General features: G+C 69.7%; 53 protein-coding genes and 4 pseudogenes (1 of these 57 only partly in view). 27 read left to right on the plus strand and 30 right to left on the minus strand.

The window, feature by feature from the left end:
- Positions 1 to 241 precede the first annotated feature (241 nt).
- The 7 genes from ACFKCF_RS34250 to ACFKCF_RS34280 all read left to right on the plus strand — a co-directional run bounded on the left by ACFKCF_RS34250 (position 242) and on the right by ACFKCF_RS34280 (position 5,245).
- Positions 242 to 550, plus strand: a complete 309-nt coding sequence (locus ACFKCF_RS34250; RefSeq protein WP_364842889.1) for a hypothetical protein — start codon at positions 242 to 244, stop codon at positions 548 to 550.
- 199 nt (positions 551 to 749) lie between these two features.
- The gene (locus tag ACFKCF_RS34255; RefSeq protein ID WP_364842892.1) at positions 750 to 1,349 is read left to right on the plus strand and encodes a hypothetical protein; all 600 of its coding nucleotides are present in this window, start codon (positions 750 to 752) and stop codon (positions 1,347 to 1,349) included.
- Between the two features lie 6 nt (positions 1,350 to 1,355).
- The gene (locus ACFKCF_RS34260) at positions 1,356 to 1,838 is read left to right on the plus strand and encodes a hypothetical protein (RefSeq protein WP_364842895.1); all 483 of its coding nucleotides are present in this window, start codon (positions 1,356 to 1,358) and stop codon (positions 1,836 to 1,838) included.
- A gap of 126 nt (positions 1,839 to 1,964) precedes the next feature.
- The gene (locus ACFKCF_RS34265) at positions 1,965 to 2,750 is read left to right on the plus strand and encodes a SigB/SigF/SigG family RNA polymerase sigma factor (protein ID WP_364842898.1); all 786 of its coding nucleotides are present in this window, start codon (positions 1,965 to 1,967) and stop codon (positions 2,748 to 2,750) included.
- Positions 2,751 to 2,792: 42 nt separating this feature from the next.
- On the plus strand, positions 2,793 to 3,626 hold the full coding sequence (locus ACFKCF_RS34270) for a DUF1206 domain-containing protein (RefSeq protein WP_394499428.1): 834 nt from the start codon (positions 2,793 to 2,795) through the stop codon (positions 3,624 to 3,626).
- A 290-nt stretch (positions 3,627 to 3,916) separates the two neighbouring features.
- A complete protein-coding gene (locus ACFKCF_RS34275) occupies positions 3,917 to 4,162 on the plus strand; it encodes a Vps62-related protein (RefSeq protein WP_364842903.1) in 246 nt (81 codons plus the stop codon).
- 597 nt (positions 4,163 to 4,759) lie between these two features.
- Entirely contained in the window at positions 4,760 to 5,245 is a 486-nt protein-coding gene (locus tag ACFKCF_RS34280) for a hypothetical protein (protein ID WP_394499429.1), read from the plus strand.
- A 125-nt stretch (positions 5,246 to 5,370) separates the two neighbouring features.
- Here the strand turns inward: ACFKCF_RS34280 and cas3 are convergent.
- Together cas3 and ACFKCF_RS34290 are read right to left on the minus strand one after the other, a co-directional pair.
- Positions 5,371 to 7,113: pseudogene (gene cas3, locus ACFKCF_RS34285) on the minus strand (CRISPR-associated helicase Cas3'); the annotation flags it as partial.
- Between the two features lie 914 nt (positions 7,114 to 8,027).
- Entirely contained in the window at positions 8,028 to 8,504 is a 477-nt protein-coding gene (locus ACFKCF_RS34290; protein ID WP_394499430.1) for a hypothetical protein, read from the minus strand.
- A gap of 391 nt (positions 8,505 to 8,895) precedes the next feature.
- On the opposite strand from ACFKCF_RS34290, the gene ACFKCF_RS34295 reads away from it, so the two are divergent.
- The 3 genes from ACFKCF_RS34295 (at position 8,896) to ACFKCF_RS34305 (ending at position 9,937) form a co-directional block, all read left to right on the plus strand.
- Positions 8,896 to 9,054 carry a hypothetical protein gene (locus tag ACFKCF_RS34295; RefSeq protein WP_394499431.1) on the plus strand — a complete coding sequence of 53 codons (159 nt, stop codon included), beginning with the start codon at positions 8,896 to 8,898 and terminating at the stop codon, positions 9,052 to 9,054.
- A 6-nt stretch (positions 9,055 to 9,060) separates the two neighbouring features.
- The gene (locus tag ACFKCF_RS34300) at positions 9,061 to 9,183 is read left to right on the plus strand and encodes a hypothetical protein (protein WP_394499432.1); all 123 of its coding nucleotides are present in this window, start codon (positions 9,061 to 9,063) and stop codon (positions 9,181 to 9,183) included.
- A 256-nt stretch (positions 9,184 to 9,439) separates the two neighbouring features.
- Entirely contained in the window at positions 9,440 to 9,937 is a 498-nt protein-coding gene (locus ACFKCF_RS34305; RefSeq protein ID WP_394499433.1) for a peptidase inhibitor family I36 protein, read from the plus strand.
- Positions 9,938 to 10,206: 269 nt separating this feature from the next.
- On the opposite strand, the gene ACFKCF_RS34310 is transcribed toward ACFKCF_RS34305, so the two are convergent.
- Positions 10,207 to 11,343, minus strand: coding sequence for a serine hydrolase domain-containing protein (locus ACFKCF_RS34310; RefSeq protein WP_394499434.1), 1,137 nt, complete (start codon positions 11,341 to 11,343; stop codon positions 10,207 to 10,209).
- Between the two features lie 372 nt (positions 11,344 to 11,715).
- Positions 11,716 to 12,003: pseudogene (locus ACFKCF_RS34315) on the minus strand (NADPH-dependent FMN reductase).
- A 131-nt stretch (positions 12,004 to 12,134) separates the two neighbouring features.
- On the opposite strand from ACFKCF_RS34315, the gene ACFKCF_RS34320 reads away from it, so the two are divergent.
- Positions 12,135 to 12,770 (plus strand): TetR/AcrR family transcriptional regulator, encoded by a 636-nt coding sequence (locus tag ACFKCF_RS34320; protein WP_394499435.1) that lies wholly within the window; start codon positions 12,135 to 12,137, stop codon positions 12,768 to 12,770.
- Between the two features lie 163 nt (positions 12,771 to 12,933).
- Here ACFKCF_RS34320 and ACFKCF_RS34325 read toward each other — a convergent pair whose 3' ends face one another.
- Together ACFKCF_RS34325 and ACFKCF_RS34330 are read right to left on the minus strand one after the other, a co-directional pair.
- Positions 12,934 to 13,326: a hypothetical protein gene (locus ACFKCF_RS34325; RefSeq protein WP_394499436.1), complete on the minus strand. Its 393-nt coding sequence runs from the start codon at positions 13,324 to 13,326 to the stop codon at positions 12,934 to 12,936.
- Positions 13,323 to 13,738: pseudogene (locus tag ACFKCF_RS34330) on the minus strand (transposase family protein); the annotation flags it as partial. The pseudogene ACFKCF_RS34330 and the gene ACFKCF_RS34325, both read right to left, overlap by 4 nt.
- Positions 13,739 to 13,947: 209 nt before the next feature.
- On the opposite strand from ACFKCF_RS34330, the gene ACFKCF_RS34335 reads away from it, so the two are divergent.
- Complete coding sequence (locus tag ACFKCF_RS34335) at positions 13,948 to 14,949, plus strand: hypothetical protein (RefSeq protein ID WP_394499437.1); 1,002 nt, start codon at positions 13,948 to 13,950, stop codon at positions 14,947 to 14,949.
- A 905-nt stretch (positions 14,950 to 15,854) separates the two neighbouring features.
- Here the strand turns inward: ACFKCF_RS34335 and ACFKCF_RS34340 are convergent.
- From ACFKCF_RS34340 to ACFKCF_RS34360, 5 genes are all read right to left on the minus strand, one after another.
- Positions 15,855 to 16,208 (minus strand): winged helix-turn-helix transcriptional regulator, encoded by a 354-nt coding sequence (locus ACFKCF_RS34340; RefSeq protein WP_394499438.1) that lies wholly within the window; start codon positions 16,206 to 16,208, stop codon positions 15,855 to 15,857.
- 46 nt (positions 16,209 to 16,254) lie between these two features.
- On the minus strand, positions 16,255 to 17,082 hold the full coding sequence (locus ACFKCF_RS34345) for an NAD(P)-dependent oxidoreductase (protein ID WP_394499439.1): 828 nt from the start codon (positions 17,080 to 17,082) through the stop codon (positions 16,255 to 16,257).
- A gap of 307 nt (positions 17,083 to 17,389) precedes the next feature.
- A complete protein-coding gene (locus ACFKCF_RS34350; protein WP_394499440.1) occupies positions 17,390 to 17,752 on the minus strand; it encodes a hypothetical protein in 363 nt (120 codons plus the stop codon).
- A gap of 153 nt (positions 17,753 to 17,905) precedes the next feature.
- Positions 17,906 to 18,334, minus strand: coding sequence for a hypothetical protein (locus tag ACFKCF_RS34355; RefSeq protein ID WP_394499441.1), 429 nt, complete (start codon positions 18,332 to 18,334; stop codon positions 17,906 to 17,908).
- A 614-nt stretch (positions 18,335 to 18,948) separates the two neighbouring features.
- Positions 18,949 to 19,443 (minus strand): hypothetical protein, encoded by a 495-nt coding sequence (locus tag ACFKCF_RS34360; protein ID WP_394499442.1) that lies wholly within the window; start codon positions 19,441 to 19,443, stop codon positions 18,949 to 18,951.
- A gap of 155 nt (positions 19,444 to 19,598) precedes the next feature.
- Here ACFKCF_RS34360 and ACFKCF_RS34365 point away from each other — a divergent pair.
- Positions 19,599 to 19,967 (plus strand): annotated as a pseudogene (locus ACFKCF_RS34365) (transposase); the annotation flags it as partial.
- Positions 19,968 to 20,176: 209 nt separating this feature from the next.
- On the opposite strand, the gene ACFKCF_RS34370 reads toward ACFKCF_RS34365, so the two are convergent.
- The gene (locus tag ACFKCF_RS34370) at positions 20,177 to 20,773 is read right to left on the minus strand and encodes a TetR/AcrR family transcriptional regulator (RefSeq protein WP_394499443.1); all 597 of its coding nucleotides are present in this window, start codon (positions 20,771 to 20,773) and stop codon (positions 20,177 to 20,179) included.
- A gap of 180 nt (positions 20,774 to 20,953) precedes the next feature.
- Between ACFKCF_RS34370 and ACFKCF_RS34375 the strand changes: the two genes are divergently transcribed.
- A complete protein-coding gene (locus ACFKCF_RS34375) occupies positions 20,954 to 21,853 on the plus strand; it encodes an LLM class flavin-dependent oxidoreductase (RefSeq protein WP_394499444.1) in 900 nt (299 codons plus the stop codon).
- 152 nt (positions 21,854 to 22,005) lie between these two features.
- Here the strand turns inward: ACFKCF_RS34375 and ACFKCF_RS34380 are convergent, their stop codons facing one another.
- Together ACFKCF_RS34380 and ACFKCF_RS34385 are read right to left on the minus strand one after the other, a co-directional pair.
- Positions 22,006 to 23,346 (minus strand): leucine-rich repeat domain-containing protein, encoded by a 1,341-nt coding sequence (locus ACFKCF_RS34380; protein WP_394499445.1) that lies wholly within the window; start codon positions 23,344 to 23,346, stop codon positions 22,006 to 22,008.
- Positions 23,347 to 23,661: 315 nt separating this feature from the next.
- Positions 23,662 to 24,348: a sulfotransferase family protein gene (locus ACFKCF_RS34385; protein WP_394499446.1), complete on the minus strand. Its 687-nt coding sequence runs from the start codon at positions 24,346 to 24,348 to the stop codon at positions 23,662 to 23,664.
- Positions 24,349 to 24,474: 126 nt separating this feature from the next.
- On the opposite strand from ACFKCF_RS34385, the gene ACFKCF_RS34390 reads away from it, so the two are divergent.
- The 8 genes from ACFKCF_RS34390 (at position 24,475) to ACFKCF_RS34425 (ending at position 34,081) form a co-directional block, all read left to right on the plus strand.
- Positions 24,475 to 26,004, plus strand: a complete 1,530-nt coding sequence (locus ACFKCF_RS34390; RefSeq protein WP_394499447.1) for a class I adenylate-forming enzyme family protein — start codon at positions 24,475 to 24,477, stop codon at positions 26,002 to 26,004.
- Between the two features lie 39 nt (positions 26,005 to 26,043).
- On the plus strand, positions 26,044 to 27,603 hold the full coding sequence (locus tag ACFKCF_RS34395) for an NAD(P)-binding domain-containing protein (protein ID WP_394499448.1): 1,560 nt from the start codon (positions 26,044 to 26,046) through the stop codon (positions 27,601 to 27,603).
- Complete coding sequence (locus tag ACFKCF_RS34400; RefSeq protein ID WP_394499449.1) at positions 27,603 to 28,646, plus strand: alpha-hydroxy acid oxidase; 1,044 nt, start codon at positions 27,603 to 27,605, stop codon at positions 28,644 to 28,646. Before ACFKCF_RS34395 ends, ACFKCF_RS34400 begins: the two co-directional genes overlap by 1 nt.
- Positions 28,640 to 29,968: a cytochrome P450 gene (locus tag ACFKCF_RS34405; RefSeq protein WP_394499450.1), complete on the plus strand. Its 1,329-nt coding sequence runs from the start codon at positions 28,640 to 28,642 to the stop codon at positions 29,966 to 29,968. Before ACFKCF_RS34400 ends, ACFKCF_RS34405 begins: the two co-directional genes overlap by 7 nt.
- Entirely contained in the window at positions 29,965 to 31,281 is a 1,317-nt protein-coding gene (locus ACFKCF_RS34410) for a cation:proton antiporter (RefSeq protein ID WP_394499451.1), read from the plus strand. Before ACFKCF_RS34405 ends, ACFKCF_RS34410 begins: the two co-directional genes overlap by 4 nt.
- Before the next feature lie 93 nt (positions 31,282 to 31,374).
- Positions 31,375 to 32,052, plus strand: coding sequence for a response regulator transcription factor (locus ACFKCF_RS34415; RefSeq protein WP_394499452.1), 678 nt, complete (start codon positions 31,375 to 31,377; stop codon positions 32,050 to 32,052).
- Positions 32,049 to 33,311: a sensor histidine kinase gene (locus ACFKCF_RS34420; RefSeq protein ID WP_394499453.1), complete on the plus strand. Its 1,263-nt coding sequence runs from the start codon at positions 32,049 to 32,051 to the stop codon at positions 33,309 to 33,311. Before ACFKCF_RS34415 ends, ACFKCF_RS34420 begins: the two co-directional genes overlap by 4 nt.
- A gap of 26 nt (positions 33,312 to 33,337) precedes the next feature.
- Positions 33,338 to 34,081 carry an SDR family NAD(P)-dependent oxidoreductase gene (locus ACFKCF_RS34425; protein ID WP_394499454.1) on the plus strand — a complete coding sequence of 248 codons (744 nt, stop codon included), beginning with the start codon at positions 33,338 to 33,340 and terminating at the stop codon, positions 34,079 to 34,081.
- Between the two features lie 14 nt (positions 34,082 to 34,095).
- On the opposite strand, the gene ACFKCF_RS34430 is transcribed toward ACFKCF_RS34425, so the two are convergent.
- From ACFKCF_RS34430 to ACFKCF_RS34440, 3 genes are read right to left on the minus strand one after another with little or no spacing between them, the layout of a single operon-like run.
- On the minus strand, positions 34,096 to 37,314 hold the full coding sequence (locus tag ACFKCF_RS34430) for an ATP-binding protein (RefSeq protein ID WP_394499455.1): 3,219 nt from the start codon (positions 37,312 to 37,314) through the stop codon (positions 34,096 to 34,098).
- Positions 37,311 to 38,594 (minus strand): oxygenase MpaB family protein, encoded by a 1,284-nt coding sequence (locus tag ACFKCF_RS34435; RefSeq protein WP_394499456.1) that lies wholly within the window; start codon positions 38,592 to 38,594, stop codon positions 37,311 to 37,313. The genes ACFKCF_RS34430 and ACFKCF_RS34435 overlap by 4 nt, the downstream gene beginning before the upstream one ends.
- A gap of 23 nt (positions 38,595 to 38,617) precedes the next feature.
- Positions 38,618 to 39,319: a Crp/Fnr family transcriptional regulator gene (locus ACFKCF_RS34440; RefSeq protein WP_394499457.1), complete on the minus strand. Its 702-nt coding sequence runs from the start codon at positions 39,317 to 39,319 to the stop codon at positions 38,618 to 38,620.
- A 182-nt stretch (positions 39,320 to 39,501) separates the two neighbouring features.
- Here ACFKCF_RS34440 and ACFKCF_RS34445 point away from each other — a divergent pair, with 182 nt between their 5' ends.
- On the plus strand, positions 39,502 to 40,074 hold the full coding sequence (locus ACFKCF_RS34445; protein ID WP_394499458.1) for an RNA polymerase sigma factor: 573 nt from the start codon (positions 39,502 to 39,504) through the stop codon (positions 40,072 to 40,074).
- 1 nt (position 40,075) lies between these two features.
- Here the strand turns inward: ACFKCF_RS34445 and ACFKCF_RS34450 are convergent, their stop codons facing one another.
- The 7 genes from ACFKCF_RS34450 to ACFKCF_RS34480 all read right to left on the minus strand — a co-directional run bounded on the left by ACFKCF_RS34450 (position 40,076) and on the right by ACFKCF_RS34480 (position 47,208).
- On the minus strand, positions 40,076 to 41,326 hold the full coding sequence (locus ACFKCF_RS34450; RefSeq protein WP_394499459.1) for a hypothetical protein: 1,251 nt from the start codon (positions 41,324 to 41,326) through the stop codon (positions 40,076 to 40,078).
- Positions 41,327 to 41,385: 59 nt separating this feature from the next.
- Positions 41,386 to 41,700: a hypothetical protein gene (locus tag ACFKCF_RS34455; protein ID WP_394499460.1), complete on the minus strand. Its 315-nt coding sequence runs from the start codon at positions 41,698 to 41,700 to the stop codon at positions 41,386 to 41,388.
- Between the two features lie 50 nt (positions 41,701 to 41,750).
- Entirely contained in the window at positions 41,751 to 42,170 is a 420-nt protein-coding gene (locus ACFKCF_RS34460) for a hypothetical protein (RefSeq protein WP_394499461.1), read from the minus strand.
- A 104-nt stretch (positions 42,171 to 42,274) separates the two neighbouring features.
- Positions 42,275 to 44,200, minus strand: coding sequence for a beta-galactosidase (locus ACFKCF_RS34465; protein WP_394499462.1), 1,926 nt, complete (start codon positions 44,198 to 44,200; stop codon positions 42,275 to 42,277).
- Positions 44,201 to 44,211: 11 nt separating this feature from the next.
- Positions 44,212 to 45,045, minus strand: coding sequence for a carbohydrate ABC transporter permease (locus ACFKCF_RS34470; RefSeq protein WP_394499463.1), 834 nt, complete (start codon positions 45,043 to 45,045; stop codon positions 44,212 to 44,214).
- Positions 45,042 to 45,995, minus strand: coding sequence for a carbohydrate ABC transporter permease (locus ACFKCF_RS34475; protein ID WP_394499464.1), 954 nt, complete (start codon positions 45,993 to 45,995; stop codon positions 45,042 to 45,044). The genes ACFKCF_RS34470 and ACFKCF_RS34475 overlap by 4 nt, the downstream gene beginning before the upstream one ends.
- Position 45,996: 1 nt before the next feature.
- Positions 45,997 to 47,208, minus strand: coding sequence for an ABC transporter substrate-binding protein (locus ACFKCF_RS34480; protein ID WP_394499465.1), 1,212 nt, complete (start codon positions 47,206 to 47,208; stop codon positions 45,997 to 45,999).
- 108 nt (positions 47,209 to 47,316) lie between these two features.
- Between ACFKCF_RS34480 and ACFKCF_RS34485 the strand changes: the two genes are divergently transcribed.
- Positions 47,317 to 48,552, plus strand: a complete 1,236-nt coding sequence (locus tag ACFKCF_RS34485) for an ROK family protein (protein ID WP_394499466.1) — start codon at positions 47,317 to 47,319, stop codon at positions 48,550 to 48,552.
- A 4-nt stretch (positions 48,553 to 48,556) separates the two neighbouring features.
- Here ACFKCF_RS34485 and ACFKCF_RS34490 read toward each other — a convergent pair whose 3' ends face one another.
- Positions 48,557 to 49,735, minus strand: coding sequence for an alpha-hydroxy acid oxidase (locus ACFKCF_RS34490; protein WP_394499467.1), 1,179 nt, complete (start codon positions 49,733 to 49,735; stop codon positions 48,557 to 48,559).
- Between the two features lie 93 nt (positions 49,736 to 49,828).
- On the opposite strand from ACFKCF_RS34490, the gene ACFKCF_RS34495 reads away from it, so the two are divergent.
- Positions 49,829 to 50,518, plus strand: a complete 690-nt coding sequence (locus ACFKCF_RS34495; protein WP_394499468.1) for a metal-dependent phosphohydrolase — start codon at positions 49,829 to 49,831, stop codon at positions 50,516 to 50,518.
- An 83-nt stretch (positions 50,519 to 50,601) separates the two neighbouring features.
- Here ACFKCF_RS34495 and ACFKCF_RS34500 read toward each other — a convergent pair whose 3' ends face one another.
- The 4 genes from ACFKCF_RS34500 to ACFKCF_RS34515 form a co-directional block, all read right to left on the minus strand.
- Positions 50,602 to 50,865, minus strand: coding sequence for a DUF4031 domain-containing protein (locus ACFKCF_RS34500; protein ID WP_394499469.1), 264 nt, complete (start codon positions 50,863 to 50,865; stop codon positions 50,602 to 50,604).
- A gap of 138 nt (positions 50,866 to 51,003) precedes the next feature.
- Positions 51,004 to 51,759: an HAD family hydrolase gene (locus ACFKCF_RS34505; RefSeq protein ID WP_394499470.1), complete on the minus strand. Its 756-nt coding sequence runs from the start codon at positions 51,757 to 51,759 to the stop codon at positions 51,004 to 51,006.
- An 18-nt stretch (positions 51,760 to 51,777) separates the two neighbouring features.
- The gene (locus ACFKCF_RS34510) at positions 51,778 to 52,947 is read right to left on the minus strand and encodes a cytochrome P450 (RefSeq protein ID WP_394499471.1); all 1,170 of its coding nucleotides are present in this window, start codon (positions 52,945 to 52,947) and stop codon (positions 51,778 to 51,780) included.
- 147 nt (positions 52,948 to 53,094) lie between these two features.
- On the minus strand, positions 53,095 to 53,379 hold the full coding sequence (locus ACFKCF_RS34515; RefSeq protein ID WP_394499472.1) for a hypothetical protein: 285 nt from the start codon (positions 53,377 to 53,379) through the stop codon (positions 53,095 to 53,097).
- Positions 53,380 to 53,929: 550 nt separating this feature from the next.
- Here ACFKCF_RS34515 and ACFKCF_RS34520 point away from each other — a divergent pair.
- Both ACFKCF_RS34520 and ACFKCF_RS34525 read left to right on the plus strand, forming a co-directional pair.
- A complete protein-coding gene (locus ACFKCF_RS34520; RefSeq protein ID WP_394499473.1) occupies positions 53,930 to 55,168 on the plus strand; it encodes a hypothetical protein in 1,239 nt (412 codons plus the stop codon).
- A 10-nt stretch (positions 55,169 to 55,178) separates the two neighbouring features.
- Positions 55,179 to 55,871: a DUF2786 domain-containing protein gene (locus ACFKCF_RS34525; RefSeq protein ID WP_394499474.1), complete on the plus strand. Its 693-nt coding sequence runs from the start codon at positions 55,179 to 55,181 to the stop codon at positions 55,869 to 55,871.
- A gap of 105 nt (positions 55,872 to 55,976) precedes the next feature.
- Here ACFKCF_RS34525 and pgm read toward each other — a convergent pair whose 3' ends face one another.
- Positions 55,977 to 56,229: the final stretch of a phosphoglucomutase (alpha-D-glucose-1,6-bisphosphate-dependent) gene (gene pgm, locus ACFKCF_RS34530; RefSeq protein WP_394499475.1), read on the minus strand. It continues 1,379 nt past the right edge of the window; 253 of the gene's 1,632 nt are visible here — the last part of the coding sequence; its start codon lies off the right edge, out of view; its stop codon occupies positions 55,977 to 55,979.

Genomic DNA, 56,229 nt, shown 5'->3' on the forward strand with positions numbered 1-56,229 from the left:
CTGGGCGGCTTCGTGGCCACCGAGGTGTTCCACGTCTCCGGCATCCAGGGCTTCTTCAACCTGTCCACCTGGGTCTGCGCCATCGTCGGCGCGGGACTCCTGCTGCTCGCCTACAACCTGATCGCCGGCCGACGTTCGAGCCGGCGTTCGAGCCGCTGGGCCGGCCGCCGATGAACCCGCCCAGCACGCCCCGCAACCCACCCCAGAGCTCACGCCCCTGCCGCGGCAGAGGCGATGCGTGATGCCCATCGCCGCAGCCATCGCGGTCATCGTCGTCGGCGCCGTCCTCACCTTCGCCTTGGCGGACGGTTCGGTGGGCGGCGTCGACCTGCGCATCGTGGGTGTCATCCTGATGCTCGGCGGCGGCGTCGGGCTGCTGCTGCCTCTGCTGCTGCGCACCAGGTCACGCTGGAGCCAGTCGACGGTCCGCAGCCGCCAGGACGTCATCGACGACCGCATCGACGACCGGCTGCCGCCCACCCTGGTAGACCCTGCTGACTACGACGGCAGGCAGGGTACCCGCCGGGCCCCGGACGATCGGCGCCGGTGAAATGGGAAGCGCCAAGACCGTGCCGGGGACCGCATCTAATCTGCAGCCGCGCGGTATGGCCCCGATTGACAGTCAGGACCAGTCGGCACACCGATATATCGGCGTGCCGCTGAAGGTCATCAACCTATGTCAACCCGCTGCCTTTGGCCCCTCCTTGCGGGGGCGTGCGCGAAGGCAGCGACATTCGCAGGAGGCAGACATGTCCACGATGATTTGGATAGCCGTCACCGTGGCGGTGGTCCTGGCGCTGGCCGTCGGCTACGTCTTGCTGCGCCAGCGCCGGCAAGGCCTTCGCCGGCGCTTCGGCCCCGAATACGAACACGCCCTGAACGAACAAGACAGTCGCGGAGAGGCCGAGCAGGAGCTGCGAGCTCGGGAGAAGCGGGTCGCCACCCTCGACATCACGCCGCTCACCCCCGCCTCCCAGCAGACCTACGCCCAGCAGTGGGCCAAGCTCCAGGAGCGGTTCGTCGACGCGCCGGGTCCTGCCGTCACCGAGGCCGACGAACTGGTCACCACCGTCATGGCCGAGCGCGGATATCCCACCGAAGACTTCGAGCAGCAGCTGGCGGACCTGTCGGTGGTGCACGGCCGTACCCTGCACCACTACCGCCAAGCCCACGAGATCAGCAGGCGCGCCGCCCCAGGCGAGGCCTCCACCGAGGACCTGCGCCAGGCCATGGTGCACTACCGCGTCCTGTTCGAGGAACTCCTCGACAGCGGCGACGAGCACCACCCTCAACCGGCCGCAGCCGGCGAGAAGGAACCAGCACTCACCGACGACTCCCAGCAAAGGTGACGCGACATGGACATCCGCAACGACCCCGAACGCCTCGATGAGCGCCTCGACGAATTCGCCGAGGCGCCATCACCCCGGCCCGGACCCGTCGATACACACGACGACAACAACAACGACGACGCCCAGCCGGCGACGCCGTCTGGGCAGGTCGTCTTCGATCAGGCGGCCCAGCCACCACCCGCATCCGCATCGCCGGCACCGGCGGTGTCTCTGCTCGGCAGCGACCCGGCCGATGTCCGGGACCGCTGGCACGACCTCCAGGCGTCCTTCGTCGACGACCCCCGCGATGCGGTGCAACGCGCAGACTCGCTCCTGGAGGAGGTGACGGCCTCGGTCCACCAGGCGCTGGAAAGCCGCATCCGTGAGTTGCAGGACCTCTGGAAGAACACCGGCGACCGCGACACCGAGCAGCTGAGGACGGCTTTGCGCTCCTACCGCGATGTCATGCACCGGCTGCTGCCACTCGCCGACGAGCGGGTGAGCCGCTAATCCCCGCCATGCCGGCGGGAGGAATGCTGAGGCCGGTGGTCCTGCACGTGCCGCCGGCTTGGCCGCCCTTGCCCACCGGCTGGCCGGTGGGCGGCTGCACGGCACCGGACGCAAAGGAAAGAATAGATGGCCGTCCTGGACATCCCCCTGGAGCAGATGACCGCCGAAGAGCTTCTGAGCGAAATGGCCCGGGCGCAGACCCCAGAGTCGTATAAGGTCCGGCTGCGCGAGCGGCTGGTGGAAACCCACGCCTGGATGGCCAAGTCCCTCGCGCGCCGCTACCGCAACCGGGGCGAACCCATGGAAGACCTCCTGCAGGCCGCCTACGTCGGCATGATCAAGGCCATCAACCGGTTCGACGCCGGCCTCGGCCACGACTTTCGCCGCTATGCGGCCGTCACCATGGCGGGTGAGGTCAAACGGCATTTCCGGGACCGCGCGTGGGCCATCCGGGTTCCCCGCGTCCACCAGGAACGCCGCTCGCAGCTGATCCGGCTGTCCGCCGACCTCAGCCAGGCCCTGGGCCGCTCGCCGACCGTCGCCGAACTGGCGGCCGAGATGGGCCTGCCGCAGGAAGACGTCCTGCTGACGATGGACGCCTCGGCCGCCTACACCGCCCTATCACTGGACGCCCCCCTCGACAACCGCGACAGCCGCGGCGGCGGCCACCGCGTCAGCCTGGCCGACGTCCTGCCCTGCACCGACGAAGCACTGGACACCATCATCGGCACGCAGTCCGTCAAGCCCCTCATCGACGCCCTGCCCGCGCGCGAGAAGCACATCCTGCTGCTGCGCTTCTACGGCAACCACACCCAGGCCGAAATCGCCGCCGAGATCGGAATCTCCCAGATGCACGTCTCCCGCATCCTGCGCAACGTCCTGGGCCGGCTGCGAAGAGCACTGACCGACTAACCGACCGGCTAACCGACCGACTGATCGCATCTGGAGGCTGTGATGACGGTGAAGAGCGGGGCCAAGTCCGCGGGCCGCCAGGCGGCCTCAAGCCGCTGGCTGGAGTGGCTGGCCCGGGCGGGGTTCGTGGCCTGCGGTGTCAACTACCTGCTCATCGGCGTACTGGCGGTACAGATCGGCATGGGCGTCGGCGGTGAGACTGCTGACGCCTCAGGGGCGATGCATGCCGTTGTCGCCTACCCCGGCGGGTTCATCGCCTTGTGGCTGGTCGCCACCGGTTTCGCCGGGCTGGCGTTGTGGCGGCTGGCCGAGGTGGCCTACGGGCAGGCCCGCCCGAACGGCAGAACGGCCGTCAAGCGGCTGGCGTCTCTGGGGCGCGCCATCGTCTACATCGCGCTGTGCATCGCCATCGTCGTCCTCCTTCTCGGCGTCGGAAGACGGCGCTCAGGCAACATCCAGTCCAAGGACGCCACCGCCACGCTGATGAGCTATCCGGGCGGCCGATGTCTGGTCCTGCTCATCGGCCTCGGCATCGTGGCGGTGGGCATCAACATGATCGTGGAAGCCGTCCGCCGGAAGTTCACCGACAACCTGCACATGACGCACATGGGCGCGCGCACCCGCGGGATCGTCAAGGTCTTGGGGTTCGTCGGCATCTTCGCGCGTGGCAGCGTGTTCGCCGTCCTCGGCGTGTTCCTCGTCATCACCGCCACCACCTTCGACTCTGAAAAAGCGCAGGGCCTGGACGGGGCGCTGCGCAAGTTCACGCTAACGCCTCTGGGCCCCTGGCTGCCGGTCGCCGTCGCACTCGGCCTGGTCACCTTCGGGTGTTACTCCTGCTTCGAGGCCCGCTGGCGCAAGACCGAACCCGGCTAGACGACCTCACCTCGCGGGCATGCCCGACGCCAGCCGGCAGGGTTGTCAGGAACTTTCTCGGGTGTGACGTTGGGGTTCGGCTATCTCGGCGCAGGCGGGTCCACGATGGCGATGGTTCTGGGCGATGTGGAAGTGGCGTTCACCACGACGTTCACCTCCGGTGGAGCGATGAGAACAGCGGGGCTCATCGCGACGGCGGGTTCTGGCATCCGCTACCGCCGCGAGGCTTCCATGCGCTGGGCAGCCTCGGGTGCCCCTCCTACGACGACCCCAACGGCGAGGTGGTGGCCGTGTGCGTGCGCCAGGCGGCGGACCGGCCCGCCGCGCTGGCCGACCCGGTCGACGACCGGTGGATCTACGACTCGACCGAGACCGGTTCGGCGACCAGCGGCAGCATCTGGCGGCCAGTACCGTCCAGCGGGTACTCACCGCTGGGCGACGTGTGCGTCGCCGGCTTCGACAAGCCCGGCCCGAGCCAGGTGGTGTGCGTACGCACCGACCTGATCACGCCCGGCTCCACCACCATGATCATCTAGCATACCAAAGGCAGCGGCGCCGCGTTCCAGGCGAGCATGGCCCAGATCAGCGCCCCGGCGCGGGACGAGCACGCCGACGGCCAGGCCAAAGCGGTGATCGCGCCGGGCAGCTTCGTCACCTACGTACCGGGCACGCCCTCCCCGGCGATGAACGGGGAGACGCAGATCTTGCGGCTGCCGCCGCTGCCAGGGCCGTGGCCCGTCATGCCGCCCCTCGCCGGCGTTGCCGGGCGCCGACGGCACCCAGGTCGGGCGGGCGCTGGAGACCAACCGCGGCAGCCCTCGCGCTGACCGGCGCTCAATCCCCGTGGCTGCCGCCGGGCGGGTGTTGGTGATCGGCGGCGACGATGAGCCTTGCTGACTTCGCCCATAGCCGCACGGCGGCGACGGGCGTTGACTGAGAGGTGTCCGGCTGCCGGCCTGAGGCGGTGAGCCGCGATGGATGCTCGCGCGCCCGGCTGCTCGCAGCACACCCCGACCAAGGCCTCTTCGGGTCTTTGGGGGACATCGTGGCCACCATCCAGGCCGGCGCCGGCACCAGCTCGTCCCCCTTTCCGTAGCCGGTCTCGCCGAGCCGGTGCAGCGGGCTCGGCGCTGGTGGCCTTCCCCAGCCTGATGTCGCTGGCCAGGCAGGCTATACCCCGCCTGCTGGAGGCGGTCATCATCCCGCTCGCGCTGTTCTACACCGCCTGGAGCGGCAGCGCCGTCGTCTACTTCCTGCAAGCCGAGCTGGGCACCATCAGCTTGAGCATGGTGTTCCTGGCCTCGATATGGCTGCGCCGTCCGCTGGTCGGCAAACTGATCGGCGAATACGTCCAGCTGCCCCAGGCCGTCATGGCGCACGAGCGCATCCGCCGCTGCTTCGTCCACCTCGCCGTGTTGTGGGCGCTGGTCCTGCTGGCGAACGCCACCGTGAGCATCTGGCTGCTGCTGTCCGTGACGCTCGGCATCTACCTGCCCGTCCGCCCCGGGATGCTGTCGTCGTCGATCATCCGAAAGTCTCTGGCTACCGTCGGGAAGTCCCAGGAGGCGCGAGCGGTCAGCAGTTCGGAGCCCATGGCTTTATCCGGCAGGGTGGCATAGTAGCCATGGAAGTAGTCCGCCAGCGTTTGGAGGTCGTCTGGTTCGGTCTGCTTGGCGGGGCCAAATCGGCGGCGGGTCTCGGCGACCGGCAGCCCGTAACTGGCCGGCATGGCCTGCTCAACCGGATCGAAGATCACTACGAGACCACCCTCGGGCCGTCGTCCTTCCCGGTTGGACCGACCAGCGGCCTGCAGAATCGATTCCGCAGGCGACATCGCCCGGTAAACGACCGGGAAGTCCAGATCGACGCCCGCCTCGATCAACTGGGTGGACACCAGATACAGCGGCTCGGCCGGCTTTCGCTTCAGGGTCGCCTCGACGTCGGCGAGCACATCGCGGCGATGCGCGGGGCACATTCGGGTGGAGAGATGCCGTACCGTCCCCGACCGCTCCTGGTTCAGCAGGCCATACACAGTGCGGGCGTGATCGACGGTGTTCACCACGGTAAGCACCTGCCTGGTCGGCTCTGCGGCCACCATGGCGGCCACTTGCTTCAGCGATGGGCGGGGACTCGCCTCCCACCGGTAACGCATCGGCCGTATCGCGCGCAGGCGCCGCTGCAGGTCGGCAGGATTCGGCAGGATCTCCTCTGCTTGGACCTCGTGCAGCGGCGGTAGGTCCCAAAACTCCGGCTGGGTCGCCGAGGCCAGCACCACGGTGACCTTGAAGTGTTCCACCAACTGACGCAACATCGCCAAGATCGGGATCAGCAGGTGCACCGGCAGCGCTTGGATCTCATCCAGCACGATGACCGACCGGGCCAGCCGGTGCAGCTTGCGCATCGCCCACGGCCGCCGATCATGCAGCGAGTGCAGCAACTGCACCGTCGTGGTCACGATGAACGGCGCATCCCAGTTCTCGGCCGCCAGTCGCTGCCACCGGCTGCCGGGACCATCCAGCGCGACGCTGCTGTGATGCTCCAACACCACCGAATCTTGTGGGGTTGAGCGCAGGAGGCCACGATATTCCTTCGCATTCTGCTCGGTGATCGAGATGAACGGCACCGCCACCACCACTCGACGCAACCCGTGCGCAACCGCGTGGTGCAGCGCAAACCCCGCACTGGAGATCGTCTTGCCGAGGCCGGTAGGCGCGGCCAGCTTGAAGAACCCCGGCTCAAGCGACGCCGCGGCGATGCACGCGTCGTACACCTCACCTCGCAACGGATCAACCGGACTCGGTGTCCGATCGCGTCGATCGCTCAGCTTGGCCTTCCTCCCAGCCTCGAACCGATCCAGCAGTTGAGCCGCAGCCACTGGGGCGGCAACATGCTCGCGTCGCTTACCGAAATGAACCTGGGTATCCAAGTGGTCCGCGTCGACCAAGGCGCTGAACAACATCCGAGTCAACAGCTCAGCACCTAGCGCATCAGAGGCGCACGGCGGCCAGATCGGAGCCAACGGCGTAGCCAGTTCAGGAAGACGAGCCCGCAGGCGCTGGAGCGCTTGCTCTTCATGCACGGCATCCAGCGGAGGAGACGCCAGGAAGTTCGCCATCGCGCTCGGATGATCCAACCCGCCATGATGGCCATAGACCGGTAGAGCGAACACGTCGAACCCAAGCTGGTCTACCAGGAACCGAGTCCCCGCTGCTCGGTGATCGATCCCCACAGGATCATCGGTGCCTTCCACCTCAAGCAGTCTCCGCTGCCAAATATCGGCAGCCTTCCCGAAGTCATGCGTCAGCCCCAGCCAACGAGCAAGCTGGTCAGCGCCAAACGCCTCGGCGAACTGCCCCGCCCACCAGGCCACCGACCGAAGATGATCCTCAAGAAGGTGCCTGCGCTCAGTCCCGTTGGCACGGCTATGTGCCCATAACGGACATTCGTCGGGATCTGATTCCCGCTGGGCGGGGCTAATTGTCTTCATGGCCCGAAACCGTACAAGGGGCTACCGACAATTAGCCTCTCGCCTGCATGGAACTCAATATGATGGCGAACGCCAAGGTGCGTGATCACGGTGAAGCCGCCCGAAGCGACGCCGATGGCGCGTACCCAGGCCTGCCGCTTACCTTGCCACAAAGCCGAATTTATCCTGTCCGATATCTATACTCGGCATCTAGGGGATGGAAGCACTTTCGTGGCCGGCATGTAGGTCCCGCAGCCGAGGACGTACGGGAGACGGTGAAACTGCAGCAATTGATGTTGTTAGCGCCGATTTGGCGGAACGCGGCGAAACTGTCGGCGTTGTCTCCTACAGTTCAGCTCCCGTAGGAATCACCCAAGTAAGGGGGTGCCGGAACCTTAGTGCTCACGCGACACGCGGTAGGTCACTAAGGGGATATCGCCCTAGATGTTCCTTGATTGTGAATTCGCAAGTCTTCGTGGCGGCGCCGAGAACGGCATAATACCTGCTCGGATGCCGTGGCGGTCGCCTTCCGGGGCGACCGAGGGTCGCAACCTTGATCACACTGGAGTCGATGTCCCACTGGGTGGTGTGGTCGAATTCTCCAGCAGGACATAATGATCAAGGTCGTGCTGGTTGCTTACCGGAGGAGCAGCGTCCATCTTTCTCGGTGAGCGGCCGAGAGCCGGTCCAGTCGGTGGCGGACCGTCCTGACGGTGTGGTCGATGTGCTGCGGGTCTTGTCCTGGATTGGAGCACTTATTGATCTTGTAGACATGACGACCACCCTCTTACTGAGAAGGAGCCGCGGGGAGCCAATTTTGGGAGCCAACACCTTGTGACTTCCTCGGATCATCCGCGTCCTCCTCGGAGAATTTGGCGAGGTGAGAAGCCCCGCGATCGACTCAGATCGACATCTCCAGATGCCCCGATGTTCCTTCACACCGAAGAGGTCACTGGTTCGATCCCAGTATCGCCCACCATGATCAAGGGCCACATCCCAACACAGGGAGTGGCCCTTTTGATCTTTGTGCAGCAGCAAAGTGCAGCAGTCCCTATCGGTCGAGACTGTCTCCAAGGCGTCTGAGAGCGTTCCTTGTCGCCTTTGTCGGAGATCTCCATCGTTACGGCGATCTCGCTGCGCCGGAGGATCTGCATCGCGACATGAGGGTGCACCTCCAGCGCGACGAGAAGCGAAGCGCACGTGCGGCGCGTGTCATGCACCTTGATCAGCCGCACGCCAGCCTGCTGGCAGGCGGCGTGGAAGTGCCGGTTGCAGTTGCGGGGTTCGTACGGCGTGCCGTGCTTGGTCGTGACAACGAGCTCGTTGCCCACCCACGCATCGCCCGCGGCCTCCTTGTCGGCAGCCTGCTGTTCGGCGCGCTCTTTCAACGCCAGGGCGGCATCCTTTCGCATGGGTGGGTGACCGACGGGCGAAGAGGGTGTCCATCGCCGCAGCTCCTTGCAGGGGTGCGGGGCGGATCCGCTTACGGTGGACGGCTTCGGTGACAGCCGTCCCGCTATGGCGGGCGATGTTCTCCAGAGGGCACGCCGGCAGCGCAAGGAAGCGGCCTGAGCCCTTGGTTTGGTGTCGACTCCTTCGCGCACCTAGCGCCACACGGCGATCCACGGTGGGATGTCCTTGTCCGGATCGCGGACGAGGTCGACCTCTTCAGGTGAACGCCCGCAGTCCTCCGCCGCCCTTCGCGGCGTCTCCTCCCACCGGCCGAATTGAGTATGGGGTTACTCAGGCGCGCAGATCGTTGCCGGTTTACCTTCATGGAGCAGGTAACGGAGGGAGTGGCCCGTGGCCACCAACGAGACATGCAGGGCAATCGCCGACGTCACCCGGGCGAAGATGCTCTCAGCTACGGAATCACCCGTCCTCGTCAAGGTCGAGTTCCTGGGCGGACTGTCGGAGACGCAGAAGGCGGCGTTCAAGGGCGTGGCCGATCGCTGGGTGTAGATCATCGTGGGAGATCTGCCTGAGATGCGGATGCCCGGCCTCGCGGCGATCGACGACCTCAGGGTCATGGCACGGGGCATGCGCATCGACGGCCCCACGGGAGGCTCGGCGCCGCCGGACCGCTGGTGATGCGCCCACATCATCACCCACGAGATGGGGCACCGCGCCGGGCGTCGGTGCCACCGGCTGGCGGCTGAAGCACCTCATCCGGGGTTTTCGGCACCGACAATCCCGTCTTCACCGGTGCCACGGCCAAGACGGCCTTCACTTGCGCGGTAGATCACCAGACCACGCATCCGGAACGAGGACCCCCGATGCACCAGCACCATCCAGTAACACGCCATGCCCTCACCAGGCCACAACCCCCCAAACGAGGAGAGTCTGCATGACAGGGAGAGAAAGCAGCAGCTCGCTGGTACCCATAGTGGTCGCCGTCATCGGCCTGATCACGGCCCTCGTGACCTCACCGCTGTGGGGCGAACCGGTATGCCGGGCAGTCGGGGTCTGCCAGGACGGCGGTAGCCACTCCGCCTCAGCAGGCAACCCCAAGAGTGGCCACAACTCCTCCAAGCAATCATCCAAGCCGACCAACGGTGCGGCGGGGTGGAGCTGCCCCGGTGGACTGTTCTGCGCATGGGATGGCGCTCAAGGTGAGGACACCATGATCGTTCAAAAGGACGCCACCTGCGGCATGCATGACATCGGGAGCGCCGGCTTGGGGGACCGGCTGACCTCGTATCAGAACCGGACCGGCAAGAGCGTCGCACTGTACAACTGGACGGGTGCCGAATGGCAGCTACTCGTGAGCGTGCCCGACGGTGCGAAGGGCGACATGCCCCAGTCGGCGGACAACATGACTGACGCGGTGAAGATCTGCGCCTGATCAACCAGATCAGAGGGTGGTTCGCGAGTTGATAGCCGTGATGCCGGTAGCTTGATCGGACGCGGCAACCGAGCCCGAGCTGAACCTGTCCGATTTCGACAACGGCGACCTGATCGTCGGTGCGATCAGCACCGAGGCGCTCGGCGACGCGCTCAGGAAGGCCGGCGGCCGGTAGATGGCCGGTCGCCCGGGGAGAGCACCCCGGGCGACGCGATCGCCAACGCGTCGTAGGTCGGGCTCATGGCGCTACGGGCATCGATCGTCCGGCGTCAGTGTTGTCGGGCGGCGCGCATGACCGCTGCCACCAGACGCCGGTTCTCCGGCGCGCCGCCGCCCCCGCCGAAGGAGAAACGACGCCGGGTGTAGCTGTAGGCGACCCCACTGGAAGGGTCGGCGAAGGACTGCGCGCCGACCGCACCGCTGTGGCCGAAGGCGTCGGCACCGAGTTCCGGGTAGCGCATGGCCTGGGCCTCGAAGCCGAGCAGGAAGTGGTCGGGTTCGCCGGTGACGAGGTCGGTGCCGATCGCGTGCGGCTTGGTGAACTCGGACAGGGTCCCCGGGTTCAGCAGCGGTGGCCGTCCGCCGACCTCGGAGATCGCCGCCGCGTAGAGCGTGGCCAGGCCGCGCGCACTGCCCACGCTGCCGCCCGAGGCGGGGCCCCGCGCCCGCACGGCACGCGTGTTGGCGTAGGCGACCAGGTCGGTGGGCGGAGTGGCGTTGAGGTTGAAGGCGACGCCCATCAGGCTGTCGGGCGCGGGGGCGTGCCGGTCGGCGATGGCCTGCTGCTCGGGCATCAAGGGTTGCACCGGCAGGTATCGCGCCTCCGCGTGCTCGGGCAGGCCAAGGTAGAAGTCGAGTCCGTACGGGGCCCGTACGCGCTGCTCGTACACCTGCTGGAGCGAGGCGCCGCTCGCTCTGCGCACCACCTCGCCGGTGAGCGCGCCGATGGTCAGGGCGTGGTAGCCGTAGGCGCTGCCCGGCCGCCAGTACGGACGCCGGCCCGCCAGCCGCTGGGCCAGCAGCCGGTCGTCGGCCAGCTCGTCCGGGCTCATCCCGCCATCCACGCCGATCACTCCGGCCCGATGGCCGACCAGCTCCCGGAGTGGGAGCTCGCCCTTGCCCTCGGCGGCGAACTGCGGCCAGTAGTGGGCCACCGGGCGGTCCAGGTCCAGAATCCCGTCCTGGACCAGCAGCGCGACCACCAGGTGCGCGGCGCCCTTGCCCGATGAATACAGCGCGAGCAAGGAGTCGCCGGACACGCCGTCTCCTGCCCACACGTCCACGACCCGCCGTCCGCGCACATGCACGGCGAGCTGTGCGCTCAGGCCGGGCTCGGCGGCCACGACCTCGGCGAAGGCGTCTCGTACGTTCTCGAAACCTTCGGCTACGGTGCCCTGCACAGGCATGGCGTTCACTTCCTTCGCGGTTGGTGGCCCTTGACCCGCGCTGTGCGGCTGCGGGCCAGGGGCCGTGGGCGGACGGATCAGGCGTTCGACAGCTGCGGCTGCCTGGCGGCGCGGGCCTTGGCGGCGAGCGCGTCCAGCACGTCCCGCAGGAGGTCGATGGTGGCCACCTCGGCGAGGTTGCCGCCTCGTCGAAACGCTCGTGGGCACGGAAGACGATGAGCTCGGGCTTGACGACGTCAGACTCGGTCCGCACCACCTGGCGCGGGGCGAGTTGGCCCGTGCCGACCCGAAGTTGGTGGGGGCGGCGCCGATGACGGCCACGGGCTTGCGCAGCAGCGGCAGGCTCTCGCTCTGGGCCCAGTCGGCTCCGGCTCAGTCGAGGGCGGTCTTCAGGACGCCGAGGATGGAGTAGTTGTACTCGGGGGTGGCGATCAGCATCCCGTCGGCGGCGGTGATGCGCTACCGCAGGTTATGGACGACTGCCGGCCGCCGCCCAGGGTGGTCGAAGCCCAGGTCGTACGGGGGAATGTCGCGCAACTCATCGTAGATCTCCACCGACAGGCCGCCGGGCGCCACCTGCTGGGCGGCACGAAACAGGGCGGTGTTGTGCGAGTCGGCACGCAGGCTTCCCGAGATGCCGAGGATCTTGAGTTCGCTCATCGGTGAATCGCTCTCTTGTTCAGGGGCCTCCCCGGGGGAGGTCGGCCAGGTCCTGGGCGACGAACTGAACTATACGGATCAGTTCATATGAACTCAACTGTTCAGTTCAGGAGGTGGGTAGCATGAGAACGGTGAACGAGACTCCCAGGCGCATCCCGACCGGGGAACGCGCCGCGCGCAAGCGGGCGGCCATCATCCGGGCCGCGCGCACGGTGTTCGTGGGCCAGGGATTTGGCTCAGGGATGGACCGGATCGCCGCCGAGGCGAACGTGTCCAAGGTGACCGTCTACAACCACTTCCGCAGCAAGGAAGAGCTGTTCCTCGAAGTGATCGGCGACGCTCTGGAGCAGGCGCTCGGCCGGTCCTTCCGGGCCATGAGCGAGCACCTGCGCGACGGCGGTGACATCCGTGACCTCCTGCTGCGTACGGCGCGCTCCTGGGTGGAGGGCATGACCCGCGCCGACGTCCAGGCCCTGCGCACTTTGATCGCAGCTCAGGTTCAGCGCTTCCCCGAGCTCGGACGCGCGTGGCGCGAGCAGGGGCCCGACCGCTTCTCCGGACCCCTCGGCGAGGCGCTGAGCAAGCGGGACGACCTCGACATCCCGGACATGCCCCTGGCGCTCACCCAGTTCTACGCGCTGGTGCTCTACCCGCACGTCGTGCACAGTGCCTACGGCGACCGCCTCGACGCCGACTTCACCGAACAGCTCATCACCACGGGCGTCGACATGTTCCTGACCTATTACCGGGCAAAGCCACCGGAGTAGGGTCCCCGAGCACCGCTCCACCTCCTCGGGCGTCACTTCCTCGATGTGGCTCTGAATCCACCACACGTTGCCGAAAGAGTCGCGCAGAAAGTAACCTTGGCGTCATGCCAGCGGCTGGGTGTGTTTGGCTGCCACGGCGTCGAGGGCCGCTCTTTCGTGTGTCCTACCAGAGGGTGGACGGTCCCGCGACAACCCAGCCAGCGTCGGTGGGCTTGACCCAAAAGCCCAATGACACCTCGATCATCTGCGCGCGGTAGGTGACCTCGACGTAGAGATGGCTGCCAGTGTGGCCCCAGCTGAAGCCTCCGAGGTCGAGTTCGCAGAGCCAAGACAGGTCCTGCTCCCACTCATCGGCAGCAAGGCAGCAACTCGCCTTGTCCGCATCGGCGCTCGCTCCAACCGAGCCGGTCCATAGCGACTTGAGCACATGCCGGACCGATGAGTGATCGACGAGTTGTTCGGCCTCAGAGATCTTCCCAGCTCGGAGGAGGCTGAAGTAGCGGCAAACGACCGCTTCGACGTCGGTCTTGGAAGGGCGCTCCGTCCAGATCTTCACCGCGAGATCATAAAGGTGGGATGACGCCACTGAACGTTTTCATCCCGCTTCGTGGACTGAAGAACGAGGATCGCTTTGATGAGCTGACCTGCGAGAAGCGGGCGGCATCGGAGTTTGCGCAGGATGTGCCAGGTTTTCAGTCGTGCGTGGGCGCGCTTGCCGGGTCCGCGGAGCTTGGCGTGGGCGGCGTTGGCGGCCTTGTGCGAGGCGGGCTTGTTGCGGGCCTTGTAGGGCGCGCGCACGTGCTCACCGGCGCCGACGTAGCCCTTATCAGCCAGAGTGACCAGGTCGGCGGTCTGCAGGCGGAGCAGGATGCCCCGGATCCGGGCGGCTTTGAGGTCTTGCACCGAGCCGGCAAGGAGTCGGAGGTCCACAGGGGTGTGCCGTCAGGATTGGCCAGGACCTGGACGTTTCATGCAACTCGGAGCCTCTGGGCTGGCGGTTGATCTTGGTCGACAACCCGTTTACCGGGGGCTCTGATACGCCATCAGGCGAACACTTCCGCGATCATGTCGTGAACAGCATCCGCTGCCGGAGAATGAAAAGGGTCACTGGCACTCTTCACGTCTTTCTCTCCTTGTGATCCGGGTCTACGTGAGATGATCGAGAATGGAGGGAAGGGTGAAAGACGTGATGGGCGAATGGTACCTTTTGTTGAGGTCTACCCCTTCAGTAGAGCCGTGCCCCCTTCGTGATGCCTTCCAAATCCCCATCACTTCCGGCTACTATTCACAGGCTGCCGGAGCCATGGCCGGCTTGTGTTTCGCCGCATTAGTACTGCTGCTTGGGGTCAAAGAGAAGGATGCGCGTGCGCCTCGCCAGAACCCGGACGCATTGGCGACATTATTTGCAACCCTGTTTTCCCTGATATTCTCGATGATTCAGTATTCCGTCCTCGCGGGCACCCGAGCGGCAGATGGGCGCACGGCAGGTGGCGAACTCGTTGCGGGGCTGACCTTCACTCTTGCCATCTCTATGTTGTTTCACGCGCTAGGTCTACTTCTCGAGATGCAGCCAGAATGTGCGTCTATAGCAGAGTTGGCCCGCTGGGTCAGCGTCGTGATAATTCCCGTCTGCGGACTGCTCTTCCTTGTGATGGGATCCCAGGATTCGGAGCTCATCCGCTTTGGCTCATCCGGCCAGGAGCCACTCGTCGCCTGCCCCGAATCATCTACGGTGCAAGCGGTGGGTCTTGTCCTGGTCGGCGTCATGGCGATCTGTTTGATTATGGTCAAGGCGACGAACTGGCGTACCGCTTGGGCCCACAGGCATCGGTCACTGGTTCCCGTCGTGACACTTGTCCTGACCGTGGTCTCGCTATTCTGCTTCGGTTTCCTCAGCATGCATCCGTCCGACTTCGTCGCTCCCAGATGGGCGCTGGTGGCCTTCTTGGCCACAGCCTGGCTTCTTCTGACTGCAATAGCAGTGTTCGTCCAGCTCGGCAGCAAGAAGCCCGTGGTCCCTTCCAGGGGTATAGCCGCCGAGACAGCTATCGGGACAGATGAGAGATCCTCCGGAGAAGATGACTCCTTGCATAAGGTGCTCATGGAGAGAGGATGGGTCATAATTCTTATGTCGCCCAAGCGGTCGCGCGTCTTCAAGCCTGGTCGAGACCGCCGGTGATCCGATCGCTTCCGCGATTACTACTCCTTTGCATGGCTCTGCGGATCGTGGTAGCGGCTGAGAGAGGACTCTCGCCGGGTGCCGTTTCGGGCAGCGAACGCCAGATGAAGCGTGCGTCGAGCATTCAACAGGAGTGTTGCCGCAGTGGCTTGCTTCCTGAATCGCAGGTGGGGAGGGGCCCAGTCGGGTCCACCGGCCGATCGGTACATACCATTGATATATCCGCTCTCTCTATGATGTCGCCGTATGCCATCCATGTGCTCAGGCGGACCACGCTTTTGTTGCTGTTCATGGCTATGTCCCCTCGGGCTTGTTGCGAATTCTGCTTACCTGAATCCCGAGGCCCACGAGCCGATGACGGCTACGTGACATTCACCCGCTTTCTCGGGACTCGTCACACTCGTGGTTCAAACGCCGTTGCACGTGAGTTATCGCAGGTCATGATCATGCAGATTAGCCCGGCCTTCAGCTACGAGTGGCACAGGCAAAGGGTGCGGGTCCGCGCAGGGCCATAGGCAAGGGAACCTCCGCAAGAGCCTTGGGGCCGGAGTTCCCACGAACGCCGATGGCCCTGCCGCGACGATGCGGGACATGGCGGCACAAGTGCGGGCGAGCCGGTCAACCGCACCGTCGCGCCGCAGTGGGTCGGCGGCAGACGGGATGGACGGGGTGAACGTACGCGAGTTGAGTCGGGACGCGGTTGATCTGCCGCCGGTCGGAGTGACGTGTCAGGGAGAACCCGCTAATACTCCGCCGTAGATCGTGAGCGGGCCGGTGGAGCGTGACGATAGACGAACTGATGGTTAGGATCGCCGCCGATTCGCCCGCATCGAACCGCGGCGGCTTCCTCATCCTCGATGAGATGCCCTCGACATCGCTAACAAGCCGGCCCTTCTCGCCTCGGCTTATTCCTTGCCGTGGGTGGGGACGATATCGAGCTTGTGCATGCGACGGACGCCCCATTCCCCCAGGGCGCCCAGCGCCGCGTAGAGCGCACTACCTTCGTCTGTCAGCTCGTATTCGACTCGGGGCGGTGTCTCCTCGAACACGGTCCGCCGGACGATCCCGTCCGCCTCGAGCTCGCGTAGTTGCTGGGCGAGCACCTTCTCACTGACGCCAGGGAGGCTGCGGCGCAACTCACCGAATCGATGAAGCCGCTCGTCCAGCGCCCAGAGGATCAGCGCCTTCCACTTGCCTCCGACGACGTCCATCGCGGCGTCGAGGGCACAGATGTAGGGCGGGTTGCGCACCCGCCTCATGATAGCCGGGCCGCCCCGCCCGACTCCTGGGTGCCCTGGTACGGGCTCAGCCGGCGGTGATGGCGCGCTGCATCCGCCACAGCGAGGCGCGCAGGTGTCCGGCCAGATCCGCGGGCACACCCGCCTCCGCGGAAGCGGAGAGGATGTTCTCCAGGCCGGTCGCCTGCATCGCGGGGTTGTACTCGTCGGGGACGGATTCGCTCACGTCGGCGCCGGCGACCGTGATCGGAAGCATCTGCTCCATCCACGGCTGGAGCACCTCACGCTTGAACGTCTCCACGTCGCCGCCTTCCGCGTGGATCAATGCCACAGCGTGGTCCGCCCCGGCGCTCATGCCGTACATGCCGCTGAGCGCGGCCATGTCATACAGCGCCGCGAACCCTGGGTCCTCGCCCACCCAATGAGGACGACCAATGGGGCCGAGCACAGGGGCGACACGGTCGAACACGTCACGCGCACCGCTGTAGAGGATGAAGGCTCCCTCGCTACCCACCGTCGGAGGCACGGCCATGATCCCGCCCGCGAGGAAGCGCACCCCGTACCCCTCGAGCCATCCCGCGAGCTCGCGCGCCTGCCGTACAGAGCCGCTGGTGAGGTTGACGAGCATCCCCCCGGCCAGCTTCCGCATGGCCGGTGCGAGCGCCTCACGGACGCTGGCGTCGTCCAGCAGGCAAGTAACCGTAAGGTCACCCGCCCCGATCGCCTCTTCCACGCTGGACGCCTCCCGCGCACCGCGCGCAACGAGTTTGCCCGCTTTCCCGGGCGTACGGTTCCAGACCGTCACCTCGCGACCGGCTTCGAGGAGCGCGCTCGCGAGCGCGCTTCCCATGGCTCCCAGACCGAGGATGCTGATTCGTTCATGCCGCATGTTCATGGGAACACTGTTCACTCGGGTCGGCACGTGCTACAAGAACGCACTTCGAAGTGCGTGGTTACCTGGTGGTTAGTGCTCGACGAACGCAATGCTGCGGAGGGGCGCGCCGATCAGACGCGTGAACAGGCGCTGGACTTCCGGCAAGGTCATCGGCACCAGGCGGGCTCGGACTGGTGGTCGCCGCACTCTCGGGCGGCCACCATGGCCAGGAAGGGCCCTTGCCGGTCTGGAACGACTCCTCGATGCGCCACCGGGTGCCGGCCACCTTGACCAAGACCAGCAGTGGCACCACACCGGGCGCACCCGCTTACCGGTGCGGTGGTGGTGGCGGATCAGCACCCAGCGGCGGCCCGGCTCGGCTGTTGGCGATGGTGATGAGCGCCCAGTCGTAGTAGCGCTGCCCCTTGGCCGCTGCCCCGGCCGGCAGTCGCCGCCCGGCGGTCTTCGGTAGGCGAGCGGCGATCTCGTCGGCGCGCCGGGTTCCGGCCGCGGTGGGGATGCGATGGTTGGACGCCACCGCCATGACGTGGCTGATCTGGCCGGCTTCCAGCGCGGGGGTCAGGTCTCCGGCGTGTTCGGCCAGCAGTCCGGCCACGAACGCCGCCGCCCGCCGTCGAGGTTCGATGCGGGCGAACCGGCCGGCGATCCCGGCCGGCAGTTCGTCCATCATCACGCTCCACCGGCCAGGCGCTACGCCATGGCTCGCGACCACTGTTCGATCTTCTTTTTCCTCACAAAAACACGATGAATCAGGCAGTGGCCGTACGCGTTCTCACCCGACTCCAGCGTCAAGATCACGATCTACGGCTGGAGTGCTAATGAGCTAATAGAGCTTCGGTGGATTCCCTTTGGTCTCGACCACTTGGCGAGCCTGCCCCTCCCACTTCCAGATGAGGTCGCGCCACTCCGGAGACTGAAAATATTGGCTCGTTGGCATATCGGCATCGAACTCGGGCATGTACAGGCCCAGAACCCCTTTTTCGAGTATGCCGTCGGCGATCACGCCGCGTTCTCGTAGGATCAGGATCGGGAGGCCCAGCTGGAAGGCCATTGCGGGTTCAATGTGCGACCAGGGGCTGGTCAGCCACTGATCTGTGATGTCGTACGGAGAGCGGTCCGTCAAGTCGGTCATGTGGTTCCCGATGGCCCGCTCGATGTATGTGCGACGGAAGGCAATTGTTATCAGGCCGTTCGATTCGAGCAATAAACGGCGGATGGCTTTCAGGGGGGCGTCCGTGTCGTAGTCGGTCACGCCCAGCGTGCGAGGAGCGAATCCACGGTCGTCCAAGTAGCCGCAGAGAGCTCCGATAAATTCCTCTTGTTTTGAGTTGCAGGGTTTCGGATAACTCAAGAAAATAGAGACCTTGGATCTGGCCCGAGAAAGTGAAGGATCGACTCGCACAGGATGATCTTACGTGCTGGCGCTCTGCTCCGTCACCATTCCTCTGGAGGTCTGGGGTGGTCTTCGCCGTGCCGGCACATGCATCACAAGTGGCCTCTGAACAGGGGGACCCCAAGTCGGGTGCTTGTCGCTGGTTCGGTCCCGACACCGCCCATCGACGTCGAGGGCCACGTTCAACCCTCGTCGGCACGGCTGGGTGGGACCGCCTCTCGGGGTCGCGCAGGGCTTCCTCAGGTTCGGCCTGTGCGACCGACCGCGTTCCTTGATGAGACGCTGCCGGCGGGGCGTTCTGGGGCGGGACGGTGCCGACGCGTGTTCCTTCAGGTGGGGAGCTGAACTGGAGGCCGGCCTTTCGCCTGCCCGTCGTCCCAGGGCCAGCCGGTTTCCCGGGCGGGTGGGACTACGGACAGACCGGAAGGCCGTGGCTGGAGCCTGTCACTCAAGCGTCCACGTACGTGCACAGACTATGGGGCAGTAGCACAGATGATTTCAGGGTGAACTGTTATGTTCTGGTCCGTCCCATTGTAAACGCCGATTTCCCAAGTGGTGTCTGACAGTCGCCTATTAGTGACTTGAGAGACGCTGTCCGGCTGAGCTGCGCGGAAGGAAGCATCGAGGGCATAGCCTCCGCTGAGGACCACCTTCCCGGCCGGGCAGGTCAGGATCCGGTTTTCGATGGTGCGCGGGGCGACGGTGAAAGGAGTTCCCTCTATTGCTTGGTAGCCCGCAAGGCCTCCGTTCGAGGGCGGCGTTGTCGTCTGCGCGCTCTGGGTGCAGTTATTGGTCTGGCTGTTGCTCGTCTGGTTTCTGTTGCCCTTGACGGAGTTTATGTTGCTCGCCGTGGGAATGCACACCAATGAGGGCGACACGTTCGTGTTCGGGAGCAGGTTCGAAAGCACGCTGGTGTTGGGAACGATGTCATCGACGATGTCGATGACCGGCTGAGGGTCGGCGAGCACCGGCTCGACACGCCCTTTGTGTTAATTAATGGAGGTTTTACGCCTGAGTGGGAGTGCGTTAGCGGGCCATGGGTGGGATCGTCCAAATTAGCCCTTGTACTCCAGTGGCACTTCGCGATCTTGAGGCATTGAGGTCACATGGCAACGGCCACCGCCTGATCAACGAGCTGCTGGCCCGGATCGCCGGCCGGTTCGGCCGTATCGAGCCACGTCGCGCCGCCGGTGCTTACGCGGGTGGGCTGTTGCCGACCTCGACCACATGAATGTCTGGAATCTGGCCGAACGCGCCGGGCTGACCGGGCCGCAGGTCCTGCAGCGGCTGCTGCGTACTGTCCGCTGGGATGTCGATGCGGTCCGCGATGACCTCCGCGAGCTCATCGTCGACCGGCTCGGCCCCGACGGCGTGCTGATCGTGCATGAGACCGGGTTCGTCAAGAAAGGCGTTGGTTCGGCCGGGGTGCAGCGGCATTGCGGGCCGGATCGAAATCTGCCAGATCGGCGTGTTTCTCGCCTGCGCCACCACGCTGGTGGGATTCGGAACGTTGATCCGCGACATCGCCGAAGCGCCGGCCAAGCGTGAAGCGGTCCTCGGCGTCGTCGTACGAAGCCAAGGTGTGCGGTGGACGCCGTCCGCTCCGCCGACCCTGGCGGTGCGGACGGCGCGTGAACGTCGCCCGCTCCGCCGAGCCTGGTCCGTGGGGCAGGCGCGTGAACGTCGTCCGCTCCGCCAACCTTAGAGGTGCGGCAGGCGTAGTCCTGCGATGAGGAGTTCGACCAGGCGGCGGGCGTCGTAGCGCGGGTCGTTGTCGGCCCCGATGCAGAGGTTTCCGACGCCCCGCATGAGCTCGTAAGCATCCACGTCGGAGCGGATCTCCCCGGCGGCGGCCGCGGCTTCGAGGAGCTGGGCGCACGCGGGTACGAGGCGGTCGAGGAAGTAGGCGTGCAGCGTGTCGAAGCCGGCGTCGTCCGACTGCAGCACCGCGGCCAGTCCGTGCTTGGTGACCAGGAAGTCGACGAACAGGTTGATCCAGCGTCTCAGCGCGGCGTGCGGGGTCACGCCGCTCGCCAGCAGGGTTGGGGCGGCCTCTGCGCAGGCCTCGACCTGGTGCCGGTAGACGGCGATGATGAGGTCCGCCCGCGTGGGAAAGTGGCGGTAGATCGTGGCCACCCCGACTCCCGCCCTGGCCGCGATGTCGCGCACCGGCGCTTCGACGCCCGAGGTGACGAAGACCGCCGCCGCGGCGTCGAGCAGAGTCCTCTCGTTGCGCCGGGCGTCGGCCCGCTTGCGCGGGGCCGCGCGCTCTGCGCCACCCTCGTCGCGGTCGTTCACCGTGCCGCTTCCTCCACTGTCGAGCTTGCCAAAACGGAACTGTGTTCCTTATCGTTGTCGGAACGAGGTTCCGATTGCTCATGATGCCAGAGCAGAGTCCTGGCCACCAAGCTGAGCGCCGTAACGAAGCGCCGTGCTGAACCGTGTTCCGATTGAACGAGCGAAAGGATCAACGGCCCGATGTTGCACACCTCCAGGCCGCGCTTCGGGATCATGACCGCCCCATCGCAGGTCGACTACCAGGACGTCCTGCGGGTCTGGCGCGAGGCGGACACGATCCCGGAGATCGAGCACGCATGGTTGTTCGATCACCTCCTGCCCATCTTCGGCGACCCGAACGGAACGACGTACGAGGGCTGGACCCTGCTCTCGGCCCTCGCCGCGCAGACCGGGCGGCTGCGTCTCGGCCTGCTCGTGACCAGCAACCGCTTCCGGCCGCCCGCGTTGCTGGCCAAGATCGCCGCGACCGTCGACATCGTCTCCGGCGGACGGCTCGAGTTCGGCATCGGTGTCGGCTCACGACCCGGCTGGCCGTCGGCCCGGCGCGAGTACGAAGCGCATGGCCTGCCCTTCCACGACGCCGCCCACGCCGTGGAGAGCCTCGCCGAGGCGTGCACGGTCATCCGGCGGCTGTGGACCGAGGCCGAACCGTTCGACTTCCACGGCACCCATGTCAAGCTCACCGGCGCGTTCTGCAACCCCAAGCCCGTCCAGCGCCCCCACCCGCCCATCCTCATCGGCGGGCGCTCGGGCCCGACGCTGCGCGTGGCCGCCGAGCACGCCGACATGTGGAACATCCCTGGCGGCGACATCGACGACGTCGTCGCACGCAGCCGGCTGATGGACCGCTACTGCGCCGAGCTCGGTCGCGACCCCGCCTCGATCATCCGCTCGATCCACCTGCCGGTCTCCTACGACCAGCCCGACATCACCCGGGACGCGATCGGCGAGGCGATCGACGCCGGCTTCCGGCACATCGTCCTCGGACTGTCGGCGCCCTACCCCGCCGGCGTCGCGCGATGGGTCGCCGACGAGCTCATCACCACGTCGACCCGGGCGGCGGCCGAGGTCAGTCGCTGAGCAAGTCACGAGCGGTGGCTGAGGTCAGTCGTTGTCCAGGCTCCGAGCGGCTGAGGTCAGTCGTTGTCCAGGCTCCGAGCGGCTGAGGTCAGTCGTTGTCCAGGCTCCGAGCGGCTGAGGTCAGTCGTTGTCCAGGCTCCGAGCGGCTGAGGTCAGTCGCTGAGCAGGCCCCGGGCGCGCAGGTCGGACAGGAGGTCGGGCGGCAGGGCCGGGCAGCGGCTCACAGTGATCTCCTTGAGCGACGGGAAGCCGGTGACCTCTCCCAGGTCGCCCAGCGAGTCGCAGTTGTCGAGGTGCAGGGCGCGCAGGGAGGGCAGGCGTTCGAGCCCGTCCAGGGTGGTCAGGTCGTCGGTGTAGGCGACGTGGAGCTCCTCCAGGCCCAGCAGCCCCGCGAACGGGCTGAGGTCGGAGAGGTGGTCCAGGCCCTGCAGGGTCAGGACGCGCAGGGCGGGCATGCGCGCGAGCGCCGTGAAGTCCTTCATCAGCTCGGTGTAGGCCAGGTACACCTCGCTGATCGACGGATGCCCTTCGAGCCCGTCGAGCGAGGTGAGCTTGTTGAAGTTGTCGATGGCGATCTCGGTCAGGGCGGGCAGCCGCGACAGCGGGCGCAGGTCGGGGAGCGGCGCGCTGGGCAGGCCGAGGTTCGTCAGGCGGGGGTGGTGGCCGAGGCCGTCGAGGCTCTTCAGCTTCGTGCAGCCGCCGAGATAGAGCCTTTCGAGCGCGGGCATGGCGGCGATGCCGTCGAGGCTGGTCAGGCGGGCGCAGTGCAGGTGCAGCTCGGTCACGGAGTCGAGGCCGTACAGGCCCTCGATGCTTGTGATCTTGGTACGGCTCACCTCCAGCTCGGTCAGGCGGCGCAGCCCGGACAGTGGCCGGATGTCCTCGATGAACCGGCAGTTGTCGAGGCTGAGACGGCCCAGGTACGGGAACGCCTCCCCGAACCCTGCGACGCCGGTCACCCCGCTGCTGCGCAGACTGAGACGCTGCAGGTTGCGCAGGCCGAGCAGCGGGGAGACGTCGGACACCTCGGGAGAGCCGGCGACCTCCAGCAGCTCCAGCCTGACGAGCCCGGCGAGCGGCCGCAGGTCGCTGACGGCCGCGCAACCGTCCAGCTTGAGCTCGCGCAGCTCGGTCAGCGCGGCGAGCTCGGAGAGGTCGGTGAGCCCCTTGCAGTGGTCCAGGACCAGCGTCCGCAGCGTCGTCAGGTGGCGCAGCCCGGCGAGCGAGTCACGGCGGCGCAGCTCCAGGTCGGTACGTTCCTCGTCGTCGAAGGCGGGGGCGAGCAGGTGCTCGGCGAAGGCGTCGGGGTCGAGCGCCTGCGGCCACAGCTTGAGCAGCTTCTCGGACGACGCCTCGGCGATCTCCGCGAACTCCGCGGCCAGCGCGAGCGCGTCGCCCTCGCCGTGGAGCGTGAGTTCGCGCAGGCACTTCCAGGCACGTTCCGGGGACGCGGACGCCAGTTTGGCGCGGTAGTCGGAAAGGTCCAGATTCATGCCATGCCACCCTACGCATTCGTGATCTTTCTGGATGGCATTCAGGAGCACTCGGTGTCAGAGCGGGGATCCGTGCCTGACGGCCCGGTGGATCACGGACGACCGCACCTGGCGAGCAGGGGTGGCTGAGCACAGGTGGGCGATCGGGTCCGCGAGTCGTGGGGGTGCAGGTGGGTGATCGGGTCCGCGAGTCGTGGGGGTGCAGGTGGGTGATCGGGTCCGCGAGTCGTGGGGGTGCAGGTGGGTGATCGGGTCCGCGTGCCATGGGGGTGCAGGTGGGCGATCGGTCCGCGTGCCGTGAGCGGTCCCGAGCCGTCAGCGGCCGCGTACGATCAGCCGAAGGAGCCGGCGCGGCCGTTTCGCGCGGAACGCAGCCCGCTCGTTGACCTGCGGGAACGGCACCTCCGGCACGGGCACGCCGAGGAACGCGCACAGCGGCTCCCACCCGTCCCGCACCTGGAACACCAGCAGCCGCTCCGCCGGGATCGCCGCCCGCACCTCGGCCGCGTGCCGTTCGTAGACGTCGATGACGTGGTCGCGGTCGTCGATGCGGCCGCCGAAGACGCGGTCCATGACGGTCGCCCTGGCCATGCGCGGGTACAGGGCGAAGTCCGGCGCGCGGCGGGCGACCAGCCAGCGGGTCACCCGGCGGCGCAGGGGGAGCCGGCGCTCCGCCAGGGCGCTGCGGAAGATGGTCTCGCTGACGCTTTCGTACCAGCGGGCGGGGTCGCGGACGGTCAGGACGACCTTGGCCTCCGGGTAGTGCTCGGCCAGCTCGCGCCAGTATGCGGAGGCGGGCCAGTCGAGCGCCGACCGGAAGCCGGCGAACAGCGTGTCCCAGTCACGGGAGCGGCCCTCCCCGACGTCGAGCCACTGCCGGACGCGGTACGGCTCCGCGATGATCGTGGACATGTGGTAGCAGGGGCCGAAGCCCAGGATCTCCAGGGCCGCCTTGAGCGAGCGCGTGCCCGTGCGCCCGAAGCCCGCGCCGATCACCTTCACGTCGCGCTCACCACCTGCACGTCTCTGATGGGGCTCTGATCTGTGCTGTCTAACGTCGCGGTGAATCCGAAAACGGTGAATCCGAAAACGGTGAATCATGAACATGAAAGCACAGAGGAGGCGCACATGCCCTTCCCGCAGCCGCTGCTCGACGCGCTGTGCGACGCCCCCGACAGCCCGGCCTTCGAGCACGGCGACAGGACGCTCTCCAGGGGCGAGCTGCTGGAGCTGATCCGGCGGCTGGCGGGCGCCATGCGCGCCGCGGGCCTGGGCCCGGGGCGGGCCGTCGCGGTGCGCACCGCCGTCACACCCGAGGCGTTCGCCGCCCACATGGCCGCGCACACGCTGGGCTGCCGGGTCGTCGGCATCCGGCCCGGCTATCCGGAGGGGCAGCTCGCCCACGTGCTGGGGATGGGGATCGACGCCCTGCTCGTGGACCCCACGACCGCGAGCCCCGACCTGCGCCGCGCCGCGGCCCGTCACCTTCCCGGCCGGCCGGTGCTGTCCCTGGGCCCCTGTACGGGCGCCGGCGACCTGCTGGCCCACCCCGACGACGGACGGCCGCTGACCCTGACCGCCCGCCCCGACGACGTGGCGGCCCTGACCTTCACCAGCGGCAGCACCGGCCGCCCGAAGGGGTGCGCGATCACGTACCGGGCGCTCGGCGAGCACTGGGCGTGGCAGCCGCGCGTGTGGTCGCCCGTCGCCGCCGGGCTGGCCAGGGCCTTCGAGCGGTACCTGCTGTTCGGCACGCTGGCCAGCATGGTCGTGATGGAGTTCGTGGCGCCGTGCCTGCTCGGTGGCGGCACGGCGGTGATCCCGGAGGACGACGGGCGGCCGATGTTCCCGTACGCGATCGAGCGCCACCGGATCACCGGCTCGATCATCACCGTGCCCCGGCTGTTCCAAATGTTGAAATTTCTGGACAAGGTGGAGGTGGGGAGCTTGCGGGCGCTGATCGTCTCTGGGTCGCCCATCAGCGCGCGGCGGCTGGCCGAGGCCGTCGAGAAGCTGGGCCCGGTCGTCTACCAGGGCTACGGCCAGACCGAGGCCGGCAACATCGCCATGCTCACCCCCGACCACATCGCCGCCGGCGTGCTGGAGCCCGTCGGCCGCCCGCACCCCGGGGTCGAGATCAGCGTGCGCGACGAGCACGACGACGAACTGCCCCCGGGCGCGACGGGCGAGATCCACGTACGCAGCCCGTACCTCATGTGGGGCTACTGGGGCGAGGAGGAGGAGACCCGCGACACCCTGAAGGACGGCTGGCTGCGCACCCGCGACCTCGGCCACCTGGACGCGGACGGCTTCCTCCATCTGGCCGGCCGCTCCCGCGACGTGATCATGGTCAACGCCATGGTGGTCTACGCGGGCCCGATCGAGCGCGCGCTGACCGGCCACCCCGACGTGGACGAGGCGTACGTGGTGGGCGCCCCGGACGAGGACGCGGGCGAGGCCGTGCACGCGTTCGTCGTCCCGGCGGTGGGCCGGACCCCGGACCAGGGCGCGCTGAGGGCGCTGGTCCGCGCGCAACTCGGCGAGGACAGCGTCCCTAGGACGATCACGATCGTGCCCGCCGTCCCCCTCGCCACCAGCGGCAAGCCCGACAAACGCGCCCTCTCTGATCAAATTCTGAGAATTGCCCGCCAACACTGATGTTGTCCGTTCAATAACATCGTTGTGACGGAGGCTTCAGTGCCGGACAAGGCCCTGGACTACCTGGTGATCGGCGCGGGCCCCGCGGGTTTGCAGCTGGGGTATTTCCTGCACGAGCAGGGGCGGGACTACCTGATCCTCGAGGCGGGTCCCGCGCCCGGCGAGTTCTTCCGCACCCACCCGCGCCATCGCACGCTGATCTCGATCAACAAGAAGTACACCGGATGGGACGACCCCGAGCTCAACCTCCGGATGGACTGGAACTCGCTGCTGTCCGACGACCCCGGCCTGCTGTTCACCCGCTACAGCGACCGGTACTTCCCGCACGCCGACGACATGGTCCGCTACCTGGCCGACTTCGCCCGGAAGCGCGGCCTGCGCATCGCCTACGACTCCCGGGTGGTCCGCGTCGACAGGCCGGGGCCGTCGTTCCGGGTGACGGACGAGACCGGGCGTACGTACGAGGCGAAGCGGGTCATCGTCGCGACCGGCGTCACCAAGCCCAACATCCCACCCATCCCGGGCATCGAGACGGCCGACCTGTACGGCACCCACTCCACCGACCCGGCCGACTACGTCAACCAGCGCGTGCTCGTCATCGGCAAGGGCAACTCGGCCTTCGAGACGGCCGACAACCTGATGGAGACCGCGGCGGTCATTCACGTGGCGGGCCCGCACTCGGTCCGCATGGCCTGGCGCACCCATTACGTCGGCCACCTGCGGGCGGTCAACAACGGCCTGCTGGACACCTACCAGCTCAAGTCCCAGAACGCGATCCTCGACGGAGACGTCAAGCGCGTCGAGCGCAGACCGGACGGCACCTACCTGGTGACGGTCTCCTTCGCCCGGGTCGACGAGGTCACCAAGGACATCCCGTACGACAGCGTGATCCTCTGCACCGGCTTCCGCTTCGACGGCTCGATCTTCGGCGACGGCTGCCGCCCCGAGCTGGTGATCAACGACAGGTTCCCGTCGCTCACCCCGGCCTACGAGTCCGTCAACGTGCCGGACCTCTACTTCGCCGGCACGATCACGCAGTCACGCGACTTCAAGCACGGCACCAGCGGCTTCATCCACGGCTTCCGGTACGGCGTGCGCGCGCTGCACCGCGTCCTGGAGTCGCGCTACCACGGCGTGCCCTGGCCCGCCAGGGTGCTGCCCGCCGACCCGGCGGCGCTCGCGGCGGCGGTCATCGAACGGGTCAACCGCACCTCGGCGCTGTGGCAGCAGTTCGGGCTGCTGGCCGACGTCATCGTGCTCGACGGGGACACCGCCCGTTACCTGGAGGAGCTGCCGTACGACCTGCAGGGCCCGCCGATCGGCGAGCGCGGCCACTTCGCGATCACCCTGGACTACGGGCCCGACCACGACAAGATCGACCCCTTCGACATCGAGGTGGGCCGGATCAGCCAGAGCGACTCGGCCCGCGCGCACGAGGGCCACTACCTCCACCCCGTTGTCCGCCACCACGTGCCCGGTCAGCCCCCGGTCGCCCACCACATCACCGAGAACCTCGAGAACGAGTGGAACTCCAAGGAGATCCACATCGAGCCCCTGCGGGTCTTCTTCGCCGAGCAGCTGACGTCCGTACCGGTCTGATGGAGCGGTGGAGCCTGCGCGAGTTCGAGGCCGAGGCCCGCGCCCGCCTCGACCCCGCGCACTACGACTACTTCGCCGGCGGGGCCGATGAGGAGGTCACCGTGCGCGCGAACGAGGCCGCGTTCGCCCGGATCGGCCTGCTGCCCAGGGTGCTGCGCGGCGCGGCCAAGCTGCAGACCGGCCTCACCCTGCTCGGCAGCCGCGCCGCCATGCCCGTGCTGGTGGCGCCGACCGCGTTCCACCGCCTCGCCGACCCGGAGGGCGAGCGGGCCACCGCGCGCGCGGCCGCCGCCGCCGAGACGATCATGATCGTGAGCATGGCCGCCACCGTCGCGATCGAGGAGGTGGCGGCCGCCGCGCCCGGCGCCGAGCTCTGGTTCCAGCTGTACGTTCAGCCGGACCTGGCCTTCACCGAGGCCGTCGTGCGCCGCGCCGAGGCGGCCGGCTGCAAGGCGCTGGTCGTCACCGTGGACTCGCCCGTGCTCGGGCGGCGCGAGCGGGACCTGCGCAACGGCTTCCACGACCTGCCCGAGCACCTGTGCTGCGAGAACCTGCGCGACGGCGACCGCGTGCGCCCGATCGTCATGTCGCCCGAGCTGTCATGGGAGCACATCGACCGGCTCAGGGAGATGACCGCGCTGCCGATCGCGGTCAAGGGGGTCACGCATCCCGTCGACGCCCGGATCGCGCTGGACCACGGCGTCTCGGCGATCATGGTCTCGAACCACGGCGGGCGGCAGCTCGACACCGTTCCCGCGGCGATCGACCTGCTGCCGGACGTCGCCGCGGCCGTCGCAGGGGCCGTGCCCGTGCTGCTGGACGGCGGGATCCGGCGCGGCACCGACGTGGTCAAGGCGCTGGCGCTCGGCGCCACGGCGGTGGCCGTCGGCCGACCGGTGATCTGGGGCCTGGCGGCGGACGGCGAGCGGGGGGTGCTCCGGGTGCTCGGCCGGTTGCGCGCGGAGGTCGAGCACGCGCTCGCGCTGTGCGGCTGCGCGTCGATCGGCGACCTCGATCCGGGCATGGTGCGGCGGCCATGCTGATCGGGCTGATCATCCTGTCGCTGGTGCTGGCGGTCGTGGCGAGCCTGCCGTGGTGGCTGCCCGCCAGGGTCGTGGCGCTGCGCGTACGCGTCTTCAACCGGATCAACGGGGACGAGAGCATCCCCGTCCCCGGCGACCTCGTGAGCGTCGACCGCTTCAAGGAGGTCTACTCGCACCCGGCCGCCGGCGGGCGGAGCAAGGGCGCGGCGCTGTCGGACCTGTTCTGGTACTGGCTGTCACCCGGCCCCGAGATGCACCAGGAGCACCTGGAGGCCGGCGAGCGGTACGACGCGGTGGCCAGGGCGACGCGTGGGCTGCTCGCCGTGCCGCGCCACGAGGCCGAGGAGCTCACGCGCCGCTGCGCCGCCCGCACGCTGGCGGACGCGCGGGGGCTGGTACGGCTGCGCGACCTGACGATGCCCCTGTGGGCCGAGTTCTCCTACGAGCTGGTGTTCGCCGAGCCGTGCCCGCGCGAGGCCCGGGACCTGATCGTGGGCAACGCGAACGACGTGGTCACCTCGCTCAAGTGCACCGGCCTGCGGCACATGGAACGCCGCCACCGGCTGACCCGCTACCTGCTCGGCCACCTGTCACGCGTGCGGATCCCGCTCCCCTCCGGCCTGTCGCCCCAGGAGCAGGCGTTCTACCTCCAGGGCGCGTTCTTCAACACCGCCGTCGTCCAGCTGTCGGAGGCCATGGCCCACCTGCTGATGGTCCTCGCGCAGCAGCCGGGCGTGCAGGAGCGGGCCCGTACGGGGGACGACCGCTACCTCGACCAGGTGATCTCCGAGACGCTGCGGCTCTACCCGCTCTTCGGCATCGCCCACCGCATCACCACCGGCGAGATCCCGCTCGGCGAGCGCACCGTGATCCCGGCCGGGTCGGTGCTCTGCTTCAACTATCCAGAGTTCCACCGCGCCGGGTTCGCCGATCCGGACCGCTTCGACCCGGGCCGCTTCGACCGGCCGGCCAAGGAGCTCAACCACATCCCGTTCGGCGTCGCCGCCAACCGCCCCTGCCCGGCCTGGCGGCTGGCGCCGATCGCGATGCGGGTCGCGGCGCGGGAGATCCTGCACCGCTACGCCCTGCACTCCTCGGCCGCCCACACCCGGTCCCTGCCCAACCGGGGGCCGTGCCTGCTCACCCCGCCGCACGCGTCACCGCCCCGCGCCGCGCTCGTCCTCATGCGGGTCCGCGACCGCTGGGAGGACGTCTGGCGCAGCCTCGTGCAACTCGTCCTCGGCACGTACATGGTCTGGGACGCCCGACGGCAACGGCTCTGCGAGACCCACTTCGATCACCCAGCGGAGAACCGAACATGACCGTACTGGCCCACGTCACGCCTCCCGATCCGAACCTCGCCCTCATACTCAAGGTCCTGCCCGCCCTCGTCGTGATCCTGATCGTCGCGGCGATCTGCGGCCGGCTGGCACAAATGGTGATGCAGCCGCGCGTGCTCGGCGAGATGGTCGCCGGCGTGCTCCTCGGGCCGACGTTCTTCGGCTGGCTCTTCCCCGACGCGCAGGCGGCCCTGTTCCCGAAGGAGGTCAGGCCGGTCCTGTACGTGCTGAGCACCATCGGCCTGACGCTCTACATGTTCCTGGTCGGGGCGGGGCTCGACCACAGCGGGCGCACGCCCGGCGAGGTCCGCAAGGCCTCCGCGCTGGCCGTCTCGGGGATCGTCCCCTCGCTGCTGCTCGGCTTCGGCGCGGGTCTCCTCCTGTACGACCTGCTCTCGCTGCCGGACGTCAGCGCCTTCCAGTTCGCCCTGTTCGTCGGCGGGGCGCTGTCGCTGACCGCGTTCCCCATGCTGGCCAGGATCCTGTACGAGCGCGGCCTGGAGAACACCCCGGTCGGCCGGCTCACCCTCATCGCCGCCTCCATCGACGACGCCCTGGCCTGGTGCATCCTGGCCGTCCTGTCGGCCATGCACCTCGGCTCCGGCCCCGGCGGTGCGCTGCCCACCATCGGCCTGACCGCGGTGTTCGCCGTCGTGATGCTCAAGGTCGTCGCGCCCCTGCTACGCCCGATGGGCGCGAACGTCGCCCGCACCGGCCGCCTCGGCCCCACCGCCATGTACGTCGTCATCCTCGTGCCGCTGACGGCCGGCTGGCTGACGGACTGGATCGGCGTCTACTCGGTCTTCGGCGGCTTCCTCGCCGGCCTGGCCATGCCCCGCGACCCCAAGTTCCGCGAGGCACTGCACGGCCGGATGATGGAGATCGTCTCGACGCTGCTGCTGCCCACGTTCTTCACCTTCTCGGGGCTGAACACCCACCTCGGGGGCATCGCGGGCGGCGCCATGCTGCTGGCGTTCGGGCTGATCCTGCTCGCCGGGTTCTGCGGCAAGTACTTCGGGTGCGCGCTGGCGATGAAGGGGATGGGGTTCGGCTGGCGGGAGTCGTACGCGGTGGGGGCGCTCATGAACGCCCGCGGGCTGATGATCCTCATCTTCATCAACATCGGCCTGGCCCAGGGCATGATCAACCAGGAGCTCTTCGCGATGCTGGTGCTCGTGGCCATCCTCACCACGGCCGGCGCGCTGCCCCTCTACAAGCTGGCGCTCCCCGAGCGCCTGGAGACCCGGAGCAAGACTGCGGAAGTTTCGGAGCTGGTCAGGTCCAATCCATCGTGATCGCGCAGGTAGGCCGTGGTGCGCCCGCTTTTCGATCAACCAATGCCCGAGTGGACCTGGTAATTCCCCGAGGCGTGGTGTAACCGTGGTCTGGTGGCTGGAACACCGGGTACAGCCCGTCGGCTGCTGGTCGTCGAGGATGACCGCGAACTGGGGCGCATGCTCGTCGACCTGTTCACCGAGGAGGGATACACGGTCGACCTGGCTCTGGAGGGGCAGCGCGGCCTGCATCTGGGGCTGAGCCGCTCGTACGACGTGCTGATCATCGATCGCGGCCTGCCGTCGCTCGACGGCATCGACCTCATGCGGCGGCTGCGACGTCAGGCGGTCACCACCCCCGTGCTGGTGCTGACCGCCTTCGGCTCGCTCGCCGACCGGGTCGCCGGGCTGGACGCGGGCGCGGAGGACTACCTGGTCAAGCCGTTCGAGATCGACGAGCTGCTGGCCAGGGTGCGGGCCCTGCACCGCAGGAACCTCGACCAGGCCACGCTGCTGCCGCTCGGCGCCGCCTGGCTCGACTCCGAGTCACACATCGTCCGGCTGCCGAGCGGGAAGCAGGTGGAGCTGTCGGGGCAGGAGTGCCGGCTGCTCAGCGCCCTGGCGGCGCGCCCGCGGCAGGTGCACACCCGCACGTCGCTCCGGCAGCGGGTCTTCGACGGCGCCAAGAAGGAATCGATCGTGGACACGTACGTCTACTACCTGCGCAACAAATTGGGATCAGGGGTCGTGTACACCGTGCGGGGCGTGGGCTACCGCCTGGGCGAGTTATGAGCCCGCCGGCGCGCGGGTCGGAGCTCGAGCGGCGGCTGCTGAAGCGGGCCCGCCGGCGCATCACCGCGCAGGTGGCCGGCGCGATCTCCCTCGTCCTGGCCCTGGCCGGGGTGCTGGTCTACTGCGTCATGGTGCACCAGCAGGCCGACTCGGCCCGGCGCGACCTGTCCGCCGCCGTCCAGCGCGCCCCCATCGCCCACCCTCCTCCCTGCGTCTGGCTCTACGCGCTGCGGCCCGACGGCACCGTGGAGAGCTCCCCGGGCGCGCCGCAGGCGCTTCCGGCACGCGCGCCCATGAACCAGGTCGCCACCGGGCTGCCGCCCAGGATCGAGGAGGTCCGGGTGGGCGGGCACGCGTACCTCATCCGCACCCAGCGGCGCGGCACGGCCACCTTCCAGGCGGCACTGGACCTGCGCTACCAGGACGCCGAACGGCAGCGGCTGCTCCGCACGCTCGGCGGCGCGGAGATCGGCGGCCTGCTGGCCGCGCTGCTGGTGGGCCAGGTCATCTCCCGCCGGGCCATCGCGCCGCTCGGCGAGGCGCTGGCGCGCCAGCACCGCTTCGCCGCCGACGTCAGCCACGAGCTGCGCAGCCCGCTCACCCGCCTGCACACCCGCGCCCAGCTCCTGTCCCGCCGGCTGCGGGGCGGCACGGACCCGATCCTGCTCATCGACGAGGTGGACCAGCTCGTGACCGGCACCAGGCAGCTGGGCGAGGTGGTCGAGGACCTGCTCCAGTCGGCCCAGTTCCAGCAGCTGCGCCGCCCGTTCGGGCCCGTGGACCTCGCGGTGCTGGCCTCCGGGCTGGCCGTGGCCGAGGGCGCCCGCGCGGACGCCAAGGGGGTGACGATCGAGGTACGGTGCGAGGGGCCGGGCGATCACGTGGTGCGCGGCGTGGAGTCCGCGCTGCGCCGCGTGGTCTCGGCCCTCCTGGACAACGCCCTGGGCCACACGCGCGTGGGCGGCCACATCTGGGTGACCCTGTCCCGGGAGCGCGATCTGGTCCGGCTGGCCGTGCGCGACGACGGGGCGGGCTTCGACCCGGCGCACACGGAACGCCTCTTCGCCCGGTTCGTGGGGGGCGGCTTCGGGCTGGGGCTGGCGCTCGTACGGGAGGTGGTGGAGGGCCACCACGGCACCATCACCGCGGAGGGCCGCCCGGGCGCCGGCGCCACCTTCACCGTCAGCCTGCCCGCCGATCCGGCCGTCACCCCGCGCCTGCCGGCGCCGCCGGCTCGCGAGCCCGAACGCCGCCTCTGAACACGCACCTGCTAGCGTGCGGCGACATGAGCGGGCGTGGAGTTCTTGTCACAGGTGCGTCGAGAGGTATCGGACGGGCGGTCGCGGCGGCCTTCGCCGCGCAGGGCGACCGGATCGCGATCCATCACCGGGATTCCGAGAAGGAGGCCCAGAGCCTGCTGGCGGAGCTGCCCGGCCAGGGGCACACGATCGTGCGGGGCGACCTGGCCGATCCGGAGGCGGTGCGCCACATGGTGGACGCGGCGGCCGGCGCCCTGGGCGGGATCGAGGTGCTGGTCAACAACGCCGCCACCTACTTCCACCATCCCCTCACGGAGCTGTCGTACGAGGAGTGGCAGAGCGCCTGGCGGCGCACGCTCGACATCAATCTGGTGGGAACGGCCAACGTCATCTGGTGCGCCGTCCAGCACATGCCCGCCGGCGGCCGCGTGATCAACGTCTCCTCGCGCGGCGCCTTCCGCGGCGAGCCGGACAGCCCCGCCTACGGGGCGAGCAAGGCCGGGCTCAACGCGCTGGGCCAGTCACTGGCCGTCGCGCTCGCCCCGCGCGGGATCGCGGTGGCGGCCGTGGCGCCCGGCTTCGTCGAGACGGACATGACGACCGAGTACCTCACGGGGCCCGAAGGGGACGCGATCCGGGCGCAGAGCCCGTTCGGGCGGGTGGCGCGGCCGGAGGAGATCGCGGCGGCCGTGGTCTACCTGGCCTCCCCGGCCGCCGAATGGGCCAGCGGCGCCGTGCTCGACCTCAACGGCGCCTCCTACCTGCGCTGACCCCGCGGGTTGGGTCAGCGCAGCCGCCGCTCCAGCAGGATCGCGCCGCGGCCCGCCAGCAGCGAGGCGCACCACTTGCGCAGGTCGGCCGGCTTCGGCCCGCTCACCTCGCCCTCGTCCAGCAGGTCGGCCCAGTCGAGCAGCGACTCCGCCAGCATGAGCGGCACCCCCCGCCGCTCGTGCACCTCGGCCGCGGCCTCGAAGTGCTCGGCCGCCCGCTGCGGCGAGCCCGTCGCCACGCACAGGTGCGCCAGGTAGTGGTGCCCGCAGTGGTGGGCCACCGCGCCGTGGCCGAACGTCTCCCCGTCGGAGGCCAGCGAGCCGTACAGCTGCTCGGCCAGCTCCGCCCGCCCCAGGCGGGAGGCGGCCACGGCGAGGTTGTCCAGGGCGGGCCGGTGGGCCATGTTGCGGGGCGGCACGGCCCCGTTGTCGGCCAGGATGCGGTCGAGCAGGGGCCCGGCCTCCTCGTCGGCCAGCTCGCACAGATAGCGCAGGATCGCGTGCACCGGGTCGACGCGCGGCGCCTGGGCGGCCCGGCGCAGCCGGTCGCGCAGCTCCCACAGCCGCCCCTGCAGCCGCCGGATCTCGCCGATCTGCGACGAGTAGATGGCCACGGCCTCCAGGCGGCGGCCGATCTCCGAGCCCAGCCGCAGGGCCGCCTGCGCCTCCGACTCGGCCTGCGCCAGGTCGCCCTGCATCAGCGTCAGGCCGGCCCTGGAGTAGCCGATCAGCCAGTTGAGGTGCGGCTGCGCCAGCCGGCGCGCCAGCTCGTCGGCCTCGCCGAGCAGCATCGCGGCCCTGGTCACGTCGCCGCCGTCGAGCACGGGGGGAGTGCGCTGCACGTACGCGTGGAACAGCGCCAGGTCGTCCCCCGTGCGGCGGGCCGCCTCCAGCATCTCGTCACCGTCGCGGTGGCGCTGGTGCAGCGGGTCGGCGGGGATGATCGTCAGGCTGCGCTGCCCCAGCACGCCGGCGAGCGTGCGCGGATCGCCCGACTTGCGGGCCAGGGCCACGGCCTCGTCGCTCAGCGCGAAGCGCCGCTCGCCGTCGGGCGCCCAGATGAGCTCGGAGGCGAGCTGGGCCGCCAGCAGCGCCCGGGTGCTCAGATCGGTGGAGTCGACGAGCTTGCGCGCCTCGGTCAGCAGCGCGATGCGCTGCTGGTCGGGCGCCGCCGAGATGGTGGAGAAGCCGCGGTCGCCGCCCAGCGCCGCGATCACGATCAGGTCGGAGCGCTCGCACTGCCTGGCCAGGTCGGCCGCCCGCACGAGGGTCTGCCTGGCGTCGGGGTCGCCGGCCAGCCACATGGCCCGGCCGCACTCCACCAGCAGCTCCGCGCGACGCTCCAGGGTGGCGCCGGGGAAGTCGGCCAGCAGATCGAGCACCCGCTGGTACCAGGTGACCGCCTCGCGGTGGGCCAGCCCGGCCAGCGCGTGCTGGGCCGCGTGCACGGCCGCGTCCGCCGCCGCGCTGACCCGGGCCGGGTCGCGGCCGTGCTCGGCGGCGGCCAGCAGGTGGGTGGCCACGACGTACGGCCGGGTCTCCATGGCGCGCGGGTCGGTCCGGCACAGCGCGTCGGCGACCTTGCCGTGCAGCAGCCCAGCCCGCGGCGCGGACAGCTTGGCGTAGAGGGCGGTCCTGGTCAGCTCGTGGGAGAACCGGCAGGACCCGCCGTCCGACATGGTCACCAGGCCCGCCCCCATGGCCTCCTCCACCGCGGCCACGAACCGGGCCTCGTCGAGCCCCAGCCCCGCCCGAAGCTCGGCCGACTCCATGCGCTCGCCGACGGCCAGCAGGTTGACCAGGTCTCTGGCGTCGGGGTGGAGCTGCGAGAGCCGGGCCATGACCATCCTCGTCACTGAGTCGGGCACGGTGAGCCCGTCGAGCTCCTTGCCCGCGGCCAGCTCCCTGACCACCTCGCTGACCAGGAACGCGTTGCCGCCGGTGATCCGGTGCAGGAGCTCGGAGTCGCCGCCGCCGGGCACCTGCGCCAGCGCGTGGGAGACCTCGTCCAGCCCGAAGGAGGGGACCTCGATCGTGCGGCTGTCGGCCGTCAGCTTGTGCAGCTCCGGCAGGGCCGACTCGGCCGGCGAGTCGACCAGCAGGGGCCGCGAGGTGGCCAGGACCAGCAGCGGCAGGGCCTCGGCGTCCCACATGAGGGCGTTGAGCATCTGCAGCGACTCCAGCGTCGCCCACTGCAGGTCGTCGATCACCAGCAGCACCGGCCGCACGGTGGTCAATCGCTCGATCAGCGTGCGGGCCGCCGCCATCAGGTGGTAGCGCTCGGACACCGGCTCGGTGGCCGGCGGCACCTCCAGCGACAGCGGGGGAGCGGCCAGCGAGGGCGCCAGGCGGACGAGCTGGCCGCACTGCTGGTCGACCCCGGCCCGCAGCAGCAGCGCGGGCGAGGTGCGGGCCAGCCGCTCCACCGCCCCGGCGATCGGTTCGTACGCCCGCCGCGCCGGATCCGTGCACCGCCCGGCCAGCACCGTGAACTGCCGCTTGAGCGCCCGCCGGGCCACCTCCGAGGCCAGCCGGGTCTTGCCGACCCCCGAGTCGCCCTGCAGGATCACCAGCCCGCTGCCGAACTCGGCCGCCGCCAGCTCCCCGTCCAGCGCCCGCAGCTCCTCGTCGCGGCCGACGAACGGGAGCACGTGACCGTCCTCCAGCCAGGGAGCCAGCCCGGCGACCTGGTGGTGGTCGGCGCTCTGCCAGTGCAACTCGTACGTGTGCAGCGGCTCCCGCAGCCCCTTGCCCGGCAGCCGCCCCAGATCCTTGAACTCGTGCCGGCTGCGCCCCTGCGCCAGCCGCCGCACCAGGTCGGTGCAGAGCACCTGGCCGCCCTCCGCGATGGCCACCAGCCGGGCCGCCTCGACGGTGGGCAGCCCGCTGACGTCGTCGTGGCCCCAGCACACGTCGCCGGCGGCAAGCGCGGCCCTGATGGAGATCTTGTCGGGGGCGCGCTCGTTCTCGTCGGCCACCGCCTGCTGCACCGCGATGACCGCGTCGAGCCCGGCCGTGGCCGAGTCGAAGACCGCCATCAGCCCGTCGCCCAGGCTCTTGGTGAACGTGGAGCCGCTGGCCGTCACCACGGAGCGGAGCAGCTGGTAGAGGCGGCGGAAGACCACGTTGGCGCGTTCCTCGCCCAGCCTGATCCGCATGGCGGTGGAGCTGACCACGTCGGTGAACAGGATGGTCGCCGTGGTCAGCGTGCCGGGCGGGTGCGGGGCGGTCACGTGGGCCGCTCCTTCAGTCCCCGCGCGGGCGCGCGCACCTTCTGCCGGACCGTGCGGCGGATCTCGCGCGTCTTCACGGCGGAGCGCGACTGCTTGATCCGCCAGGCGCCGGCCAGCTCTTCGGGGATCCTGAACGCCGCCTGCCCGTCGGAGTGGCGGTCGATCAGGGCGACCACGATCTGCCGCCCGAGCCTGCGCACCAGCCAGCGGACGACGCCGTCGACCGGGCCGGCCAGCGCCGAGTGCCGGTGCGCCGCCCGGCCGGCCGCGAACAGCGCGGTGAACCACCAGGCGGGCTTGGGCACGCCCAGCAGCTCGGGCACCCGGTCGGCGCCGTACTCGGCGTCGCGGAAGACCCAGTGCACCAGGCTGCGCGGCAGCTTGCGCCACCCCAGGTGCATGAACTCCTCCATCTCCTCCAGCAGCCGGGCCATCAGCCGGCGGCCCTCGTCGCTGGACTCGTACAGGCGGCCCAGGCGCTCGCTGACCGGCTCGACGTCCTCGAGCGTGAGAGGCCGGTCACGGCAGGCCTCCACGCCCATGAGATGGCCGAACACGCTCCACGTGTAGAGGTGGGCCGCACGCTGCTCCGTGGAGAGCGTCACACCCATGCTCTCCAGAGCCTCCCATGTCACCACCGAGAAGTCGAAGATGGTGGCCAGCAGGAGCTCCTGGTTGACCGGGGGGCCGAACCTCGCGGTGTCCCAGTGGTCAGCGAAACGCTCGTTGACCAGGGCGCGGACGAAGGAGTGCAGGATCCGCAGGCCGATCGCCGTGGTGTGCCCGGGGCGGCCGGGCTCCAGGCTGTTGGTGGCCTTCAGGCCCATCACGTCGACCAGCATCTGCCCGGTCTCGGCCACCCGGCGGGTGAGGCTGTGCGTGGCCAGCCGGGACACGCCGGCCAGCACCTTGGCGCTGGACACCTCCACGTACGCCATGGGCAGGCACTTGCAGAAGAGCGCGGCTGACTGGTAGAGCCCGTAGTCGGCGAAGACGGCCTGCCCCTTGGCCAGCAGCTCGCGGTCGTCGCCCCAGTCGGGCAGGTCCGCGGCGAAGTCGATGGCCTCGAAGATCGCGGAGGCGGGCGGCTCGCCCGACGGGGCCCTGGCCTCCCGCTTGGCCGCCGCCAGCTCCTGGATCACCGCCTTCACCAGATCCAGGGGCCCGCTCCCGGCGGGCTGGTCGTCCAGGTATCCGGCCACGACCTTGTCGATGTCCGGGTCCGCCTGCTGTCGCAGCTGGCGGAATCTCTCCTCCGGCCAGCGTTCGTGATCGTTCATCTACCCCGTACTCCAGATTTCGGTCAGAGGCCGCCCCGTTTCCGCAGGGCGGCGACGTCCAGCAGCGTGATCGCCCGGCCTTTGACGGCGATGAGGTTTCTCGCCACGAGGGACTGCAGCGCCCGGTTGACCGCCGGCCGCGACGCGCCGATGAGCGCGGCAAGGTCGGACTGGGTCAACCCGGGCAGGTCCACCACCCCGTCGTCCTGGCCGTGCTTGTCGGCCAGTTGCAGCAGCAGCTTGGCCAGCCGCCCGCCCAGATCGAGGAAGGCCAGGTCGGCCGCCTGGTCGGTGAGCCTGCGCACCATGTGGCCGAGCATGCGCAGGAACTCGTCGGCCAGCCCCGGATGCTCCCGCATGAGCTCCAGGAGCCGTGCCCTGGGCAGCGCGAACACCCAGGCGGGGCGCACCGTCACGATCGAGGCCGAGCGCGGTGAGTTGTTCAGCAGCGCCAGCTCGCCGAAGGTGTCGCCGCGGCCCAGCATGTTGAGCACGATCTCGTCGCCGTGCTCGGTCGTGAACACCACCTTCACCAGGCCGTCCAGCACCACGTAGAGGGACTCTCCCGGGTCCCCCTGGTGGATGATGATCTGCCCGGCCCGGTATCGCCTCGAGATCCCGGCCCGCGCCGTGTTCTCGATGCCGCTCTCTCCGAGTACGCGGAACAGCGGGATCTCCGACAGCACGGAGGCCACCGGCTGAACATCGTTCGGGAACCCGCTCATGCAAGAACTTTAGGCCGCATCTCGCGCACGAACAGATAACCGTCCTGGATGTCCCGATTGTGATGAGGAACACATCGGGACTGTCACGCGCGAGACAGCCCCTGACGATCACTCGGCGCACCGTTGGGATGCCGGGCGGTGATGGCGACCCCCCGAGTACCCGGCCCGGCAGGGAGATCGACATGTATGTGGACACCATCGAACGACCCGATACCGCCACCCTCGTATCGGCCGCCCAGGACGGCGACGCCATGGCGTGGGAGCGGCTGATCGAGGAGTTCAGCCCCATGCTCAAGGCCCGCATCCGCCGGTTCAGGCTCAGCCACGAGGACGCCCAGGACGTGCTCCAGACGACCTGGCTGCTGGCCTGGCAGAATCTCAGGAGCGTGGAGGACGGCCAGCGCATGGCGGGCTGGCTGGCCACCATCGCCTTCCGCGAGTGCCTGAAGCTCACCAAGCGGACGAAGGAGATCTGCACCCCCGACCTCGACACGCTGGGCAGCACGGACGACGTGGACAGGGAGCTGGCCAGGATCTGGCTGGCCGGCACGCTCGACGAGCTGGTCGAGGAGCTGCCGACGGCGCAGCGGGTGCTGTTCAGAGCGCTCACGGAAACCTCCGAGCCGCACTACGTGGACGTGGCGCGCAGGCTGGGCAGGCCCGTCGGGAGCATCGGGCCCACCCGAGCCCGCACGTTCGCGAAGCTCCGCGGGCTCCTGCAAGCCCGCGAGATCACCAGGGACTTCCTCGACTGACTCACTTCGCCGATGGGTCGAGCTGGATCGCCTCCAGGAACGGCTCGAAGTCGAAGTGCGCCATCTCGAACGCGTCCGGGTCGCTCTCGGCCGGATACTCGTAGACCTTGCGGCCGCCCCGGGCGAGCATCATGTTGACGGCCTGGGGCACCAGCCCGCGCTCCATCTCCAGGGCGAGGCCGTCGGCGACGTCCTTGGCGAAGGGCACGTCGTAGAGGGCGCTCACGTGCTGGTAGACGCGGAAATAGCTGACGATGAAGCGCATGCGGTCGCGGTAGGACACCCAGTCGGCCACTCCGGCCGTGGACGCCTCCTGGTCGGCCGTGATGAACTCCTCGGCCAGCTTGCGGACCTTCTCGTTCTGGATCGGAGCCCAGACCCGCTCCATGTCCACGCCCTCCGGCGCGGTGAGCGGCCGGCCGACCTTGATGTCGCTGAGCGGCGTCTGCACGGCGAACAGGTGGCGGGTGTAGAGCGAGGACCACTTCCCCTCCAGCCAGCGCGTCAGCCACGGCTGGTCCTCGTGCCGCGCGGCGTAGAGGCGGAACCTCGGGAAGCGCCGCCGGGTCACCAGCGAGCGCAGCGACCGCCACGACACCCGCGTCAGCCACCGGACCGGCCGGTAGAGCACCAGCTCGAGGGCCTTCTGCGCGCGGGCCTGCTCGTAGGCGGACAGCGCCACGCAGGCGCCGAACATCAGCTCGGCGCGGGCCTCGGGGTCGGCGGTGTGCTTGGCCTCGACCAGGAGCTGCGCGGCGTCCTTCAGGTAGCGGGCGTCGGCCTCGGCCAGCAGGTCCGTCAGGAACGACGGCGGGGTCGGCGTCAGGTCCGACTCCGGGCTGACCTTGAGGAACCGGTCGGGCGAGTCGTTCCACAGGTTGACCGCGAGGCTGGCGGTCTCCAGGAAGATGGCCCGGTTGGCGAGCGCGAGCCCGAGCTGGTAGCTGGGCCCGAGCAGGGTGAGCAGGAACGCCCTGAACACCCTCCTGAACCGGTGGGGCACCCGCATCTTCTGGCTGAAGTCCAGGATGAACGGAGAGTCGGGGCTGAGGTCGAGGCTCTCTCCGATGGCCTTGGAGGTCCAGGTGGCGTAGCAGTACCAGTTGTTCGCGTCCTTGCCCAGGTGCTGGGCGAGGTCCCCGGCGACGCGGTGGTAGCTGTAGGCGATGACCATCGCTTCGAGTGCCGGGCTCCGGTCCTTGTAAGCGGCGATGCGCAGCACGTCGTCCGCGGTCATCGGAGTGTCGGACATGGGATCTCCCGTTGGTTCGCCTCGAGGAGATAAGAGCGTCTCCAGCGGCGTCAGATACGTCAGGCGGCCGGTCTTTCCCCCGCGGCCGCCAGCCAGGAGCGTAGGGCGCGTGACTTACGGCGGGCTTGCAGGACGCCGGTCGGCCACACCAGGGCCCCCGGCGGCAGGAAGCGCAGCCGGAAGCGGCGTCCGGCGCAGGTGAGGTCGACGCGCAGGGGCCGCCAGCTCGCCCGGATGTCGGCGCGGGACAGGGTGAAGACCGTCTCCTCGTTCGTCACGTAGGACAGCAGGCGGTCGGTGGCGATCAGCGCGCCCATCGCCACGCGATCCGGCCGGCCTTGATCCCACCACACGGGGTTGAGCACCAGAGACATGGCGGCTCCATCCACGGCCGCCCCGGGCGGGCCGCCCGGGGCGGCGGCCCTCAGTCCTTGACCACAATCTTGCTGATCACCACGAACCCGCCGAGCGCCCCCGCGGTGCCGGCGGCGGTCGTGGTGGTGAGGTTGACCACCAGGTCATAGGTGCCGGGGGAGAGCTGACCACGCATCGGGACGGAAGCGGTGTATCTGCCCGAGCCAGGCGTGAAGGTCATTTCGACAGGGGGTGAAGGGTGCCTGGTCTCACCGCCGCCCAGCAGATCGGCGATGATCTCCAAATTCCAGCGGCCCGCCAGCCAGTCGACGAGCTCGCCCGCGACCTCCCAGCTCACGTCCACGGTCCAGCCCTCGTTACGGTGCACGACGTTCGTGGGTTGCGCGCCGGGATCGACAACCTGGCCGTGGAGAACGCCGGCGAGCTGCTCGGCCGGTACTTTCATCACCTGGAATTCTCCGGTTGCCATTCCGATCTCCTTTCGGTGGGAACGTCGTCCCCGTGTGAAGGAGCAGAGCGGCAACCGCAGCGGCGAAATACCTGTCCGTTCTGTCAATAAACGCCGGGCATTGGTCAGGCGCCCGCGATCATGATCAGGTCGGCGGGGCCCGCCGTGACGACGCTCTCGCCGTTCAGGGAGACGCGGGCCGCGACCGCGGACGAGAGGTAGGTGTTGACGCCCTTCACCACCAGGTCGCCCAGCCGGCCGCCGGCCAGCCGCAGCACCGCCGCGCCGCCGTCCGCTGCGGCGATCTCGACGGTCCCGTACGGCGTCCGCACGCCGATCGGGCCCTGGTTACCGGTCTGGACGAGCACGATCAGGTAGTGGACGTCCCGGTCCGGATGGCTGCGCAGGAAGGCGTCGGCGGCGCCGTACAGGACGATGGAGCCGTCCTCGTCGGCGGGCGGCGCCGACGGGGTGAGCAGCACGCACGGCGCGAGGTTCTCGTCCAGCGTGGGGACGGGCCCGTCCACCAGCACCCGGCCGCCGGCGGCGGCGTACTCGGCGAGCAGCAGCTGCGCGCTCCGGTGCATGAACGGGCCGCCGGGCACGGTCACGGACCGGTACGCGCTCAGCTCCCCGGCCGTCACGTCCTCCAGGTCGACCAGCGCGTAGTCCAGGCCGCGCTCGCGCATCCGCTCGTGGAAGGCCCGCAGCGCCCGTCCGCAACCCGGTCCGTCAGCACCCGAAAGTGCCGCGATCCCGGCGTACGGCAGGTACAGGCCGAACGCGTCGCGCGCCGTGCCCGCGCACTCCAGGAACTCCGCCCCGTGCGCGGCGAAGAAGTCCGCCAGCGCCCGCACCACCGGCGCCTTGCCGGTGGGCGAGCCGTCCGCGTCGATCGGCGCGCAGTCCGGGTACGACCCCTCGTGCGCCGCGTCGAGCTCCGGCGCCCACCCCGAGGTGGAGACCCCGGTGTAGACGTTGAACCCGGTCGCGCCCGCCGCCATGGCCAGCAGCGACTGGTGGAAGCTGGTCGCGCCGTCGATGTAGGCGGGGTCGTAGAGCTGGGAGAAGCCCCAGTTCTCCTCCAGGTTCGGGCCGGGGGCGAGCTTGGCGGCGATCACGTAGCGGGCCTGGGCGTCGCGGTCGGCCGACACCACGCCCATCCAGTTGGTGAACCCGTACGAGATGCCGCCCCACAGCCGCGGCCTGACCCTGGCCAGCCAGTCGTCCAGCTCGGGCACGGTCGGCGGGTTGAGGTTCACGAAGACGGGCAGGCCGGAGCCGACGGCCTGGGCCCAGACGCGGTAGACCTCGGCCAGGTACTCGGCGTGGAAGCGGCCCCAGTCGGCCCGCGCGAGCAGCCCGCCCGCCCTGGGCGGCGGCTCGGCCTCGGCCCAGTCCGCGTGCGCCGTCGCGTGCGCCGCGTTGTACGACTGCGGCGTCCCGTACCAGGACCGCAGCCGGTCCCGGTAGAACGCCAGCCCGGACGGGCTGTAGTCGTAGGCGGTCAGCGGCCGGGCCCCGTTGGTGTAGACGCCCTCGTTCGCGATCTGCAGCGCCACCACCGCGGGGGCGTCGGCCAGCACTTCCTTGCCCACGGCCGACAGCCACTGCGTGGTCCTGGCCAGGAACGCGGCGCCCAGCGGGGCGGGCAGCGGCCGGGAGAGGGCGCCGTCCGACCAGAGGGACGGCTTCCCCTCGGCGTCGAGCAGCGGCTCGATCGACGGGTCCGCGTCCGGGCAGACCCAGTCGGGCAGCCCGCCGTAGCCCACCTCGGCGTGGATGAACGGGCCGGGCTTGGCGATCACCCGCAGCCCCAGCTCGGCGCAGAGCGCCAGGAAGCCGACGACGTCCCTGGCCGGGTGGGTGGCCCCGGTGAAGTCGGGGGCCAGGCCCGGCTCCGGCTGGTGGTGCCGCCAGGGCAGGTAGCAGGTGACCACCTCGATCCCGAGCTCGTCCCGCACGGCCCGCAGCCGGTCGGCCCAGACGGCCGGATCGTCGCGGTAGTAGGGGTAGTCGGCGGTCACGAGCACCTGCCCGTCGATGAGCACGTCTGTTCTCCTCAAGCTTTCAAACCGGTGAACGCGATGCCCTGCAGGATGCGGCGCTGGAAGACGATCAGCACGGCGATCACCGGCAGGACGGCGAGCGTGGCGCCCGCCATGATGTAGTACGCCCGCCCGCCGTCGGGGCTGGCGACGAGTTGCTGCAGGGCCAGCGGCAGCGTGTAGAGCTCGGGGTCGTTGGTGACGACCAGCGGCCAGACCAGGTCGTTCCAGTGGAACAGGAAGCTGGTGATCGTGACGACCGCCAGCACCGGCTTCGACAGCGGCAGCACGATCCGCCAGAAGATCTGCATGCGGCCCGCGCCGTCGATGAGCGCGGCCTCCTCCAGCTCCGCCGGGAGCGACAGGAAGAACTGCCGCAGCAGGAAGATGTCCAGGACGGAGGCGATGTTCGGGACGATGAGCCCCCATCCGGAGTCGAACATGCCGAGCGCCTGCGTGACATGGATGCGCGGCACCAGCAGCGTGATCGCGGGCACCATCATGCCGCCCAGCATGATCACGAACAGCTTGTCGCGGCCGGGGAACGGGATCCGCGCGAACGCGTACGCGGCCAGCGCGTCCACCAGCAGCTTGGCCGGCACCAGGATCGCGCACACCCAGACGCTGTTGACGAACGCGTTCCCGAGGCCGCCGACGTCCAGCACGTAGTCGTAGTTGTCCAGCGTCGCCGCCCACTCGCCGGTCTTCCTGTCGAGCGGCAGCAGGTTGGGCACCTTGCTGTAGATGTCCTGCCCGTGCTTGACCGAGGTGGCCAGCATCCACAGGAACGGCACCACCGACACGGCCGCCAGCAGCACCAGCGCCACGTAGATGGGGGCCCTTCTCATGCCGCCTCCTGCTTGACGAACCTGAACTGCAGCGCGGTCACGATCATGATGAAGACGAGCAGGATGAACGACATCGCGCAGGCCGCTCCCATGGCGTCGTAGCGGAAGGCGAACAGGTAGAGGTGGAGCACGTACGTCAGGCCCGACTGCTCCGGGCCGCCGGTGACGCTGCGCCCGTTGCCAGAGAAGATCACGTACACCAGGCCGAACACCTGCAGCGCCGCGATCACCCCCGTCACCAGCAGGTAGAACGTCGTGGGCCGGAGCATCGGGAACGTCACCCGCCAGAACCGCTGCCAGGGGCCGGCCCCGTCGATGATCGCCGCTTCCGTGATCGCGCCGGGGATGCCCTTCAGGCCGGCCAGATAGATGATCATCGAGATGCCGCACTGCCAGGCCGCGATGAACGCCAGCGCCGGGATGACCAGCTCGGGGGTGTTGAGCCAGTTCTGGCCGGGGATGCCGAACAGGCCGAGCACCGCGTTGATCAGGCCGTACTGCGGGTCGTAGAGCCAGCGCCAGATCGCGCCGACCGCCGCCTCGGCCGTGACGACCGGCAGGAACAGCAGCAGCCTGAACAGGTTCGCGCCGTGCCTGATCGCGTTCAGCAGCAGCGCCTGCGCCAGCGCGGAGACCATGGTCAGCGGGACCGCGATGAGCGTGTACTGCAGCGTGACGCCGACCGACTTCCAGAAGTGCGGGAACTTCACGTCGTCGAAGAGCAGGTCGGCGTAGTTGGCCAGGCCCACCCAGGCGGCCTCGGAGCGCAGGTTCCAGTCCGTGAAGCTGTAGTAGAGCGCCGACAGCGCCGGATAGAGCAGGAAGATCAGGAAATAGGCGAGCGCGGGGGCGACCAGGAGCCAGCCGATGAGCCGGTCGCGGCGGCGGGCCGACGGCCGCCGCCGCGACCTGGTCGCCACCTGCGCTTCCGCCAGTGCGGGTGCCGCCACGTCAGCCGTTCCAGCCGAGCAGGGAGCGCGTCTTGCCCGCGGCGTCGGTCAGCGCCTGCTGGGCGGTGACCTTGCCGGTCAGCGCCGACTCGATCGCCGGGGCGATGATCTCGTCGTTGACCTGGATCCACTGCGGCACCGCGGGCCGGGCGTGCGCCGCCTTGAGCTGCTCGAGGAAGGCCGCCTGCTCGGGACCGCCCGCGACCACCTGCGCCTTGAGGTTGACGGGGAAGCCGCCGAACGCGTCCGCGACCGCGCCGTTGTTGGTCTCGTTCGCCAGGAACGCCAGCCACTTCCACGCCAGGTCGGCGTTCTTGCTGGAGGAGAAGACGACGGAGTCCTCGCCGCCGATGTTGCCGGCCGGCTCGGTCTTGTACGGCAGCGGCGCCACGCCGAAGTCGAGGTCGGGGAACTGCTCGTGGATCGTCGGCACGTCCCAGGGGCCGGAGATCGTCATGGCGGCCAGGCCGTTCTCAAAGGGTTTGTCCGAGTCGGTGATCTGGCGCGGCGACGACTTCAGCAGGTCCACCCAGAGCTGCAGCGCCTCCACCGCGGGCGGCTGGTCGAACAGCACCTTCTTGCCCGCGTCGTCCACCATCTGGCCGCCCGCGCCGTGCACGATGCCGGGGAACATCCAGGCGCCGTACCCGTCGCCCTTGGGGACGTTCATGCCGGCCACCTTGGCGTCGGCGGCGTGCACCCGGGCGGCGGTCTGCTTCAGCTCGTCCCAGGTCTTGGGCGGCGTCGGGACCAGCTTCTTGTTGTAGAAGAGCGCGACCGTGGTCTGGTCCTGGGGAAGGCCGTAGAGCTTGCCGTTCGCGCGGTTGGTGTCGAGCGCGCCCTTGTAGAAGCCTGCCTCGTCGATCAAACCGGCGGGGACCTCCTTGATCGTGCCGTCCAGGGCGTACTTGGAGACCAGGGGCTGGTCGAGTATGCCCGCGTCCGGCGCGCTCTTGCTGGCCACGGCGCTGCCGAGCTTGGTGTTGTAGTCGTCCTTGGGGATCTTGACGAGCTTCACCGTGACGCCGGGGTTGGCCTTCTCGAAGTCCTTGCGGACCTTCTCGACGACCTGTCCGGCCTGCGGGGTGCGGTCCTGGTACATCCAGAACGTCAGCGTCCTGTCCGCGTCGCCGCCACCGCCGCCGCTTCCGCAGGCGGCCAGCCCGGCCGCGAGCGCCGCCGCGACGACGCCTCGCACGAGTCCTCGGCTCATAGTCATCTCCTCATCGGGGGGATGGCCAGACCATAATCTAAGCTCTGAAAAAAGTCAGGAGCCGACCGGAAACGCTTCGGTAACACCGGGTCATGGCGATTTCGGCTGGTGAACTACCATGGCGAGGCGATCGCGGGAGAGGCGGGGACGAGAATGGGCACGTCAGGGCGCAGGACCGTACGGGATCTTCGCAGGGGGAACCGGGCGATGCTCCTGCGCGCGCTCTACTTCGGCGGTCCGGCCACCCGCAACGACCTGTCGGCCGCGACCGGGCTGAGCCCGGCCACGGTCAGCACCATGACCGGCGACCTGCTCTCCGAGAACGTCGTCGTCGAGGCCGGCCAGGTCGACTCCGACGGCGGCCGGCCCCGCGTGCTGCTCAGGGTCAACCCCGCCTACGGGTACGCCGTCGGCGTGGACGTGGGGGAGACGCAGGTCAGCGTCGAGCTGTTCGACCTGGAGATGACCAAGCTCGCCAGGGCCCACTACGCGGTCCGCTCGGCCAAGCACGACCCCGAGCTGGTCGCCCGCCACATCCTGGCCGGAGTCGACACGGTGATCGCCGAGGGCGAGGTGCCGGCCGAACAGGTGCTCGGCGTCGGCGTCGGGGTGCCCGGCATCGTCGAGCCGGGGCCGGACGCGCTGGTGCGGGCCAAGACGTTCGGCTGGGAGGCGGTGCCGTTGGGAGCGCTCCTACGGGCGGGCACGCCGCTGCCGCTGTTCGTCGACAACGGCGCCAAGACCATGGGGCAGGCCGAACTCTGGTTCGGCTCGGGCAAGGGCACCCGCGACGCGATCATCGTGCTGATGGGCTCGGGTGTCGGCGGCACGGTCGTGACCGACGGGCAGATCTACCGGGGCGCGGGCAAGGCCGCCGGGGAGGTCGGGCACCTGAAGCTGGTCGCGGGCGGGCGGGCCTGCCGGTGCGGGGCGCGCGGCTGCCTGGAGGCGTACCTGGGGGCCGAGGCGATCCTCGACCGCGCGGGCGTCGTGGCCGACTCCGCCGACGAGGAGGCCGCGCTGGCCCGGCTGCTCGACGAGGGCTCCCCGGTCATCGCCGAGAGCGTCGAACTGCTGGGCGTGGGCCTGTCGAGCCTGGTCCACCTGTTCAACCCCGAGCGCATCGTCATCGGCGGCTGGGCGGGGCTCATGCTGGGCGGGCGGATGCTGGCGGAGATCAGGGCGGCGACCGCGGCCAACACGCAGGCCCAGCCGTTCCAGCCGGCGACGATCGTGCTGGGCCGGCTCGGCCCCGACGCCGTGGCGCTGGGCGCGGCGACGCTGGTGCTGGAGCCGTTCTTCCAGGGGGCGGCGTTCCGGGGGACCGTCAGCAGTCTCGCGTAGGACTTCAATCAAGCCCTGATGTATCCCTCAGGCGCACCATGTCGCGGGTGAGCGCGCCGATCCCGCCGGCGCCGAGCAGCTGAAGGGTGCGTACGAGCTCCGCGCGCAGCAGGTCCAGCGCGCGCCGCACCCCGGCCTCGCCGCCCGCCATCAGGCCGTACAGGTAGGCCCGGCCGATGAAGCAGGCCCGCGCGCCCAGCGCGACCGCGGCGGCGACGTCGGCCCCGTTGCGGACGCCTCCGTCCAGGAAGACCTCCGTGCGATCGCCCACGGCGGCGACCACCTGCGGCAGCAGCTCCAGCGGCGTGGCGGCGCGGTCGAGCTGCCGCCCGCCGTGGTTGGACACCACCAGGCCGTCCACCCCGAGGGCGGTCAGGTCCTTGGCGTCGTCGACCCGCTGCACGCCCTTGACCAGCAGCCGCCCCTGCCACGCCGAGCGGATCCACTCCAGGTCGTCCATGGTCACGGCGGGGTCGAACATCAGGTTCGTGAGCCCGGGCAGATCGTCGGGGGCGCCTTCGACGGTGGCGAACCGCAGCGGCTCGCTGGTGAGGAAGTCGAACCACCACGGCGGGTGCCGCAGCGCCTGCAGCGCACTGCGCCAGCGCAGGGACGGCGGGACCGTCAGGCCGTGCCGCACGTCGCGCAGCCGCGCCCCGGCCACCGGCACGTCGACGGTCACGACCAGCACGTCCATGCCCGCCTCGCGGGCCAGGGCGAGCGTCTCCAGGTTGCGCGCGCGGTCGCGGACCACGTACAGCTGGAACCAGTTCCACCCGCCGGGCGCGGCGGCGGCCACGCCGGCGGCCGTCGTGGTGCCCATAGTCGACAGCGTGTAGGGGACGCCCGCGCGCTCGGCCGCCCTGGCCACCGCCCGCTCGCCCTCGCGGTGCATCATCCGGGTGAACCCGGTGGGCCCGAGCACGACCGGCATCGCGATCCGCCTGCCCAGGATCTCGACCGCGGTCGGGGCCTGCGACACGTCGCGCAGGATCCGCGGGCTGAACTCCACCCGCCGGAACGCCTCCACCGCCCTGGCCATCGACAGCTCGCCCTCGGCCGCGCCGTCCACGTAGTCGAACACCATGTGCGGGGCTCGCCTTCTGGCGAGCAGCCGGAGATCGGCGATGTCGGCGGCGTCGGCCACCCGCCGCGCCCTGGACAGCTGTGGGCGCCGGGGCACGACGGCACGCAGCTCCCGCCACCGGGGCAGGCGCCGGGGTTCCTTCGCGTTCCCGTCGATGTTCTGGACGTTACCAAAAGGTACGGTGAGACCGTGATCGACGACTCGACGGCCTCGACGGCCCCGGCGCGGGACCGGGCGGCGCCGGCGGGGGACCCGGTGGTGCTGGCGCGGGAGTGGGCGGTGCTCGTGGGGGATTCGCCCGCGGCCCTCGCCATGGGGGCGGAGCTGCTCGCGCGCTGGTCCGAGCCGCACCGCCGCTACCACACCCTCGACCACCTGGCCGCCGTGCTCGGCGGGATCGCGCGGCTCGCGGCCTCCGCGGACGACCCGACCGCGGTGCGCCTGGCCGCCTGGTTCCACGACGCCGTCTACGACGGGCGGCCGGGCACGGACGAGGAGCGCAGCGCCCAGCTCGCGCAGTCCAGGCTGCCCGGGTGCGGGGTGCCCGCCGCACGGGTCGCGGAGGTCGCCAGGCTGGTACGCCTCACCGCCGCCCACGACACGCTGGCCGCCGGGGATCGCGACGGCGCGGTCCTGTGCGACGCCGATCTGGCCGTGCTCGGGCTGCCCGGCTATGACGACTACGCGGGGCGGATCCGGCAGGAGTACGCCCATGTGCCCGACGAGCTGTTCAGGGCGGGACGGGCCGAGGTGCTGCGCCGGCTGCTGGCCGTACCGAGCCTCTATCGGACCGAACGCGCCCGCGAGCTGTGGGAGGAGCGGGCCCGCTCGAACATGACGCGCGAGCTGAAGTCGCTCACGTCGGGCCAGGGCGCTTAGCGGCGGCGGCCGGTCAGCGGCGCTTGCGGCTGGCCGCGGGGGGCCGGGTCAGCGGTGCTTGCGGCTGGTCGCGAGGAGCCGGGTCAGCGGTGCTTGCGGCGGCGCAGGCCGGAGGCGACGAGCCGCAGGAGCAGCTCGCGCGAGCTGACCGCCTCGGCCCCCAGCTCCACCGCCCGGGCGTGCACGGTCTCCGGCACGTCGTAGTGATCCCGGTCGAAGGCCCGCTCCGGCACCCCCAGCCGCGAGGCGAAGTCGTGCAGCTCCTCCAGCGAGCGGTCGCTGACCAGATGCGACCACATCAGGCCGCGCGGCCCTGGCCAGTTGGGCGGGTCGATGAGAACGGTCACGCCGTCAAGGGTAGAGCCGCTCCCACCGGCCCGCTCACGCTGTCCGGGCGGGGGACACGCCGTCGCCGGCGAAACCGTTCGGCCTGGGGCACGCCGTCACGCCGTCGCGGGCGGGACCGTTCGGCCTGGGGCACGCCGTCACGCGGTCGTGGGCGGGACCCTGCCGTGGACCGCCAGGTCGCTCAGGTCCGACACCACCACCTCGGCGCCCGCCGACCCCAGCTCCGCCGCCTCGGCGCTGTCCCCGGCCACCGCGACGACCAGCCCGAACCCGCCCTTCCTGCCCGCCTCCACCCCGGGCAGCGCCGCGTCCACCACCGCGGCCCTGGCGGCGGGCAGCGCCAGCCGGCGCGCCGCCTCCAGGAAGAGGGCGGGGTCGGGCTTGCCGGGCAGGCTCATCAGGGCCGCGTCGTGGCCGTCCACCACCAGGTCGAACAGGTGCAGCACACCCGCCGACGTGACCAGCTTGCGGCCGTGCACGCTGGCGGAGACGGCCGCCGTACGCGCGCCCCGCTGCCGCAGCTCGTGCAGGAGCGAGACCGTGGACGGGAACGCGGCCACCCCGTACTTGTCCACCTGGTCCACGAAGATCCGGTCCTTGGCCAGGCCGAGCCCGTGCACGGTGGCCGCGCCGGGCTCGTCGTCGGGCGAACCCTCGGGCACCGTGAGGCCGCGGGCCTCCAGGAAGGTACGGATGCCGTCGAGGCGCGGGCGGCCGTCCACGTAGCGCAGATAGTCGTCGCGGATGTCGAACGGTGTCGAGCGGCCGCGCAGAAACGCGTCGAAGACGTGCTTCCAGGCGGCCGCGTGCCCCCGAGCAGTGTCGGTGACCACGCCGTCGGTGTCGAACAGGACGGCGCTGATCGTGGTCAGATCGATGACAGGCTCGTTCACATTGCGAACGTAACCGCTCTACCAGGCGACGGGTAGCTCTTTGACCCCGTACACGATGGCGAGTTCCCTGAACGGCACCTCGCCCGCCACGCGCAGCCCCGGGAAGCGGCGCAGCAGCGCGGGGAAGGCGATGCGCATCTCCATCTGCGCCAGCGGCGCGCCGATACAGCGGTGGATGCCGTGGCCGAACGCCATGTGCGAGCCCGCCGTCTCCCTGCCGGGCCGCACCTGGTCCATGTCGTCGCCCAGAGCCGGGTCGCGGTTGGCGCCGGTGAGCGAGCACAGCACCATCTCGCCCTTCTTGATCTGTACGCCGTGCAGCTCCAGGTCGTCGCGGGCGAACCGCGGGAAGGCCACCTGGACGACCGTCATGTAGCGCAGCAGCTCTTCGACGACGTCGTTGATGTACCCGTCGACCTCGCGGACCTTGGCGGCCTGCTCGGGGTTGCGCAACAGCCACAGGGTGCCCAGGGCGAGCATGCTGGTGCTGGTGTCGTGACCGCCGGTCAGCAGCCCGTCGGCCATGCTGGCGAGCGTACGGTCGTCGAGCTCGTCACCGTGCTCGCGCAGCAGCTGGCCGAGCAGTCCCTCGCCGGGGTTCTGCCGCTCCCGGGCGACCAGGCCGGTCAGGTAGGTCATGGCGTCGTTGATCGCCTGCAGCGACGCCTCCGGCCCGGCCGTGAAGTCGAAGCGGTCCTTGCTGATCTTCACGAAGTCGGCGCGCTCCTCGTACGGTACGCCCAGCAGCTCGCACACCACCAGCGACGGGATCGGCAGCGCGAACTCCTCCACCAGGTCCACGGGGGAGCCCTTGGCCTCGATGCGGTCCAGGTGCTCCTCGACCATCGCCTCGATGCGCGGCTCCAGCCTGCGCAGGCGGCGCATGGTGAACTCGGGCGTCAGGTACTTGCGCAGCCGCGTGTGCTCGGGCGGGTCGCGGAATCCCAGGCCGCCCGGGTCCTCCTGGTTGGAGCCCAGGCCGATCACCCCGGCGAAGTCGTTGCTGAAGCGTTCGTGGTCGCTCAGGACGCTTCGTACGTCCTCCCAGCGGGTGACGAGGTAGACGGTCTGGCTGCCCGGGATCTCCATGGGAAAGACCGGATGCTCGGCCCGGATCCGTCCGAGCTCGCCCACGGGGTCGAACCCGTCGCGCATGAACTGGACGAGGGGGAACTCATTGTCTGACATCGATATCCGTCCTGCTGGGATGCATCACGCCATCTTGGGATAAATCCCTCCATAGATGGTCCCATCCGGATCGGTGGATGTTGCCCTCCCAAAGGACGAATTTCCCCTCCCCCTCGCGGCCCCCACCGCCCCTCCCACGGGACCGTCCTACGCGTCCTGACCAGCCAGAACCCTGGTCACCTCACCGGGCGGCGGCTCGGTCCGGTCGCGGGCGTACATGGGCGGCTCGGGCAACGGGGCCTCCGCCGACAGCGCCGGCGGTGCGGGCTTGGGTTTGCGCGGCTCGCGCACCCCACCCTCGCCACCCTCCGGCGGGTCGTCGAACGGGAAGTCCCTCTCGCCGGGCCAGTGCGGCTCGCCGGGCCCGTATCCGGGCATCCAGGCGGGTGCGCCGCTGGGAAGAGCGCGGCGTCTGCGTGATCGCTTGCTCACAATCCCCTCCTCGCGGCCCATTGTGCGCCCGCCCCCGCCGCCCGGCCACCCCCACTCCACGGCTCTATCCCCGACGTCACCCCGCGTCCCCGCGGCGTCGCCCGGTCGGCGTACGACTGCGCTCCGTATGCCGCCCCGCCCTCGGACCGCCCCCCACCGCCCGCTCCGGCCCGTGCCCCGCTGCGTCTCCTGCGCGGTCGTGCGCCGCTCCGCCGTGGTACGCCGAGCGCCGCCCGGCTCGCCCGCATGCTGCTTCGGTCCTGGGAGTCGCCCCCCTTGCAGCGGTGCGCGCCCCTTCGCCCCCGCGCCGCCCGTCGTTGTGCGCCGGTCCGCGGCGCTGTGCGGTCGGCGTGCGACTGCGCTCCGTATGCCGCTCCGCCATCGGACCGCTCCACCGGGTGGGGGGAGGCGGATCGTGGGAAGGCGGCGGAACAGCTGTGAAACAGGGGCAAAATGGGGCGGCAGATGGCGTTTGGCGTACAAGATGGCGACATTCTGCGATGATCTCGTCGCATAGAGCCGGAGTTTGAGCCCCCACGGATAGTGACAGATGCCGACATTTGAGGAAATAGCAGCCTTCGTCACCGAGAAGCCGCTCGCCACCGCCGTCATCGCGTTGCTGAGCCTGGCGGGGCTGGTGCTGGCGTTCCTGGTGCTCAGGATCGTCTGGCGGGCCACCGCCTGGTTGTTCTCCCGCTACGTCGCCCCCCGTCCCATCGAGGACGTGCTGACCATCGTCGCCGCCTCCATCGCCACCGGCGTGTCCGCGCAGGGCATGTGGCGCTTCTCCGGCGACGTGCTCGGCCTGGACGGGCCGCTGCGGCTGCTGCTGTTCGCGTTCATCGAGGTCGCGATCATCACGAGCGCGGTGCGGGCCCGCCGCAACATGCGCGAGAACTTCTCCGCCGGCATCGACGGCATCGCCGTGTGGGCGCTGACCTGCCTGACCGCCGTACTGTCCAGCATGGACGCGCGCAGCCTTCCCGAAGCGGTGTTCAGGCTCGCCGCGCCGCTGGTCGCCGCCTGGCTGTGGGAGCGCGGCATGGCCATCGAGCGGCACCGCATCCGCGGCACCGGCCGCATCAACTGGCGTCTGACGCCCGAGCGGCTGCTGGTCCGGATCGGGCTGGCCGAGGTCAGCGACCGTACGGCGAGCGAGGTCGACGCCCACCGCCGGCTGACCAGGGTCGCGCTGGCCGCCAAGCGGGCCAAGGCGCTGCGCGAGAACGGGGCCTCCGAGCGCAAGATGCGCGTGGCGCTGGCCAAGCTCGACAAGGCCATGGACCAGGCCGTCGAGCACACCGGGCTGGCGGTGAACCAGGCCCGCCAGGAGGCGCTGCTGGCCCAGATCGCCGCCCTCTACAACACCACCGCCCTCATCGACGCCGCCCCCCGCGTGCCGTGGGAGCCGGAGCCCGAGCAGCAGCCGGTGCCCGCCCGCCCCGCGCTGCCGCCCGCGCTGGCCGAGCTCGTCGAGGAGGAGGACGAGGACGTCGAGGTGCTCGACACCACCCCGCAGGTCGTCGACACCGCCCAGCGGGCGGCGCTGATGCGCCAGGCCCGCGCGTTCTGGGACCGCCAGATCGCCAAGGGCATCGTGCCGCGTACGGTGGACATCGCCCAGGAGATCGGCATCTCGCTGGCCACGGCACGCGAGTATCGTGCCCTGTGGAAGCTCGAGCCGCAGGCGCACGCCCTCATCGAGGCGCTGTTCCAGCAGCACGGCATCGTCGACACGGGCGCCTTCCCCGCGATCGCGGACGACGGGCGGGTGCTGACCAAGTCCTAGGGGAGCACGTTTGCGGGAGCGCACGCTGGAGCGCGTCAGGAAACTCCTGGCCAAGGCCGAACGCACCGACAACGAGCACGAGCGCGCGACGTTCATGGCGGCCGCGTCGGCGCTGATGGCCAAGCACGGCATTGACTCGCTCCCTCCGGCGGGCACCCGGCAGACGCCCGGCGACCGGGTCGTCACCCTGCCCAACCCCTGGGCCAGGGAGAAAGCCCGGCTCGTCAGCCTGGTCGCGCAGGCCGTGCGCTGCCGCCCCCTGCTCATCGGGCGCGGTGAGGGCGGGCAGCGGGTGCACGTGTTCGGGTTCGCGGCCGATCTGGAGCGGGCCGATCTGCTGGCCACGTCGTTGCTGCTGCAGATGGCGAGCGGGCTGGCGCGCGTGCGGGTGCCCGACGGCGTGACCGCCGTGCGGGCCTACCGGCGGTCGTGGCTGCTGGGGTTCACGGACGAGGTGTACCGGCTGCTGCGCGTGGCCGAGTCCCAGGCGGAGCAGGCCAGTACGGGCGCCGAGCTCGTCCTGGCCGACCGCCGGGCCGAGGTGGAACGGGCGGTGGCCGCCCATTATCCGGACATCCGGATGAGCGTGCCCAGGACGAGCGGCACGGGCTACCGGGACGGGGTGGCCGCCGGCCGCCGCGCCGACCTCGGCCGTACCGGAATGACCACCGACACGGCGCCCGAGCTGGCCCCCGGCCGCTGACCCCGCCCGGCCGCCGGTCCGCCCGGCCGCCGGCCCGCGTGGGGACCGGCCCGCGTGGACGTCGGTCTGCCTGGAGGCCGGTCCGCGTGGGCGCCGGTCCGGGGGTCAGGCGAGGGCGTCGGAGACCAGGGAGCGGGCCTCCTCCTGCACCTTGGCCAGGTGGTCGGGGCCGCGGAAGGACTCGGCGTAGATCTTGTAGACGTCCTCCGTCCCCGACGGCCGGGCCGCGAACCAGGCGTTCTCCGTCGCGACCTTCACCCCGCCGAGCTCGGCCCCGTTGCCGGGCGCCGTGGTCTGGACGGCGGTGATCGGCTCGCCCGCCAGCGACGACGCCTTCACCTGCGCGGCCGAGAGCTTC

The sequence above is a fragment of the Nonomuraea sp. JJY05 genome, from assembly GCF_043496855.1.
In the GTDB taxonomy this organism is placed as follows: Bacteria; Actinomycetota; Actinomycetes; order Streptosporangiales; family Streptosporangiaceae; genus Nonomuraea.

Bases quoted from the DNA above. Each gene is read 5' to 3' on its own strand.
- ACFKCF_RS34305 (WP_394499433.1), top strand. From the start codon at position 9,440: ATGACAGGGAGAGAAAGCAGCAGCTCGCTGGTACCCATAGTGGTCGCC.
- ACFKCF_RS34410 (WP_394499451.1), top strand. From the start codon at position 29,965: ATGACCGTACTGGCCCACGTCACGCCTCCCGATCCGAACCTCGCCCTC.
- ACFKCF_RS34345 (WP_394499439.1), bottom strand. From the start codon at position 17,082: ATGAACATGCGGCATGAACGAATCAGCATCCTCGGTCTGGGAGCCATG.
- ACFKCF_RS34460 (WP_394499461.1), bottom strand. From the start codon at position 42,170: ATGGCAACCGGAGAATTCCAGGTGATGAAAGTACCGGCCGAGCAGCTC.
- ACFKCF_RS34455 (WP_394499460.1), bottom strand. From the start codon at position 41,700: ATGTCTCTGGTGCTCAACCCCGTGTGGTGGGATCAAGGCCGGCCGGAT.
- ACFKCF_RS34470 (WP_394499463.1), bottom strand. From the start codon at position 45,045: ATGAGAAGGGCCCCCATCTACGTGGCGCTGGTGCTGCTGGCGGCCGTG.
- ACFKCF_RS34405 (WP_394499450.1), top strand. From the start codon at position 28,640: ATGCTGATCGGGCTGATCATCCTGTCGCTGGTGCTGGCGGTCGTGGCG.
- ACFKCF_RS34390 (WP_394499447.1), top strand. From the start codon at position 24,475: ATGCCCTTCCCGCAGCCGCTGCTCGACGCGCTGTGCGACGCCCCCGAC.
- ACFKCF_RS34340 (WP_394499438.1), bottom strand. From the start codon at position 16,208: ATGAGGCGGGTGCGCAACCCGCCCTACATCTGTGCCCTCGACGCCGCG.
- ACFKCF_RS34480 (WP_394499465.1), bottom strand. From the start codon at position 47,208: ATGAGCCGAGGACTCGTGCGAGGCGTCGTCGCGGCGGCGCTCGCGGCC.
- ACFKCF_RS34270 (WP_394499428.1), top strand. From the start codon at position 2,793: ATGACGGTGAAGAGCGGGGCCAAGTCCGCGGGCCGCCAGGCGGCCTCA.
- ACFKCF_RS34260 (WP_364842895.1), top strand. From the start codon at position 1,356: ATGGACATCCGCAACGACCCCGAACGCCTCGATGAGCGCCTCGACGAA.
- ACFKCF_RS34310 (WP_394499434.1), bottom strand. From the start codon at position 11,343: ATGCCTGTGCAGGGCACCGTAGCCGAAGGTTTCGAGAACGTACGAGAC.
- ACFKCF_RS34440 (WP_394499457.1), bottom strand. From the start codon at position 39,319: ATGAGCGGGTTCCCGAACGATGTTCAGCCGGTGGCCTCCGTGCTGTCG.
- ACFKCF_RS34420 (WP_394499453.1), top strand. From the start codon at position 32,049: ATGAGCCCGCCGGCGCGCGGGTCGGAGCTCGAGCGGCGGCTGCTGAAG.
- ACFKCF_RS34435 (WP_394499456.1), bottom strand. From the start codon at position 38,594: ATGAACGATCACGAACGCTGGCCGGAGGAGAGATTCCGCCAGCTGCGA.
- ACFKCF_RS34510 (WP_394499471.1), bottom strand. From the start codon at position 52,947: ATGTCAGACAATGAGTTCCCCCTCGTCCAGTTCATGCGCGACGGGTTC.
- ACFKCF_RS34250 (WP_364842889.1), top strand. From the start codon at position 242: ATGCCCATCGCCGCAGCCATCGCGGTCATCGTCGTCGGCGCCGTCCTC.
- ACFKCF_RS34375 (WP_394499444.1), top strand. From the start codon at position 20,954: ATGTTGCACACCTCCAGGCCGCGCTTCGGGATCATGACCGCCCCATCG.
- ACFKCF_RS34380 (WP_394499445.1), bottom strand. From the start codon at position 23,346: ATGAATCTGGACCTTTCCGACTACCGCGCCAAACTGGCGTCCGCGTCC.
- ACFKCF_RS34425 (WP_394499454.1), top strand. From the start codon at position 33,338: ATGAGCGGGCGTGGAGTTCTTGTCACAGGTGCGTCGAGAGGTATCGGA.
- ACFKCF_RS34265 (WP_364842898.1), top strand. From the start codon at position 1,965: ATGGCCGTCCTGGACATCCCCCTGGAGCAGATGACCGCCGAAGAGCTT.
- ACFKCF_RS34350 (WP_394499440.1), bottom strand. From the start codon at position 17,752: ATGATGGACGAACTGCCGGCCGGGATCGCCGGCCGGTTCGCCCGCATC.
- ACFKCF_RS34290 (WP_394499430.1), bottom strand. From the start codon at position 8,504: ATGCGAAAGGATGCCGCCCTGGCGTTGAAAGAGCGCGCCGAACAGCAG.
- ACFKCF_RS34445 (WP_394499458.1), top strand. From the start codon at position 39,502: ATGTATGTGGACACCATCGAACGACCCGATACCGCCACCCTCGTATCG.
- ACFKCF_RS34520 (WP_394499473.1), top strand. From the start codon at position 53,930: ATGCCGACATTTGAGGAAATAGCAGCCTTCGTCACCGAGAAGCCGCTC.
- ACFKCF_RS34400 (WP_394499449.1), top strand. From the start codon at position 27,603: ATGGAGCGGTGGAGCCTGCGCGAGTTCGAGGCCGAGGCCCGCGCCCGC.
- ACFKCF_RS34255 (WP_364842892.1), top strand. From the start codon at position 750: ATGTCCACGATGATTTGGATAGCCGTCACCGTGGCGGTGGTCCTGGCG.
- ACFKCF_RS34450 (WP_394499459.1), bottom strand. From the start codon at position 41,326: ATGTCCGACACTCCGATGACCGCGGACGACGTGCTGCGCATCGCCGCT.